This is a genomic window from Streptomyces sp. NPDC102402 (assembly GCF_044765765.1).
Taxonomy (GTDB): domain Bacteria; phylum Actinomycetota; class Actinomycetes; order Streptomycetales; family Streptomycetaceae; genus Streptomyces.
In genome coordinates, this window is record NZ_JBIWKR010000025.1 from 1 (window position 1) to 41,509 (window position 41,509).

General features: G+C 70.6%; 34 protein-coding genes and 1 tRNA gene. 20 read left to right on the forward strand and 15 right to left on the reverse strand.

Annotated features, from left to right (window positions below; genetic code table 11):
• Positions 1-204 precede the first annotated feature (204 nt).
• A complete protein-coding gene (locus ACIRJR_RS35535; RefSeq protein ID WP_403788633.1) occupies positions 205-555 on the reverse strand; it encodes a hypothetical protein in 351 nt (116 codons plus the stop codon).
• Between the two features lie 371 nt (positions 556-926).
• On the opposite strand from ACIRJR_RS35535, the gene ACIRJR_RS35540 reads away from it, so the two are divergent.
• A tRNA-Thr gene (locus ACIRJR_RS35540) sits at positions 927-1,002 on the forward strand.
• Positions 1,003-1,087: 85 nt separating this feature from the next.
• Here the strand turns inward: ACIRJR_RS35540 and ACIRJR_RS35545 are convergent.
• Complete coding sequence (locus tag ACIRJR_RS35545; protein ID WP_403788635.1) at positions 1,088-1,732, reverse strand: dihydrofolate reductase family protein; 645 nt, start codon at positions 1,730-1,732, stop codon at positions 1,088-1,090.
• A gap of 166 nt (positions 1,733-1,898) precedes the next feature.
• Here ACIRJR_RS35545 and ACIRJR_RS35550 point away from each other — a divergent pair, with 166 nt between their 5' ends.
• Complete coding sequence (locus ACIRJR_RS35550) at positions 1,899-2,057, forward strand: hypothetical protein (protein WP_403788637.1); 159 nt, start codon at positions 1,899-1,901, stop codon at positions 2,055-2,057.
• Positions 2,058-2,198: 141 nt separating this feature from the next.
• Here the strand turns inward: ACIRJR_RS35550 and ACIRJR_RS35555 are convergent, their stop codons facing one another.
• The 3 genes from ACIRJR_RS35555 to ACIRJR_RS35565 form a co-directional block, all read right to left on the reverse strand.
• Entirely contained in the window at positions 2,199-2,738 is a 540-nt protein-coding gene (locus ACIRJR_RS35555) for a hypothetical protein (protein ID WP_403788639.1), read from the reverse strand.
• Positions 2,739-2,850: 112 nt separating this feature from the next.
• The gene (locus tag ACIRJR_RS35560; protein WP_403788641.1) at positions 2,851-4,029 is read right to left on the reverse strand and encodes an alpha/beta fold hydrolase; all 1,179 of its coding nucleotides are present in this window, start codon (positions 4,027-4,029) and stop codon (positions 2,851-2,853) included.
• 97 nt (positions 4,030-4,126) lie between these two features.
• The gene (locus tag ACIRJR_RS35565) at positions 4,127-6,754 is read right to left on the reverse strand and encodes a SpoIIE family protein phosphatase (RefSeq protein WP_403788643.1); all 2,628 of its coding nucleotides are present in this window, start codon (positions 6,752-6,754) and stop codon (positions 4,127-4,129) included.
• 400 nt (positions 6,755-7,154) lie between these two features.
• On the opposite strand from ACIRJR_RS35565, the gene ACIRJR_RS35570 reads away from it, so the two are divergent.
• The 11 genes from ACIRJR_RS35570 to ACIRJR_RS35620 all read left to right on the forward strand — a co-directional run bounded on the left by ACIRJR_RS35570 (position 7,155) and on the right by ACIRJR_RS35620 (position 22,423).
• On the forward strand, positions 7,155-12,590 hold the full coding sequence (locus ACIRJR_RS35570) for a HAMP domain-containing protein (protein WP_403788645.1): 5,436 nt from the start codon (positions 7,155-7,157) through the stop codon (positions 12,588-12,590).
• Between the two features lie 244 nt (positions 12,591-12,834).
• Positions 12,835-13,515, forward strand: coding sequence for a two-component system response regulator (locus ACIRJR_RS35575; protein ID WP_403788647.1), 681 nt, complete (start codon positions 12,835-12,837; stop codon positions 13,513-13,515).
• A 111-nt stretch (positions 13,516-13,626) separates the two neighbouring features.
• Positions 13,627-16,398, forward strand: coding sequence for a DNA translocase FtsK (locus ACIRJR_RS35580; protein WP_403788649.1), 2,772 nt, complete (start codon positions 13,627-13,629; stop codon positions 16,396-16,398).
• 213 nt (positions 16,399-16,611) lie between these two features.
• Positions 16,612-17,412 (forward strand): helix-turn-helix domain-containing protein, encoded by an 801-nt coding sequence (locus tag ACIRJR_RS35585; protein ID WP_403788651.1) that lies wholly within the window; start codon positions 16,612-16,614, stop codon positions 17,410-17,412.
• A 170-nt stretch (positions 17,413-17,582) separates the two neighbouring features.
• Entirely contained in the window at positions 17,583-19,061 is a 1,479-nt protein-coding gene (gene rimO / locus ACIRJR_RS35590) for a 30S ribosomal protein S12 methylthiotransferase RimO (protein WP_403788653.1), read from the forward strand.
• The gene (gene pgsA, locus ACIRJR_RS35595; RefSeq protein WP_403788655.1) at positions 19,058-19,903 is read left to right on the forward strand and encodes a CDP-diacylglycerol--glycerol-3-phosphate 3-phosphatidyltransferase; all 846 of its coding nucleotides are present in this window, start codon (positions 19,058-19,060) and stop codon (positions 19,901-19,903) included. Before rimO ends, pgsA begins: the two co-directional genes overlap by 4 nt.
• A complete protein-coding gene (locus ACIRJR_RS35600; protein WP_403788657.1) occupies positions 19,903-20,412 on the forward strand; it encodes a CinA family protein in 510 nt (169 codons plus the stop codon). Before pgsA ends, ACIRJR_RS35600 begins: the two co-directional genes overlap by 1 nt.
• Before the next feature lie 109 nt (positions 20,413-20,521).
• On the forward strand, positions 20,522-20,905 hold the full coding sequence (locus tag ACIRJR_RS35605; RefSeq protein WP_014153702.1) for a helix-turn-helix domain-containing protein: 384 nt from the start codon (positions 20,522-20,524) through the stop codon (positions 20,903-20,905).
• Between the two features lie 221 nt (positions 20,906-21,126).
• Complete coding sequence (locus tag ACIRJR_RS35610) at positions 21,127-21,597, forward strand: Dps family protein (RefSeq protein ID WP_403788659.1); 471 nt, start codon at positions 21,127-21,129, stop codon at positions 21,595-21,597.
• An 81-nt stretch (positions 21,598-21,678) separates the two neighbouring features.
• Positions 21,679-21,855: a CsbD family protein gene (locus ACIRJR_RS35615; RefSeq protein ID WP_403788693.1), complete on the forward strand. Its 177-nt coding sequence runs from the start codon at positions 21,679-21,681 to the stop codon at positions 21,853-21,855.
• Positions 21,856-22,204: 349 nt separating this feature from the next.
• Positions 22,205-22,423, forward strand: a complete 219-nt coding sequence (locus tag ACIRJR_RS35620; RefSeq protein WP_403788661.1) for a hypothetical protein — start codon at positions 22,205-22,207, stop codon at positions 22,421-22,423.
• Here ACIRJR_RS35620 and ACIRJR_RS35625 read toward each other — a convergent pair.
• The gene (locus tag ACIRJR_RS35625; protein WP_403788663.1) at positions 22,420-23,256 is read right to left on the reverse strand and encodes an Fpg/Nei family DNA glycosylase; all 837 of its coding nucleotides are present in this window, start codon (positions 23,254-23,256) and stop codon (positions 22,420-22,422) included. The two genes, ACIRJR_RS35620 and ACIRJR_RS35625, sit on opposite strands and share 4 nt — an antisense overlap.
• A gap of 126 nt (positions 23,257-23,382) precedes the next feature.
• Positions 23,383-28,098, reverse strand: a complete 4,716-nt coding sequence (locus ACIRJR_RS35630; RefSeq protein ID WP_403788665.1) for a DEAD/DEAH box helicase — start codon at positions 28,096-28,098, stop codon at positions 23,383-23,385.
• Positions 28,099-28,199: 101 nt separating this feature from the next.
• On the opposite strand from ACIRJR_RS35630, the gene ACIRJR_RS35635 reads away from it, so the two are divergent.
• From ACIRJR_RS35635 to ACIRJR_RS35645, 3 genes are read left to right on the forward strand one after another with little or no spacing between them, the layout of a single operon-like run.
• The gene (locus tag ACIRJR_RS35635) at positions 28,200-29,063 is read left to right on the forward strand and encodes an AraC family ligand binding domain-containing protein (protein WP_403788667.1); all 864 of its coding nucleotides are present in this window, start codon (positions 28,200-28,202) and stop codon (positions 29,061-29,063) included.
• 10 nt (positions 29,064-29,073) lie between these two features.
• Positions 29,074-29,853 carry an AzlC family ABC transporter permease gene (locus ACIRJR_RS35640; RefSeq protein WP_403788669.1) on the forward strand — a complete coding sequence of 260 codons (780 nt, stop codon included), beginning with the start codon at positions 29,074-29,076 and terminating at the stop codon, positions 29,851-29,853.
• On the forward strand, positions 29,850-30,155 hold the full coding sequence (locus tag ACIRJR_RS35645; RefSeq protein WP_403788671.1) for an AzlD domain-containing protein: 306 nt from the start codon (positions 29,850-29,852) through the stop codon (positions 30,153-30,155). Before ACIRJR_RS35640 ends, ACIRJR_RS35645 begins: the two co-directional genes overlap by 4 nt.
• Positions 30,156-30,165: 10 nt before the next feature.
• Here ACIRJR_RS35645 and ACIRJR_RS35650 read toward each other — a convergent pair whose 3' ends face one another.
• Positions 30,166-31,089 carry a hypothetical protein gene (locus tag ACIRJR_RS35650; RefSeq protein WP_403788673.1) on the reverse strand — a complete coding sequence of 308 codons (924 nt, stop codon included), beginning with the start codon at positions 31,087-31,089 and terminating at the stop codon, positions 30,166-30,168.
• Between the two features lie 80 nt (positions 31,090-31,169).
• Here ACIRJR_RS35650 and ACIRJR_RS35655 point away from each other — a divergent pair, with 80 nt between their 5' ends.
• Positions 31,170-31,364 (forward strand): DUF3046 domain-containing protein, encoded by a 195-nt coding sequence (locus tag ACIRJR_RS35655; protein WP_403788675.1) that lies wholly within the window; start codon positions 31,170-31,172, stop codon positions 31,362-31,364.
• Between the two features lie 199 nt (positions 31,365-31,563).
• Entirely contained in the window at positions 31,564-32,685 is a 1,122-nt protein-coding gene (locus ACIRJR_RS35660) for an AI-2E family transporter (RefSeq protein ID WP_403788695.1), read from the forward strand.
• Positions 32,686-32,721: 36 nt separating this feature from the next.
• On the opposite strand, the gene ACIRJR_RS35665 is transcribed toward ACIRJR_RS35660, so the two are convergent.
• Both ACIRJR_RS35665 and ACIRJR_RS35670 read right to left on the reverse strand, forming a co-directional pair.
• Positions 32,722-33,657, reverse strand: coding sequence for a sigma-70 family RNA polymerase sigma factor (locus tag ACIRJR_RS35665; RefSeq protein WP_403788677.1), 936 nt, complete (start codon positions 33,655-33,657; stop codon positions 32,722-32,724).
• A 10-nt stretch (positions 33,658-33,667) separates the two neighbouring features.
• A complete protein-coding gene (locus ACIRJR_RS35670; protein WP_403788679.1) occupies positions 33,668-34,858 on the reverse strand; it encodes an NAD(P)/FAD-dependent oxidoreductase in 1,191 nt (396 codons plus the stop codon).
• 363 nt (positions 34,859-35,221) lie between these two features.
• On the opposite strand from ACIRJR_RS35670, the gene recA reads away from it, so the two are divergent.
• Both recA and recX read left to right on the forward strand, forming a co-directional pair.
• Complete coding sequence (gene recA, locus ACIRJR_RS35675; protein ID WP_403788681.1) at positions 35,222-36,352, forward strand: recombinase RecA; 1,131 nt, start codon at positions 35,222-35,224, stop codon at positions 36,350-36,352.
• 3 nt (positions 36,353-36,355) lie between these two features.
• Positions 36,356-37,051 carry a recombination regulator RecX gene (recX, locus tag ACIRJR_RS35680; RefSeq protein WP_403788683.1) on the forward strand — a complete coding sequence of 232 codons (696 nt, stop codon included), beginning with the start codon at positions 36,356-36,358 and terminating at the stop codon, positions 37,049-37,051.
• A gap of 427 nt (positions 37,052-37,478) precedes the next feature.
• Here the strand turns inward: recX and ACIRJR_RS35685 are convergent, their stop codons facing one another.
• The 5 genes from ACIRJR_RS35685 to ACIRJR_RS35705 all read right to left on the reverse strand — a co-directional run bounded on the left by ACIRJR_RS35685 (position 37,479) and on the right by ACIRJR_RS35705 (position 41,249).
• Positions 37,479-38,129, reverse strand: a complete 651-nt coding sequence (locus ACIRJR_RS35685; protein WP_403788685.1) for a hypothetical protein — start codon at positions 38,127-38,129, stop codon at positions 37,479-37,481.
• A gap of 154 nt (positions 38,130-38,283) precedes the next feature.
• Complete coding sequence (locus ACIRJR_RS35690; protein WP_403788687.1) at positions 38,284-38,715, reverse strand: rhodanese-like domain-containing protein; 432 nt, start codon at positions 38,713-38,715, stop codon at positions 38,284-38,286.
• Entirely contained in the window at positions 38,712-39,239 is a 528-nt protein-coding gene (locus tag ACIRJR_RS35695) for a cysteine dioxygenase (RefSeq protein ID WP_403788689.1), read from the reverse strand. The genes ACIRJR_RS35690 and ACIRJR_RS35695 overlap by 4 nt, the downstream gene beginning before the upstream one ends.
• A 256-nt stretch (positions 39,240-39,495) precedes the next feature.
• Positions 39,496-39,582, reverse strand: coding sequence for a putative leader peptide (locus ACIRJR_RS35700; protein WP_311605579.1), 87 nt, complete (start codon positions 39,580-39,582; stop codon positions 39,496-39,498).
• Between the two features lie 32 nt (positions 39,583-39,614).
• Positions 39,615-41,249, reverse strand: coding sequence for an FAD-dependent monooxygenase (locus ACIRJR_RS35705; RefSeq protein WP_403788691.1), 1,635 nt, complete (start codon positions 41,247-41,249; stop codon positions 39,615-39,617).
• Positions 41,250-41,509: the final 260 nt, after the last annotated feature.

Sequence of the window (41,509 nt, forward strand, 5' to 3'; positions counted from 1 at the left end):
AGGGGGGACCCTGTGGGAGAGTAGGACGCCGCCGAACAATTATTCCGGGAAAGCCCCGTGCCCTTGTGGCACGGGGCTTTTCTGCGTTCCAGGCCCGGTCAAGTGGCAGGCGGTACCGGGAGGAGCAGCCAGAACGGGCGCGGAGCCCGCCGGCACATGTCGAAAGCCTGTCCCGTAAGTCGCGAGCGGGCTGCGGCCCGGTCGTCAGCCGAAGATGATCACAACGTCTTTGTCCAAACAGAACTTCATGACGGTGACCAGCTGGCGGGTGTCATCGATGCGCCGTTCGAGAGCGGGGTCGCCGGCATCGCGTTGCCGCTCATCGAGGATTGCCTCCAGCCGGGGCAGCATGGCCGCGCATTGAGCGGGCGTGAGGTCGGCACCACCGTCATCTGGGTGGTCGAGCAGTGGCGCCAGCGCCGTGGAGACGTCGCTCCATGGGCGGTGTCCGTCGAAGCCGTGCATCTCGGAGAGGGTGAACCCCTCGGCCTCGGCCAGCCACTCCCTGAACATGTTGAAGCCGGTGCAGGACCAGGAGATGTCCGGGCTGGTCACATCGTCGTCCCCGGGGAAGAGTACGAGCCCCACTTCTGACCTCCCTGTCTGTCAGATGCTCAGGATCGTTCGTGAGGGAGCGTGTCGGCAACTGAGATGTTCTACCGCACGGTCGGTGTGGTCACGGTGTCGGAGCCGTCATGGATGGCCCCATGCCGTGCTCGACATCGCAAGGGTGCAGAGCCTCGTCCTCGCCGGATGGACCACTCCGGCGTAGAGCAACCCACCGTGCCCGAGACCACTCAGAGGCCACCTTCGGGACAGCCTTGAGGTGAGGCGCGGGACGATGGAAGCGTCGTAGTGTCGAACTGGTGGTTCTTAGCACCCCAGAGTTCGAGGTATGCTTTACCTCGTTGCCGCAGGGCAGCAAGGCCCCAATAGCTCAGTCGGTAGAGCGTCTCCATGGTAAGGAGAAGGTCTGCGGTTCGATTCCGCATTGGGGCTCCAACAGAGAAAGGGCCCCCGCCGACGGCGGGGGCCCTTTCTCTGTACGTGGAGTCGGCGAGGGCCTGCAGGCTGATGAGTCCTCGGGTCACCTTCTCCAGAACAGGTGGTGCGCCACGCCGCTCGGGCTGGGCACGATCTCCAGGTGGAACCGGTCGAGCAGTTCGTCGGGTGATTCCCAGAGCCGCAGGCCGGACCCGAGCTTCACCGGTGAGACCACGACATGCAGGGTGTCCACGAGGTCGGCGTCGAGGAACTGCCGGATGGTGGTGACGCCGCCGCCGAGTCTGACGTCCTTGCCCTCCGCAGCGTCTTTCGCCCGCTCGAGGACGGTGGCCGGATCGCCGTCGACGAAGTGGAACGTGGTGTCGGAGAGCGTGAACGAAGGACGCTCATGGTGGGTCATGACGAACACCGGAGTGCGGAACGGGGGCTCATCGCCCCACCAGCCGTGCCAATCGTTGTTCTGCCAGGGCCCGCGCTGAGGCCCGAATTTGTTGCGGCCCATGATCTCGGCGCCGATATTGCGTGCGTAGTCCCGCGTGAAGTAGTCGTCCAGACCCCGGCTCCCCCCGGACTCGGTGCGCATGGGCCAGCTCGCCGTGGCGCCGGCCCATGCGAACAGCCTCTCGGGATCGACGTGGCCGAACGGCCTCTCGAAGCTCTGGTCCTCGCCGGCACCGATGCCGTCGCTCGAGACGTTCAGATTCTGGACTCTCAGTAGCTGCGTCATGTGTTCCTCCTGCGTGGTCGACAACACTGGTACGACTCTCCGGGCCGGACGGGCTCATCGGCCTGTCCGACCCACCGCGCATCGTGTCGCGCGACGGCGTGAGCCAGGTGCTGCGCGATGGGTGTCCACGCTGGGCGGGCGAGGGTTGCCGGTCGACTGCAAGCGTATGTTCGTGCGGGACTCCGGCCGGGAGCTGGATGCCCGAGACCTCCCACCGGGTCGGGCGGCGTTCCTCGGTGCGTTCGACGACGGCGCCCACACGTACTGGCTGCTGATCGACAGCGGTGAGGTCTGGATGGTCCGCGGCTACGAGCCCCATCGTTGACGGTTGGCTCGCCGGTCCCTGGGCTCAGGGACCGTGTGCTGGGTGCCGACGCCGTGGGTGACTGCGGTTTCGGCGAGAGCAATGAACGTCGTGAGTGGTGCGAGTTGTGGTCACGGCCCGACAGCCGGAGGGGACAACGTCTCAGGCGCCGGCTTCATGGCTGGTGGCAGGCATGAACGCCTCCGCGTCGTCCGTCGTGGTGCCGTCCGGCCTCCGTCCGAAGGCGGCCGCGAGAACCGCGGGCAGGTCGGCTTCGGGGACCTGGGCGCGTACCTGGTGCAGAACGGCGTGAAACTCGTCGTCGCTGATGACGCCCAGGTACTCCTGACGCAGCCCGTGGACGACCTCGACGAGTTCCGGTCGCAGTCGCATCCAGGCGCGGGACGTACGGATCTCCCCCTCGACCTGGTCCATGAACCAACGGATCACCGAATACGGGATGTCCAGGTGCTCTCCGGGGTGGTCGAAGCACACGGCCGGTTCCCGCGCCGGATCCTCATCGGGGACGATCGCCATCACCAGGGTTCGTCGAGTGGCAACGAGGTCCAGCTCCAGACACCAGGAGCTGTCGGGCACGGAGTACAGCGTGGTGATCGCGTAGTCACCGCTGGGAGAGTGGACGGCCATGGCGGCATGCTGCCATGGCAGGAGCGAGCTGTCCTCCCTGAATCCGACCGTCACGGCCCGCACCCTGGGCGCACGACGTGAAGAGTGCCGCCCGTCGCTCGACGACCGGTCAGAAGGCCGCGAACCGTCCGCGACCTCGCTGATCGAACCACCGCGGGACGTGTGGTCAGGGGCCGAGCAGCGGCATGAGAGCGCGTGCGAACTCTGCCGGGGCCGTGCTTGCGCCCACGTGGTTGCCGGGCATCTCGACCAAGGGCCGGTGCAGCAGAGCGGCCAGGGCGTCGGCCGCCCGACGTGCCATCTGGTGATGGCTCAGCGAGCCGGCGCACACGGTCAGCCGGGCTCGACGCAGGGTCTGGACGTCGGGCTCGTAGAAGACGCTCGGGCCGGCCATCCGGCCGAGAAAGTAGCGGTTCTTGTCGAGCTCTTCGGCAGGTAGCTCCGGCAACGCGAAATGCGTGGGAGGCGCCTGCTCCGGATCTGTGTGGTGGGCGGCGCCGCTCAGGTCGAAGAACTCCTGCACGGCTTGCTGAGGGTCAGTTGTCGCGACAGCGAACGCCGACGCAGCGCGATCGGCGAGGGCTGCGTCGTCCAGGAGAGTGATCAGAGGCGGCTCGTGCAGTACGGCCGATCCGACGAGGTCGGGATACCGCGTGGCCAGTTGGAGCAGGGTCACGGCCCCGCCGCTCGTGCCGACGAAGATGGCCGGCGCGCCGGTGAACGTGTCGACCAGTGCGGCAAGGTCTTCAGCGAGGACCTCAGGCGTGGGCTCAGCCATTCCGCGTGTCATGCGACTGGCCCCGATGCCGCGAGGATCATGGGTGACGACGGTGAACTGCCCCGCCAGCTCGTCCGCGAGAGCTGCGAACCCAACTCGCCCTGCCGGCGCGCCGACGAGGAAGAGCAGTGGTCCCTTCCCCCGGACGCTGTAGGCGATCGTCGTGTCGGGTCGCTCAAGAACGTCCGGCGCGTCGGATACGTGACCGGTGTAGTCCGCGATCTTGCGGGTGATCACATCGAGGGCACGGTCCAGCGCCTCACGGCGTTGCTCCACGCGACGGCGATGCGCAGCGAGCAGCTCCAGCCGCAGCCGCGACGGGTCGGTGGCTTCGGTGTCGGCGCCGGTGAACTGCGCGATGTCGGCCAGGGGCATTCCTGTCTCGCGCAGGTGAACCAGCATGCGGATCAAGTCGACATCGGCAGCGACGTACTGACGACGCCCGGCAGTGTCACGCCGGGGGGCAGGCAAGATCCCCTGTCGCTCGAAGTACCGCAGGGTGTCGGGTTCAAGACCGGTACGCGCGGCGGCCTCTCCGATGCCGAACTGCTCTTCTCGCTCGCTCATGCTGCAAGCCTCGGACCTTGACCCCGGTTCAGGTCAAGCGAGGATCTCCGGACTGCGGCCTGAGTGCGGGCTCGGTCAATGTCTCCGGTCAGTACGCCTAGAGGCTCTGCGGCTCCGGGACGCGCATGGCCAGGATGGCCATGTCGTCGGAGGCTGGCTCCGCCGCGAAGCGCTCCACGGCCCGCAGGATGCGGCCCGCCACCGCGCCGGCGGTGAGTCCCGTGCACATGGCGAGGACGTCGGCCAGGCCGTCGTCACCCAGCATGCGGGCCCCCTCGCGGCGTTCGGTGACTCCGTCGGTCACGCAGAGGAGCACGTCGCCGGGCTCCAGTGTGACCTCCTGCTCGTACAGCTCGAGGTCCTCGATGACGCCCAGCAGCGGCTGCGGTTCGGCCGCCGCCTCCACCGAGCCGTCCTGGCGCAGACGGAGCGGGAGGGGATGCCCGGCGCAGACCACCTTCAGGAGGGCACTGCCGTCCTCCTGAGGCCACAACTCCCCGTAGAGCAGGGTGAGGAAGCGGCTGCGGGCGCCCTCGTCCAGGATCGCCGCGTTGAGCCGCTCCAGCACCGCCGGGCCGGCGAATCCCTCGCGGGCCAGCAGGCGCAGGGCGTGCCGGGCGAGGCCGGTGACGGCTGCCGCCTCGGGGCCTGTACCGCAGACATCGCCGATGGCGAAGCCGTAGGCACCGTCACGGATGGGGAACACGTCGTAGAAGTCGCCGCCGACCTCGTTGCCCTCGCCCGCCGCACGGTAGATGACCTCGATCTCGACGTTGGGCACGTCGGGCAGGCCGGGCGGAAGCAGGCTGCGCTGGAGGGACTGGCTGATGGCCATGCGCTCCGAGTACAGCCGGGCGTTGTCGAGGGCGAGGGCGGCCCGTCGGGACAGGTCCTCGGCCAGCTCCAGGATCTCCTGGCGGAAGTGCTCGTCGGAGGGCTTCCCGAGCGTGAGCATGCCGATCACGCGGTTCCTCGCCACCAACGGGAGGACGACGGTCTCGCCGCCCACGGCGACCGCCGTGGCCAGGGTGGTACGCGCGGCCGCCCCCATGCTCAGGGGCGCGTCCCTGCCCAGGGTCCGCTTCGACGTACGCAGGGCTGCCTCGTGACCGGCCTCCGTGGGAGCCGGCCAGAGGCGGGCGCCGGGGGCCGGGACGGGGTCGGGAGGGGCGATGGAGGAGAGCAGGGCCTTCAGGCCGTCGATGCGCTCCTCGTCCTCGTGGAGGACGTAGGAGAGATACGGCTCCGAGGACTGGTCCGCGATGGTGTAGACGGCGCACCAGGTGGCCAGGGTGGGCACGGTCATCTGTGCCATCAGCGCCAGCGTCTGGTCCCTGTCCAGTGTGCCGGCCAGCAGGTCGGACGCTTCGACCAGGAACGACAACGACCCGCGGCGCAGACGCTCCAGCTCGCCCAGCCTGGCCGACTCGACGGCCAGCGCGATGCGGTCCGCGGCGAACTGCAGGCGCAGCGCCTCCTCGTTGGAGTACCGCCCCGCCGCTTCGGCCGCGACCCCGAGCGAACCGGTGAGACGGCCCTCGACCTTGAGGGGGACCGTCACGACAGAGCGCATCCCGGTGTCACTGAGCAGCGGCACGGCGCCCGGTACGACGGTGAGATCCTCGTGGACGGCGGGCATACGGGCGGAGCCGTAACGACCCGTGCCGGCCTCGACGGGCACCCGGGCGAAGCGCTGGCGGGCCGACGGCAGGCCGGTCGTGGCCCGGACCTCCAGTTCGGTCTCGTCGTCGGTGGCCAGGAGCAGGAAGGCGGCGTCGGCGTCCAGCATGTCGCGGGCCCGTTCCACCGTGCGCTGCAGCAGCCCGTCGAGGTCGTCGGGCGCGGGGGAGCCGATGAAGATCTCGAACGGGTCCGTACTGCGGTTCTCGGCCGAGGTGTCGGTGACGGGGGCGCGTACCGGGGTCTGCAGCACCGCGCGCTCGTAGTCGCGTACGAGGAGACAGACGGTGGAGGGCTCCCCCTCGGCGTCGCGGACTCTGAGGTGCGAGGCGTACACGGGGATGATCCGGCCGTCGGCGCCGCGGATGCCGTAGCTGCCCTCCCACCGGGAGAGCCGCAGTGCGTCGGCGATGCCGGTGTTGGTGCCCGGAGTGTGGGGCCAGGCCACGAAGTCGGTCAGCTGCTTGCCGTCGACCTGCTCCGCGGCGTGGCCGAAGAGGTAAGCGGCGTCGTCGTTCCACGAGGCGATGGAGCCGGATCCGTCGGTCTGGACTACGGCCACCCGCACGCGCTGCTCCGCGACCGGCAGAAGGGCGGTGGGCAGCACCGGGCTCGCCGAGCGGATGCCCACAGGGCGTTCGGGAAGGTCGAGCTGGAACCAGACGTGCTTGTGCGTCGGGGTGTACTCGACTCCCCAGCGGGAGGCGAGAGCCGCGCAGAGCAGCAGCCCCCGGCCGCCCTCCCGGTCCGGGCTGCCGAAGTCGAGGCCGGAGCTCTGGAGCGGGATCTCCCGCTCCGGGTAGTGGTCGGCGACCTCGACGCGTACGCCGTCCTCGGTGCGCAGACAGAGGACGTCGGCGGCCGTGCCCGCGTGCACGACGGCATTGGTCACGAGTTCACTGGTAAGGACGACGGCGTCGTCAACGACGTCGGTGTAACCCCACCCCTGAAGGGTGTCGCGGACGAATGCGCGGGCGGTCGCGACCGAGCGTCCGACCGGATCGAAGGTGGCAGCCGCGCGCGCGGTGATCACAGCACTCCCCATTGGTGTCTCGTCGCTTCCCCGAGTCCTGTGCCCGTATTTCGCCGCTTCGATTCGCCTGCCAGGCTAGACGTTCGCCAGGCGTCCCGGGTACACGAGGGCGGACTTGGGTACGCAGAACCCCGGCGGCTGTGCGTCGGGCGCACAACTATGGGGCCCCTCGTGAGGGAAATGGGACGACCATGAGACTTTCCTCGTCCTCACGTTCCGGCCTGGTACGTTTCAACGATTTGACGACCGCATGGTTACCCGTTGACGGTGTGCTGTGGCGGTGAGCCAAAGTGGAAACGGGCAAGCTTCCGACAACGGCCCGAGCGATACGGTCAACCCCTGCGGGAGGGACACGGTGGAGTCTGGCGTGGCGGCGCGGGGTTCAGGAACGCGCACAAAAGGCGGGCAGTCCGTGAAAAAGCAGCGCAATGGCACCGTCGACGTGGACGCGGCAGCTCTGAACAGACTGCTCGCGGCCCTGGTGGCGATGCGTGACGGCAACTTCCGCAGGCGGCTCACCGTCTCCGGCGACGGCGTTCTCACGGAGATCGCCGCGGTCTTCAACGAGGTGGCCGACCGCAATCTGCATCTGACGGGCGAGCTCGCCCGCGTGCGGCGTGTGGTCGGGCGCGAGGGGAAGCTCACGGAGCGCCTGGAGACCGGCGCCTGTGAGGGCTCCTGGGCGGCCGCGATCGATGCCTCCAACGAGCTCGTCGACGACCTGGCCCGGCCCGTGTCCGAAGTCGGCCGGGTACTCTCCGCGGTCGCCGACGGTGATCTCGAGCAGCGGATGGAACTGCGCACGCACGCGGCGGACGAGACCGTGCGCCCGCTGCGCGGCGAGTTCCTGAAAGTCGCCCGTACGGTCAACAACCTCGTCGACCAGCTGTCCGCTTTCACCGAGCAGGTGACGCGCGTCGCGGTCGAGGTGGGTACCGAGGGCAAACTGGGCGGCCAGGCCCAGGTGCGTGGAATGTCCGGGTCCTGGAAGGACCTCACGGACTCCGTGAACACCATGGCCTACCGGCTGACCGCCCAGGTGCGTGACATCGCACTGGTGACGACGGCGGTGGCCAAGGGGGACCTGTCACGGAAGGTCACCGTCCATGTGGCCGGTGAGATGCTCCAGCTGAAGAACACCGTCAACACGATGGTGGACCAGCTGTCGTCGTTCTCCTCCGAGGTGACGCGGGTCGCCCGCGAGGTGGGCACCGAGGGCGAACTGGGCGGGCAGGCGACGGTCCCGGGGGTGGCGGGGGTCTGGAAGGACCTCACCGACTCCGTCAACACGATGGCCGGGAACCTCACCTCCCAGGTACGGGGCATCGCCGAGGTGACGACGGCCGTCGCCAACGGTGACCTGTCGCAGAAGGTCACGGTGAGCGCCCGCGGCGAGGTCGCGCAGCTCGCCGAGACGATCAACCAGATGACCGAGACGCTGCGTACCTTCGCCGACGAGGTGACGCGTGTGGCGAGCGAGGTCGGCGGCGAGGGTCTGCTCGGTGGCCAGGCCCAGGTGCCCGGCGCGGCGGGGACCTGGAAGGACCTCACCGATTCGGTGAACACGGTCTTCCGGAACCTGACGACGCAGGTGCGCGACATCGCTCAGGTGACCACCGCGGTGGCCAGCGGTGACATGACGCAGAAGGTCACCGTCGACGTGGCCGGCGAGATGCTGGAGCTGAAGAACACCGTCAACACGATGGTGGACCAGCTCCAGGCCTTCGGTTCGGAGGTCACCCGCGTCGCGCGTGAGGTCGGTGTGGAGGGCCGTCTCGGCGGTCAGGCCGAGGTGCCGGGAGCGGCGGGGACCTGGAAGGACCTCACCGACTCGGTGAACACCGCGTTCCGTAACCTGACCGGACAGGTGCGTGACATCGCCCAGGTGACGACGGCCGTCGCCAACGGTGATCTGTCGCAGAAGGTCACCGTCGACGTGGCCGGCGAGATGCTGGAGCTGAAGAACACCGTCAACACGATGGTGGCCCAGCTGTCCAACTTCGCCGACCAGGTGACGCGAATGGCCCGCGACGTGGGCACGGAGGGCCGCCTGGGCGGTCAGGCGCGCGTCGACGGTGTCTCCGGTACGTGGAAGGAACTCACCGACTCCGTCAACTTCATGGCGGGGAACCTGACCTCGCAGGTGCGTCAGATCGCCCAGGTGACCACCGCGGTGGCGCGGGGTGACCTGTCGCAGAAGATCGACGTGGACGCCCGGGGCGAGATCCTGGAGCTGAAGAACACCATCAACACGATGGTCGACCAGCTCTCCGCCTTCGCCGACCAGGTGACGCGCGTGGCCCGTGAGGTGGGCACCGACGGCCGTCTCGGCGGCCAGGCCCAGGTGCCCGGTGTGGCCGGCGTGTGGCGTGACCTGACGGACTCGGTGAACGGCATGGCCGGGAACCTGACCGCCCAGGTCCGCAACATCGCGCAGGTGGCCACCGCGGTGGCGCGGGGTGACCTGTCGCAGAAGATCGACGTGGACGCCCGGGGCGAGATCCTGGAGTTGAAGAACACCCTCAACACCATGGTCGACCAGCTCTCGAACTTCGCGGAGCAGGTGACGCGGGTCGCCCGTGAGGTGGGCACGGAGGGCATTCTCGGCGGGCAGGCGGAGGTGCAGGGCGTCTCCGGTACGTGGAAGGACCTCACCCAGTCCGTCAACGGCATGGCGAACAACCTGACCCTCCAGGTGCGCAACATCGCCGAGGTCACCACCGCCGTCGCGAAGGGTGACCTCTCCAAGAAGATCACCGTCGACGCCAAGGGCGAGATCCTCGAACTGGTGACGACGGTCAACACGATGGTCGACCAGCTGATGAACTTCGGCGACGAGGTGACCCGGGTGGCCCGTGAGGTGGGCACCGAGGGCATCCTCGGCGGCCAGGCCCGGGTGCGCGGTGCCACGGGCATCTGGAAGGACCTCAGCGAGAACGTCAACCTGATGGCCAACAACCTGACCAGTCAGGTGCGCAACATCTCCCGGGTCTCCTCGGCGGTCGCCAACGGCGACCTGACGAAGAAGGTCACCGTCGAGGCGCGCGGCGAGGTCGCCGAACTCGCCGACACCGTCAACACGATGGTGACGACCCTGTCCTCGTTCGCCGACGAGGTGACGCGGGTCGCCCGTGAGGTGGGTACGGAGGGCGAACTGGGCGGCCAGGCGCGAGTCCCCGGGGTCTCCGGTACGTGGAAGGACCTGACCGAGTCGGTGAACTCGATGGCCTCCAACCTGACCGGCCAGGTGCGCCAGATCGCCACGGTCACGACGGCCATCGCCAAGGGTGATCTCACCAAGAAGATCGACATCGATGCACGCGGTGAGATCCTGGAGCTGAAGAACACCATCAACACGATGGTCGACCAGCTCTCGTCGTTCGCCGAGCAGGTGACCCGGGTGGCCCGCGAGGTGGGTACCGAGGGGCAGCTGGGCGGCCAGGCACGCGTCCGGGACGTCGACGGTACGTGGCGCGACCTCACGGAGTCCGTGAACGAGATGGCGGGGAACCTGACCCGTCAGGTGCGCGCCATCGCGGCCGTCGCCACCGCGGTGACCCGCGGCGATCTCAACCTCAAGATCGATGTCGACGCCGCCGGCGAGATCCAGGTGCTGCAGGACAACATCAACACGATGATCGCCAACCTGCGCGACACGACGCTGGCCAACAAGGAGCAGGACTGGCTCAAGGGCAACCTCGCCCGGATCTCCGGTCTCATGCAGGGCCGCCGTGACCTGGACGACGTCGCCTCGCTGATCATGAGCGAGCTGACGCCGGTCGTGTCCGCCCAGCACGGTGCGTTCTTCCTGGCCATGAGTACCGGTGACGGTGGAGAGGTGGGATCCGACAGCACGGGTGAGAGCTCGTACGAGCTGCGCATGCGCGGCAGCTACGGCTACTCGGCGGGCTCCATGCCGACCTCGTTCCGGCCCGGGGAGACGCTCATCGGAACGGCGGCGGAGGAGAAGCGGACGATCCAGGTGGACAACGTCCCGCCGGGATATCTGAAGATCTCCTCCGGCCTCGGCGAGGCGCCGCCCGCGCACGTGATCGTGCTGCCGGTGCTGTTCGAGGGCCAGGTGCTCGGTGTCATCGAACTGGCGTCGTTCCAGCCGTTCACCCACATCCAGCGGGACTTCCTGAACCAGCTCGCCGAGATGATCGCGACGAGCGTCAACACCATCAGCGTCAACACGAAGACGGAGAAGCTCCTCGAGCAGTCCCAGGAGCTCACCGAGCAGCTGCGCGACCGTTCGCAGGAGCTCGAGAACCGGCAGAAGGCGCTGCAGGCCTCCAACGCCGAGCTGGAGGAGAAGGCCGAACTGCTGGCCCAGCAGAACCGCGACATCGAGGTGAAGAACACCGAGATCGAGGAGGCGCGGCAGGTCCTGGAGGAGCGGGCCGAGCAGCTCGCCGTCTCGATGCGCTACAAATCCGAGTTCCTGGCCAACATGTCGCACGAGCTGCGCACACCGCTCAACTCGCTGCTGATCCTGGCCAAGCTGCTCGCCGACAACGCCGAGGGCAATCTCTCTCCGAAGCAGGTGGAGTTCGCCGAGACGATCCACGGAGCGGGGTCCGACCTGCTTCAGCTGATCAACGACATCCTCGACCTGTCCAAGGTCGAGGCGGGCAAGATGGACGTCAGCCCGACCCGGATCGCGCTGGTGCAGCTGGTCGACTACGTGGAAGCGACGTTCCGGCCGCTCACCGCCGAGAAGGGGCTCGACTTCTCCGTACGGGTCTCCCCCGAGCTGCCCGCCACGTTGCACACGGACGAGCAGCGGCTGCTGCAGGTTCTGCGCAACCTTCTGTCCAACGCGGTGAAGTTCACCGACGGCGGCGCCGTGGAGCTGGTGATCCGGCCGGCCGGTGCCGATGTGCCGAACTCGATCCGGGAGCATCTGCTGGAGGCCGGTTCGCTGCGAGACGCCGACGGTGACCTGATCGCCTTCTCGGTCACCGACACGGGGATCGGGATCGCGTCCAGCAAGATGCTGGTGATCTTCGAGGCGTTCAAGCAGGCGGACGGCACGACCAGCCGCAAGTACGGAGGGACGGGCCTCGGGCTCTCCATCAGCCGGGAGATCGCCCGTCTGCTGGGCGGCGAGATCCACGCGGCGAGCGAGCCGGGACGTGGCTCGACCTTCACGCTGTACCTGCCCCTGCACCCGAGCGAACTGCCGCCGCAGGGCTATCCGCAGATGGGGCCGGGCCCCATCGAGATCCACGGCGGCTCCGGCGAGGGGACCCCGCGCCTGGAGGTGTCACAGGGCAGCGGCGCCGAGCAGCCACTGGGTGATCCCGCCAACTCCGCAGGGGTGTTCAGGCGCCGCCGCAAGGCTCTCGGGGGAGCGGCACAGCGCCCCGCCCTGGCGAACGGCAGCTCCGGTGAGGAGACGGGCGCGGCGCCGGAGGAATGGGTGAAGAGCGCGCAGGAGGAACCGGAAACCCGCAGGACCTTCCGGTTCCACGGAGAGAAGGTGCTGATCGTCGACGACGACATCCGCAACGTCTTCGCCCTCACCAGCGTCCTCGAACAGCACGGGCTGTCGGTGCTGTACGCGGAGAACGGGCGCGAGGGCATCGAAGTCCTGGAGCAGCACGACGATGTGACGATCGTATTGATGGACATCATGATGCCCGAGATGGATGGCTATGCGACGACGACGGCGATCCGTCGAATGCCGCAGTTCGCCGGCCTGCCGATCGTCGCGCTGACCGCGAAGGCGATGAAGGGCGACCGGGAGAAGGCGATCGACTGCGGCGCCTCCGACTACGTGACCAAGCCGGTCGACTCCGATCACCTGCTCTCCGTGATGGAGCAGTGGATGCGCGGAGAGTGACCGTGCGCGGAACGGCCTGCCGGAATCCGTCGACCGACTGTGCCCGCGAGGGTGTGAGTCGGCGGATTCCGGGGAACCTTCTGGTCTTCGACCGCGTTTTCGCTATGTGCACAGTGACATCGCGGTGACAGGGTGTGGTGATGGGCGGGGTGCGGCTACCATGACCGGCACAAGGACGGACGGCGTAAGGGAGTCGTCCCCTGGGGCGGCACCCGGTGCGATGCCGGGGCGAGGAGGGCGGGCCATGGTGCAGAAGGCCAAGATCCTCCTGGTCGATGACCGGCCGGAGAATCTGCTGGCGCTGGAGGCCATCCTCTCTGCGCTCGATCAGACACTGGTACGGGCATCGTCAGGGGAGGAAGCGCTCAAGGCGCTGCTCACGGACGATTTCGCGGTCATTCTGCTGGACGTGCAGATGCCCGGGATGGATGGATTCGAGACGGCCGCGCACATCAAGCGGCGGGAGCGGACCAGGGACATCCCGATCATCTTCCTGACCGCGATCAACCACGGCCCGCATCACACCTTCCGGGGTTACGCGGCGGGAGCGGTGGACTACATCTCGAAGCCCTTCGACCCCTGGGTGCTGCGCGCCAAGGTCTCGGTCTTCGTCGAGCTCTACATGAAGAACTGCCAGCTGCGCGAGCAGGCGGCGCTGTTGCGGCTCCAGCTCGAAGGCGGCGCCCAGCCGGGCGCCGACGAGAAGGAGCCGGCCGGTCTGCTCGCCGAGCTCTCGGCGAGACTCGCCGCGGTGGAGGAGCAGGCCGAGGCCCTCTCCAAGCAGCTGGACGACGAATCGGCGGACGCGGGCGCCGTGGCCACCGCCGCCCACCTCGAGCGCAAGCTCACCGGTCTGCGCCGTGCGCTCGACGCTCTGGAACCCGGCGCGGGCGGTTCCGCGGCCGCCCTGCCCTCGCAGAGCTGACCTGCGGCAGGTTGAGGGGTCGTCAGTTCTGCGTGCGTGCAAGGACGACACGGACGGGTGAAGCCGTAGGCACACGTGTCCACCGGCGTCGGCACCGGTAACCTCAGTCACATGGCCTCAGGTACGTCCGGCAAGGGTTCCCTGGGCACGGCGGGCACCGCGAAGCGCTCCGGCCGTCCCCAGGGACCGGCGAAGAAAGCAGCGCCCGCCAAGAAGGCGGCGGCGAAGAAGACGGTGCCTGCCAGGAAGGCACCCGCCAGGAAAGCGGCGGCGAGGAAACCCGCGCCCAAGCCCGCGCCGTCTCCCACGGGGGGCGTGTACCGGTTCGTCCGGGCGCTGTGGCTGGGTACCGCGCACGGCGTCGGGGCGGTGTTCCGCTCCATAGGGCGCGGAGCCAAGGGACTCGACCCGGCGCACCGCAAGGACGGACTCGCCCTGCTGCTCCTCGGCCTCGCGCTGGTCGTGGCGGCGGGCACCTGGTCCCATCTGCGGGGACCCGTCGGCGATCTCGTCGAGATGCTCGTGACGGGGGCCTTCGGCCGGCTCGACCTCCTGGTGCCGATACTGCTGGGCGCCGTCGCCGTACGGCTGATCCTCTATCCGGAGAAGCCCGAGGCCAACGGCCGAATCGTCATCGGACTCTCCGCCCTCGTCATCGGCGTGCTCGGCCAGGTCCACATCGCCTGCGGATCACCGGGCCGCGACGACGGTACCGCCGCCATGCAGGACGCCGGCGGGCTGATCGGCTGGGCCGCCTCCCAGCCCCTCGTCTTCACGATGGGCGAGGTCCTCGCCGTGCCGCTGCTTCTGCTGCTCACGGTCTTCGGACTCCTGGTCGTCACCGCCACCCCGGTCAACGCCATCCCCCGGCGGCTGCGGCAGCTCGGCGTCAGGCTCGGCATCGTCGACCCGGTGCACGTACAGGGCGAGGAGGACGGCGGCGACGACGAACGGTACGACGAGCAGTGGCGTGACGCGCTGCCCGAGCGCACCCGGCGGTCCTCGGCACGCCGCCCCGAAGCGGACGGCGTCTACGACCCGGACCAGGCCGAGGACGAGGCGCTGACCAAGCGGCGCCGGACACGCAGGCCGTCCGCCCAGCCCGCCATGAACCGCACCATGGACGCGGTGGACGTGGCGGCCGCCGCTGCCGCAGCGCTCGACGGGGCGGTGCTCAACGGCATGCCCCCCTCTCCGGTCGTCGCCGATCTGACCCAGGGGGTCTCCGCCGACCGGGAACGGACCGGGACCCCGGTCCCCGGTGCCAGGTCGGCCGAGAAGGCTCCGCCCGGCGGCGGGGGCGCCGAGAAGGGCACCTCCTCCGGAGGCGTCCCCGATCTGACGAAGCCCGCCCCCGAGCGGCCGCTGCCGCTGCCCGCCCGGGCCGAACAGCTCCAGCTCTCCGGCGACATCACCTACTCGCTGCCCTCCCTCGACCTGCTGGAGCGCGGTGGCCCGGGCAAGACGCGCAGCGCCGCCAACGACGCGGTCGTCGCGTCACTGACCAACGTCTTCACGGAGTTCAAGGTCGACGCCGCTGTCACCGGCTTCACCCGCGGCCCGACGGTCACCCGCTACGAGGTCGAACTCGGCCCGGCCGTCAAGGTCGAGCGGATCACCGCCCTCACCAAGAACATCGCCTATGCCGTCGCCAGCCCGGACGTCCGGATCATCTCCCCGATCCCCGGCAAGTCAGCCGTCGGTATCGAGATCCCCAACTCCGACCGGGAGATGGTCAATCTCGGGGACGTCCTGCGCCTCGCGGACGCGGCGGAGGACGACCACCCCATGCTGGTCGCGCTCGGCAAGAACGTCGAGGGCGGCTACGAGATGGCAAACCTGGCGAACATGCCGCACGTCCTGGTCGCCGGTGCGACCGGTTCCGGCAAGTCCTCGTGCATCAACTGCCTGATCACCTCGGTCATGGTGCGGGCGACCCCCGAGGACGTACGGATGGTGCTCGTCGACCCGAAGCGTGTCGAGCTCACGGCCTACGAGGGCATTCCGCACCTCATCACGCCCATCATCACCAACCCGAAGAAGGCCGCCGAGGCGCTCCAGTGGGTCGTCCGGGAGATGGACCTGCGTTACGACGACCTCGCGGCCTACGGCTTCCGCCACATCGACGACTTCAACCACGCGGTGCGCACGGGCAAGGCGAAGGCGCCCGAGGGGAGTGAGCGGGAGCTCTCGCCCTATCCGTACCTGCTGGTCATCGTCGACGAGCTGGCGGACCTCATGATGGTGGCCCCGCGCGACGTCGAGGACTCCATCGTCCGCATCACCCAGCTGGCGCGCGCCGCAGGCATCCACCTGGTGCTCGCCACCCAGCGGCCCTCGGTCGACGTCGTGACCGGTCTGATCAAGGCGAACGTGCCCTCCCGGCTCGCCTTCGCCACCTCGTCACTCGCCGACAGCCGGGTCATCCTCGACCAGCCGGGCGCCGAAAAGCTCATCGGGAAGGGTGACGGTCTGTTCCTGCCCATGGGGGCGAACAAGCCGACCCGTATGCAGGGGGCCTTCGTCACCGAGGCCGAGGTCGCGGCGGTCGTCCAGCACTGCAAGGATCAGATGGCGCCGGTCTTCCGCGAGGACGTGGTGGTCGGCACGAAGCAGAAGAAGGAGATCGACGAGGACATCGGCGACGACCTCGATCTGCTCTGCCAGGCCGCCGAACTGGTCGTGTCCACCCAGTTCGGCTCGACATCGATGCTCCAGCGCAAGCTGCGGGTCGGCTTCGCGAAGGCCGGTCGGCTGATGGACCTCATGGAGTCGCGCAACATCGTGGGTCCCAGCGAGGGTTCCAAGGCGCGTGATGTCATGGTGAAACCGGACGAACTCGACGGTGTGTTGGCCGTCATTCGCGGGGAAACCGCTTCGTAAGAGTTTTGCGGGCAACCGTTTCGCCCGGCCGTACGTCAAGTTGAAAGGAGGAGCAGCGGGATGATCCGTCGCGCTCTCCGCCCTCCGTCCTGCCCGAGGGGCTGCCCGGCGATCCCGATGGCGTACAAAGCCGTCGCTCCCGGTTGCCCCACCCTTTCGTACCACCCCTAGACTGAACATCCAGCAGGTGGCTCACGCTCGAAAGGCGCCCCCGTGTCCATCGGCAACTCCCCCGAAGACGACCGGCCTTCGATCGGTCGCGCGCTTCAGCAGGCTCGTATCGCCGCAGGTCTGACGGTCGAGGAAGTCAGCAGCTCCACCCGGGTGCGCATCCCCATCGTGCACGCGATCGAGGAGGACGACTTCTCCCGTTGCGGCGGTGACGTGTACGCACGCGGTCACATCCGTATGCTCGCCCACGCCGTCCGGCTCGACCCCGATCCGCTGATCGCGGAGTTCGACGCCGAGCACGGCGGCCGGCCGGCGCCCACCCCCGCGGCCCCGCTGTTCGAGGCGGAGCGGATCCGCTCCGAACCCCGTCGGCCCAACTGGACCGCTGCCATGGTCGCCGCCATCGTCGCCGTCATCGGCTTCGTCGGCTTCACGCTCTTCAGCGGCGACGACGAGGGATCGGGCTCGGCACAGGTCGCCGAAGGCTCGACCCCCGACAAGACCACGCCCAAGCCCACCCCGACCAAGCCCGCGGACCCCAAGCCCGCTCCCTCCGAGAGTGCCATCGCCGCTGCCCCCCGGGACAAGGTGACGGTCAAGCTCAGCGCCACCGAGGGCAGGAGCTGGATCTCCGCCAAGGACCACAACGGGCGGCTGCTCTTCGACGGGCTGCTGGAAAAGGGTGACTCCAAGACCTTCCAGGACAAGGAGCGGGTCGACCTCGTTCTCGGCGACGCCGGAGCGATCGATCTCTTCGTGAACGGCAAGAAGGTCGACGACCAGTTCGAGTCGGGTCAGGTCGAACGGCTCTCGTACACCAAGGGTGATCCCGAGGTCGGCTGACCTCTCCACCCACGCTCCTCCTCGCGGTGAGTGACCGGGCAGTCCTGCCCGGGCACTCACCGTTCTCGTTCGCCGTGCTTCACCCCCGCTTCACCGGCCGTTCGGTCACTCTCTGTAGCGGTGAACCCTGCACGGTAGGACGAGTGCCGGGACAAAGTAGTCTTGAGCCCATGCCCGAACGCCGTACCGTCGCCCTTGTCACTCTTGGCTGCGCCCGTAACGAGGTGGACTCGGAGGAGCTCGCAGGCCGCTTGGCAGCGGACGGCTGGGAGCTCGTCGAGAACGCCACGGACGCGGATGTCGCCGTCGTCAACACCTGTGGATTCGTCGAAGCCGCCAAGAAGGACTCCGTCGACGCCCTGCTCGAAGCGAACGATCTGAAGGACCACGGCAGAACCCAGGCCGTGGTGGCCGTCGGCTGCATGGCCGAGCGCTACGGCAAGGACCTCGCCGAGGCACTGCCGGAAGCGGACGGGGTCCTCGGATTCGACGACTACGCCGACATCTCCGACCGCCTGCAGACCATCCTCAACGGTGGCATCCACGCCTCCCACACCCCGCGCGACCGGCGCAAGCTGCTGCCGATCAGCCCGGCGGAGCGGCAGGACGCCGCCGTCGCGCTGCCCGGGCACGCCCAGGAGATCGCGCCGGCCCCCGCCGATCTGCCGGAGGGTGTCGCACCCGTCTCGGGGCCGCGGGCACCGCTGCGGCGCCGGCTGGGCACCAGCCCGGTCGCCTCCGTGAAGCTCGCCTCGGGCTGCGACCGGCGCTGCTCGTTCTGCGCCATCCCGTCCTTCCGCGGCTCGTTCATCTCGCGGCGCCCGTCCGACGTCCTCCAGGAGACCCGCTGGCTCGCCGAGCAGGGGGTCAAGGAGGTCATGCTCGTCTCCGAGAACAACACCTCGTACGGCAAGGACCTCGGCGACATCAGGCTCCTGGAGACCCTGCTGCCCGAGCTCGCCGACGTCGAGGGGATCGAGCGGATCCGCGTCAGCTACCTGCAGCCCGCCGAGATGCGGCCGGGACTGATCGACGTGCTCACCTCGACGCCCAAGGTCGCCCCGTACTTCGACCTCTCCTTCCAGCACTCCGCCCCCGGGGTGCTGCGCGCGATGCGGCGGTTCGGTGACACGGACCGTTTCCTCGAACTGCTGGAGACCATCCGGGGCAAGGCTCCGCGGGCCGGTGCGCGGTCGAACTTCATCGTGGGCTTCCCCGGGGAGACCGAGGCCGACCTCGCCGAGCTGGAACGCTTCCTCACCGGCGCGCGCCTCGACGCCATCGGGGTCTTCGGATACTCCGACGAGGAGGGGACCGAGGCCGTCGGCTACGAGAACAAGCTGGACGCCGACGTCATCGCGGAGCGCCTCGCGCACATCTCGCAGCTCGCCGAGGAGCTGACCTCGCAGCGGGCCGAGGAGCGGGTCGGCGAGACCCTCCAGGTCCTCGTCGAGTCCGTGGACTCCGACGAGGACGGGCCCGTGGCGGTGGGCCGCGCCGCCCACCAGGCACCGGAAACGGACGGCCAGGTCGTCTTCACCACACGCGAAGGGCTCGTGCCGGGCCTTATGGTCGAAGCGAAGGCAGTGGGCACCGAGGGAGTGGACCTCGTGGCCGAACACCACGAGCTTGCGGAGGCAGCCAGATGACGGGAGCCCCGGCATCCGCGGCAGGCGGCTCCGGCGCGACGCCGGCACCCCGCGGCGGCAAGCTGGGCGCGGCGGCAGTCAACCAGGCCGGCCTCTGGAACATCGCGAACATCCTCACGATGGTGCGGCTGCTGCTGGTCCCGGGCTTCGTCATGCTGCTCCTGCACGACGGCGGCTACGACCCGGTCTGGCGGTCGTTCGCCTGGGCGGCCTTCGCCGTCGCGATGATCACCGATGTCTTCGACGGCCACCTGGCACGCACGTACAACCTGGTCACCGACTTCGGGAAGATCGCCGACCCGATCGCGGACAAGGCGATCATGGGTGCGGCGCTGATCTGCCTTTCCTGGCTCGGGGACCTGCCGTGGTGGATCACCGGTGTGATCCTCTTCCGGGAGCTCGGCATCACGCTGATGCGCTTCTGGGTCATCCGGCACTCGGTGATCCCGGCCAGCCGCGGCGGGAAGGTGAAGACCCTGGCACAGGGCATCGCCGTCGGCATGTACGTCCTGGCGCTGACAGGGCCCCTGGCGACTCTGCGCTTCTGGGTGATGATGGCCGCGGTCGTGCTGACGGTCGTCACCGGGCTCGACTACGTGCGCCAGGCCCTCGTGCTGCGCGGTCACGGCCTCGCGGCCGAACGGGCCGCCGCCCGGGAAGCGCTCGTGGCGGCGGCGGAGGCCGAGGCGCCCCTCGGCGGCGAACCGGCCGTGGGCGGCGGATGCGTAGCCGATGACGTCGTCGGGGCGGAGGCCGTCGCGGAGCCGATGGTGGAACCTCTGGGGGAACCGGTAGGGGAGCGCGTGGCGGGCGGTCGTGGGACCGCGGAGGCCGAGCGGTGATGTCCGGGGCCGCCCTGGTGCTCCGGCGGCTTCAGGAGCGCGGTGAGACGCTCGCCGTCGCCGAGTCCCTCACCGGGGGCCTCGTGGCCGCCGAGCTCACCTCCGTCCCCGGTGCCTCCCGGAGCTTCCGCGGGTCCGTCACCGCGTATGCGACGCCTCTCAAGCGGGACGTGCTGGGCGTCGACGGGGCGCTCCTCGCCGAGCGCGGAGCGGTGGATCCGTCGGTCGCGCAGGCGATGGCCACCGGTGTGCGCCGGGTCCTGGGTGCCGATTGGGGTGTCTCGACCACCGGTGTCGCCGGCCCCGAGCCCCAGGACGGCAAGCCCGTGGGAACGGTCTTCATAGCCGTTTCCGGGCCGGGTGGCGTGCGGAATGTCGCCGAGCTGAGGTTGAACGGCGGGCGGGCGGACATTCGTAAGGAGAGTGTACGGAGCCTGCTCGAGCTTCTCTCCGGCGAACTCGGCGAAGACGCGAGGGCACAGGATACGGAACAGAACGGGGGGAATTGATGTTTGCAGCCCTGAGTGAACACGACATCGCTCCCCGCACGGCCGCAGCGCGAGGCGGTACGGTGGGGCGTGAAGGATGCGGCTACGCGGTCCGAGGAGGGAGCCACCGATGATTCTGCTCCGTCGCCTGCTTGGTGACGTGCTGCGTCGGCAGCGCCAGCGCCAAGGCCGTACTCTGCGCGAAGTCTCCTCGTCCGCCCGAGTCTCGCTCGGCTATCTCTCCGAGGTGGAGCGGGGGCAGAAGGAGGCATCCTCCGAACTGCTCTCCGCCATTTGCGACGCGTTGGACGTACGGATGTCCGAGCTCATGCGTGAAGTGAGCGATGAACTGTCCCTGGCTGAGCTGGCCGAGTCGGCAGCGGCCAGTGATGCGGTGCCTGTGCCGGTGCGCCCGATGCTCAATTCCGTCTCCGTCGCGTCGGTCGCCGGCGTGCCGACAGGACGGGTGACCATCAAGGCGCCCGCGGAAGCGGTGGATGTCGTCGCCGCCTGACCGCACGGTTCGCGGTGTACGAAGCCCCGGCCGGCCCCTCAAGGGGTCGGCCGGGGCTTTCGCGTAGGGGTGTGTGCGGGGCGCTTTGCCGGGCAGGCGCGAGGTGAGGCCGGATGGGCACTCCTTCAGGGAGACCATCCGAGTGACCGTTTTATGTCATTTGTGCCATCGTGGACGGGTGGTAGGCCGAACAGCGAGCAGCTATCCGATAGGAGAATTGCATGTCTGTCGTGAAGAGCGCGTTGACCGAGGGTGACCGGAAGGTCGTGGGAGACGCACTGCAGGGTGCCCTGGTCGATCTGATCGACCTCTCCCTTGCGGCCAAGCAGGTCCACTGGAATGTCGTCGGTCCCCGCTTCCGGTCGATCCATCTGCAGCTCGACGAGGTCGTGGACACCGCGCGGCAGCACTCGGACACCGTCGCCGAAAGGGCTTCCGCGGTGGGAGTCAACCCCGACGGACGGTCCCGGACCCTGGCGAAGACCACGGCCATCGATTCCGTGCCTGACGGCTGGATCAAGGACGTGGACGCGGTACGGGCGCTGGTGGAGGCACTTCTCGTGGTCATCGAGCGCATGCGGGAGCGGATCGACGCGACCGCTGAACCGGACCCCGTCAGCCAGGACATCCTGATCACACTGACGGCGGACCTCGAGAAGCACGCGTGGATGTTCCAGGCCGAAAGCGCCTGACCTGCGGTGACAGAGGGCCAGGGTGCCCCGTGACGGCGCCCGGCAGCGAGTGAGGAGTTCGAAGTGAGTGACGACAAGGCGATGGACAAGATCAAGGGCAAGGCCAAGGAAGCGACGGGCAAGCTCACCGGTGACCGCCGCAAGGAGGCCGAGGGCAAGGCGGACCAGGCCAAGGCCAAGACCGAGGGCGCACTGGGAGGGGCCGGCGAGCGCGCCAAGGGCGTGAAGGACTCCCTGAAGAACGACGACGATCGCTAGGCCCCGGCCCCTCCGGCCTTCCCGTCCTGGCCGGGCTTCAGAAGCTCGGGCCGACACGATCCGGCCGGTCACGGGGCAGGCAGGGTGTCCGCTCCGCATGCGTGTGCCTCCACCGACGTATCGGTGGAGGCACACGCATGCGGAGCGGACAGCGTCCCGCAGGACGCGGGATGCACACCGCGACGCCCCGGGGGAAACTGCGGGGGAGGGCAGGGGCTCGCCTCTCCCGACTGGGAGTCCAGGAGAGCGCGCGCTGTCGTTCCGTCCGTGCCGCGCACGCCGGTAGTGCACCGGTGCGCCCTCCCGTCAGGATCTCGTGCCGTACTAGCGTCGGCCGGAGGAGGCAGCCATGGTGCGGCGATGGGTGCCGGCGCTCGTCCTCGGTGGCGTGTGGTGGTGGGCGGTGCTCCGGCTGCTCCTGAAGCCGGAGCACGCCGGAGTCGTCGAGGGCGCGGTGGCGGCAGGGGGATGGGGTCTGAGCCTGCTGCCGGTCCATGTGGCGGCTGCGGTGCGGCCGGACCAGGTTGCTGAGGATCCCGAGACGGAGCGGACGGACATATCCACCTAGCCCTGCCGGCCGGTCGGTTCCATCGGTTCGGCCGCGGTGGGCCCGGACTGGCAGTGGGGGCACCAGTAGGCCGGGCGATCGTCACGGTCCGCCACACGGATGGGCGTACGACAGCGCAGGCAGGGGCGGCCCGCCCGTCCGTAGACGAAGAGGCGTTCCCGCGTGCGGCCGCGGAGGGCCGGTGTCGCTCCGGTGGTGGTCCGCATCGGACGGTCGCGATTGGCCTCGAGGAGTTGTCTGGCCGTACTGACCAGGCGGGTGGCGAGGGGCAGGGACAGTTCGCCCACCGGGAGCCAGGGGGTCGCACGGGCCATGAAGCAGAGCTCACACATGTAGACATTGCCGATTCCGGCCAGATTCCGCTGGTCAAGGAGCGCGTCCCCGACACGGCGGCCGGGGTCGGAGAGCAGATTGCGCAGGGCGGCGTCCGGATCCCAGTCGGGCCCCAGCAGGTCGGGACCGAGATGGCCGACGACCTGGTCCTCGTCGACGGTGCGGAGCAGTTCGAGGACGGGCAGCCGGTAGCCGACTGCTGTGTGCTCCGCTGTCGCGAGCACGGCGCGGATCTGGTGGGAGGGGCCGCCCCTCCAGCGCTCGCCGGGTCCGAACACGCGCCATGCGCCGTCCATGCGCAGATGGCTGTGAAGGGTGAGGCCGCCCTCGATGCGGGTGAGCAGGTGCTTGCCGCGCGCGGTGACGCCCAGGACCGTCCGACCGGTCAGGTCCGACGTGGCGAACCGCGGGACCCTCAGATCGAAGACCGTCAGTACCTGGCCGGCCAGTGCCACGTCGAGACGCCGGGCTGTCTGCAGGACGGTGTCGCCTTCGGGCATGCCTCCATGATGCGCGGACAGCGCCGCGTGGTCCCTGCCCCGCGCCGTGAGCGGTACCTCGGACACGCGACAGGTGACCTCGCGGCGGATGAGCCGGGCACGCGACGGCTGAATCCCGGCGAGCACTCAGGCGCGCAGCCGCAGACCCCGTGGCGTGGCGAGGAAACCGGCGGCCTCCAGGGTCCGGCCCAGCGGGGATGTCAGGGAGGAGGCGCCGTTGGTGCGCTCCACCGTGACCGTGCCGAGCGTCCCCGCGCGCGCGGCTGACGCCAGCGCCTCGGCGGCGGCGCGGAGGGCCGGGTCGGCGGGATCGGTGGGCCACGCGAGCAGGGACTTTCCGCCGCGCTCCATGTAGAGCGTCAGCTCGCCGTCCACGAGGACCACCAGCGAGCCGGCCTTGCGCCCCGGTTTGTGCCCCGCGCCGTCCGGCGACTCGGGCCAGGGCAGCGCGGCGCCGTACGCGTTGGCGGGATCGGCCGCCGCGAGGACGAGCGCGCGGGGAACCGATCCGGGGTCGGCGCGGTCACGCGCGGTGGAGGCGGCCCTGAGCCGGTCCACGGCGCCGTCCATCGCGAACTGGGCCGCCCCGAGCCCCTCGACGACATAACCGCGCCGGGCCTGGCCACTGTCCTCGAACGCGGCGAGGATCCGGTAGACCGCGGAGAACCCGCCCTCGACGCCCTCGGCCTGCACCGCGCCGCGGGTCACCACTCCGTGGCGGTCGAGGAGCGTCCGGGCCAGGGCATGCGCGCGATGGGTCGGCTCGGGCTCCGCGGCGGGCAGCAGCGACCACCGTCCCGAGACGGTCGGCGGACCGGTCCGGGAGGCGGGGCGTGCCGCCGCCGTCAGTGACCCGTAACGGCCGCGCGGCACACTCCGCTTCGCGCGGTGTGCGGTGGAGCCCGCCGTGCGCCCCGAACCCAGGAGCGAACGCAGCGGTGCCAGCGTGTCGTTGGTGAGACGGCCGGACCAGACCAGGTCCCAGAGCGCGTCGGCCAGCTGGGGATCGGTGCAGTCCGGGTGCGTGGTGGCGCGGACCTGGTCGGCGATCTGACGGAAGAAGAGGCCGTACCCGGCGGAGAGGACGGTGAGCACCGACTCGTGCAACGCGGTCTGCTCCAGCGGATGGGGTGGAGGCAGGAGCATGGGCGCGCTGTCGGCCAGGTAGAGGGAGAGCCAGCCGTCCTTCCCCGGGAGGGCGCCCGCCCCGGCCCAGACGACTTCGCCGGTGGTGGTGAGCTCGTCGAGCATGGCGGGGGCGTATCCCATGACGCGGCTCGGAAGGATCAGCTTCTCCAGCGCGGACGCCGGGACCGGTGCGCCCTGCAACTGCTCGATGGCGCGGGCCAGTCCGTCGATGCCCCGCAGGCTGTTGTCCCCGAGGTGCTGCCACTGAGGGAGGAAACCTGCCAGAGCGGCGGGCGGAACCGGCTCCAGCTCCTGGCGGAGCGCGGCCAGCGAACGGCGGCGCAGCCTGCGCAGGACCGTGGCATCGCACCACTCCTGCCCGATGCCCGCCGGGTGGAATTCTCCCTGTACGACTCGGCCCGAGGCGGCGAGCCGCTGCAGCGCTCCGTCCGTGACCGCGGTGCCCAGGCCGAGACGGCTCGCCGCCCGGGTGCTGGTGAACGGGCCGTGCGTGCGGGCGTACCGGGCGAGGAGATCACCGAGGGGGTCCTTGACCGGCTCGGTGAACGCTTCGGGAACTCCTACCGGAAGCGCGGTGCCGAGGGCGTCGCGCAGTCGGCCCGCGTCCTCCACGGCTGCCCAGTGACCGGCACCGCCGATCCGGACCCGGATGGCGCGCCGGGACGTCTCCAGCTCCGGGGCCCAGCCGGGTTCCGCCCCGCGCTCGGCCAGTTCGGCGTCGGTGAGGGGGCCGAGGACGCGCAGCAGATCGGCGACCCCCTCGACGTCCTTGATCTTCCTGTCGTCGGTCAGCCACTGGAGCTCCCGCTCCAGCTCCCCGAGGACATCCGCGTCGAGCAGCTCGCGCAGCTCCGCCTGGCCGAGCAGCTCCGCCAGGAGGTGGGAGTCGAGCGAGAGCGCGGCCGCTCGCCGCTCGGCGAGCGGCGAGTCGCCCTCGTACAGGAACTGCGCGACGTATCCGAAGAGGAGCGAGCGGGCGAAAGGCGACGGCTCGGGGGTGGTCACCTCGACCAGACGGATACGGCGCGCCTCCAGATCGCCCATCAGCTCGGTGAGACCCGGGACGTCGAAGACGTCCTGAAGGCACTCGCGGACCGCTTCGAGGACGATCGGGAACGAGCCGAACTCGGAGGCCACCTGGAGCAGCTGCGACGCACGCTGGCGCTGCTGCCACAGAGGGGTGCGCTTTCCCGGACTGCGCCGGGGCAACAACAGGGCGCGTGCGGCGCATTCACGGAACCGGGAGGCGAACAGGGCCGATCCGCCGACCTGCTCGGTGACGACCTGGCCGATCTCGCCCTTGTCGAACACCACGTCGGTCGCCCCGACCGGCGGCTGATCACTGCCGAACCCGGCGCCGGGGAAGCCCGGTCCGGGATCGCCGCGCCCGGGACCGGCGTCCCCACCGGCTCCCGCATCCGCCTGAGCCGGATCGAAGTCCAGGAGGTCGAGGCCCATCAGATCGGCGTCGGGCAGCCTCAGCACGATGCCGTCGTCCGCGTGCATGACCTGTGCGTCCATGCCGTACCGCTCGCCGAGCCGGGCGGAGAGGGCGAGTGCCCAGGGGGCGTGCACCTGGGCGCCGAACGGCGAGTGCACGACGACCCGCCAGTCACCGAGCTCGTCCCGGAACCTCTCGACGAGGACCGTCCGGTCGTCCGGGACGTGGCCGCAGGCACGGCGCTGCTCGTCGAGGTACGACAGGATGTTGTCCGCCGCCCACGCGTCGAGGCCGGCGGCGAGCAGCCGCAGCCGGGCGTCCTCGTCGGACAGGGCGCCGATCTCCCGGAGGAACGCGCCCAGCGCACGGCCCAGCTCCAGCGGGCGGCCCAGCTGGTCGCCCTTCCAGAACGGCAGCCGCCCCGGGACCCCGGGGGCCGGCGAGACCAGGACCCGGTCCCTGGTGATGTCCTCGATCCGCCACGACGTGGTGCCCAGGGTGAAGACGTCGCCCACCCGGGACTCGTAGACCATCTCCTCGTCCAGCTCGCCGACGCGTCCGCCGCCCTTCTTCGGGTCCGCGCCGGCCAGGAAGACGCCGAAGAGCCCGCGGTCGGGGATGGTGCCGCCCGAGGTGACGGCGAGCCGCTGGGCACCGGGGCGGCCCGTGACCGCGCCGGTGACGCGGTCCCACACCACACGGGGGCGCAGTTCCGCGAAGGCGTCGGACGGATAGCGTCCGGCGAGCATGTCGAGCACGGCGGTGAACGCGGATTCGGGCAGCGAGGCGAAAGGCGCGGCGCGCCGGGCGAGGGCGAGAAGATCGTCCGCCTGCCAGGTGTCGAGCGCGACCGTGGCGACGATCTGCTGGGCGAGGACGTCCAGGGGGTTGGACGGGATCCGCAGTGCCTCGATGGCACCTTCGCGCATCCGCTCGGTCACCACGGCCGCCTGCACCAGGTCGCCGCGGTACTTGGGGAAGACCACGCCGGTGGACACGGCACCGACCTGGTGCCCGGCGCGGCCCACCCGCTGCAGCCCCGACGCCACGGACGGCGGCGACTCGACCTGGACCACCAGGTCGACCGCCCCCATGTCGATGCCCAGCTCCAGGCTGGAGGTGGCGACGACAGCGGGCAGCCGGCCCGCCTTGAGGTCCTCCTCGACCTGGGAGCGCTGTTCCTTGGACACCGAGCCGTGATGCGCACGCGCGAGAACGGGAGGCGCTCCCCTCGCGGCTCCCGACTGGGCCATGACCTCGGCGGGGGAGTGTGCCTCGGGCAGCGGCCGGCCGGCCTCACCCCCCTCCTGCGACGCGGCGCCGGCCGCCCGCTCGTAGGCGATCTCGTTCAGCCGGTTGCACAGACGCTCGGCGAGCCGACGGGAGTTGGCGAAGACGATCGTGGAGCGGTGTGACTGGACGAGGTCGGCGATCCGCTCCTCGACGTGCGGCCAGATCGACGGCTTCTCGGCCTGGCCGCCCTCGTCACCCGTGGCGGGGGAACCACCCAGCTCGCCGAGATCCTCCACCGGAACGACGACGGAGAGGTCGAACTCCTTGGCGGACGGTGGCTGGACGATCCGCACCTTCCGCTGGGGCGACAGGAACCGCGCGACCTCGTCGACCGGGCGGACCGTCGCCGACAGCCCGATACGGCGCGCCGGCCGCGGCAGCAGCTCGTCCAGGCGCTCCAGGGACAGGGCGAGATGGGCGCCGCGTTTGGTGCCCGCGACGGCGTGCACCTCGTCCACGATCACCGTCTCGATACCCGCCAGCGCGTCCCGGGCCGAGGAGGTGAGCATCAGGAACAGCGATTCGGGGGTGGTGATCAGGATGTCCGGGGGCTTCGTCGCCATCGAGCGGCGCTCGGCCGGAGGAGTGTCGCCGGAGCGGATCCCGACCCGCACCTCCGGCTCGGGGAGCCCCAGGCGCACCGATTCCTGGCGGATCCCGGTCAGCGGCGAACGCAGGTTCCGCTCGACGTCGACCGCGAGCGCCTTCATCGGCGACACGTACAGCACACGGCAGCGCTTCTTCGCCTCGGCCGGCGGCGGGACGGCCGCCAGCCGGTCCAGGGAGGCGAGGAACGCGGCGAGCGTCTTGCCCGATCCGGTCGGTGCGACGACCAGCACGTCCGAACCCTCGCCGATGGCACGCCAGGCACCCTCCTGCGCCGCGGTGGGCGCGTCGAAGGCAGCCGCGAACCAGCTGCGGGTCGCGGGCGAGAACGAATCGAGTGCGGAACCGGCCATGCCCCCCATCGTGCACCCCACCACCGACAACGGCCGGTGGACGTGCCCGGGGCCCACGTCCACGGACCGCGCCCACAGCCCGGACCTGCGAGAATGCGAACATGGCGGAGTCAGCGGCGGCACAGGAGTGGGCGAGGCACTGGCAGCACGCCGAACTGCCCGACCTCGATCTGCTGCGTGCCCGGTACGTCCGCCACACCTTTCCGCGCCACAGCCACGAGGGCTACGTCTTCGCCACGGTCACCAGTGGTGTCGAGGAGGTCGGTCTCCCCGAGGGCACCGTGCACGCCGGGCCGGGAACCGTGATCATGATCAACCCGGAGGTGCCCCACACCGCCCGCGCCGGAGTGCCCGAAGGGTGGGCGTACGCCACGCTCTACCCGTCCGCCCAGGTGGTCAACGACATCGCCGCGGATCTCACGGGCACCCGGGGCACGGTCGGCTTCGCCGGGCCCGGAGTGACGGACCCGCGTGCCGCCCGGCTGATATCCGAGGTCCACCGGGCCGCGGAGGAGGGCAACGCCCTGGCAGCCGACAGCGTCCTGCGTGTGCTGGTCGCCCAGCTGCTCGACCGCCACGGCAGCGTGCCGCCGACCAGGACGCCGCACTCCGCCGGTGCCCGCGACGCCGCCCGCGCCCGCGCCGTGCTGGAGGAGCGGATGGAGCGCCCGCCCACCCTCGAAGGGCTCGCCGCGGAGCTCGGCACCAGCCCGTTCGCACTGTTGCGGGCCTTCAAGAAGCAGTACGGAATGCCTCCGCACACCTGGCTCACCGACGCCCGCGTACGCCGTGCGCGCCGCCTGCTCGACGCGGGGACGGCTCCCGCCGAGGCCGCCGCCGCCGTGGGCTTCACCGACCAGCCCCATCTCAACCGCCACTTCACCCGGATCGTAGGGGTGCCTCCGGGCGCCTACCAGCGTGAACGCGCAAGAACGTACAAGACCGACCGGGCCCTCGCCCCGTAGCGTTCCGGACGTGGCAGAACAGACAGCACTCCCTCAGGGCCCGGCGGCCCCCGACCTTCAGGGGCCGGCCGAGGAGAAGCAGGACGCGGCAGTCGTCCGGGACGCACTCGGCGTGGGCATAGCCGTGGGTCTCTCCGGCTTCGCCTTCGGCGTGACCTCGGCAGGCTCCGGACTGACCCTCCTCCAGACATGTGCCTTGAGCCTCCTCGTCTTCACCGGCGCCTCCCAGTTCGCCCTCGTGGGCGCCCTCGCCGCAGGCGGCAACCCGTACACCGCCGCGGCCGGAGCGTTCTTCCTGGGCATCCGCAACGCCTTCTACGGACTGCGGCTGTCGCAGCTCCTCGCCCTCCCGCGCGCGCTGCGCCCCCTCGCCGCGCAATGGGTCATCGACGAGACGACCGCCGTCACGCTGCCCCAGCCCACCCGGAGAGCGGCACGGATCGGGTTCACCGTGACGGGGCTCACCCTGTACGCCCTGTGGAACCTGACCACGCTGATCGGCGCGCTCGGCGCCGAGGCGCTCGGCGACACCGACGCCTGGGGGCTGGACGCGGCGAGCCCCGCCGTGTTCCTCGCCCTGCTCGCTCCGATGCTGAAGAGCACCACGGAGCGCGTCACGGCCGGGCTCGCCGTCCTGCTGGTGCTCGGTCTCCTGCCGGTGCTGCCGGCGGGCGTGCCCGTACTCGTGTCCGCGCTGGCGGCACCCGTCGTCCTCTTCCTGAACGGCCGTGGCAGGAGCGCCACGAACGAGGAAGTCACCGGGGACTCCACGCCCGGGGAGGGCCGATGAACATCTGGATCGCCATCGGGCTCACGGCCGTCGGCTGCTACCTCGCGAAGCTCCTGGGGCTGCTGGTCCCCGCCGGAGTCCTGGAACGCCCCCTCGTGCAACGGATGGCGGCGCTCCTGCCGGTGGCGCTGCTCGCGGCCCTCACCGCCCAGCAGACCTTCGGCGACGCGCAGGATCTGGTGCTGGACGCCAGAGCGGCGGGACTCGCCGCGGCGGCACTCGCCCTCGTCCTGCGAGCCCCCTTCCTGGTCGTCGTGGGCTCTGCCGTCCTGGTCACCGCCGTGGCGCGCGCCGTGTTCTGAGCGGGCCGGATCAGCGCGGACCACGGCCGTACGCCTGGAGGGTCCGCAGGGCCCTGAGCGTCACGATCGGACGGCCCTCCAAGGCGGTTCCGGGCGCCCACCGGCGCCAGTTGACCGGCCACCCGCCGTCCTCCTGCTGCTCGGCCGCCAGATGGTCCAGGGAGCTTTCCAGCTCACCGTCGCTGAACCACCGGCGGGCGAGCGACCCGGGCGTACGGGCGTAGTCGTAGGGGAAGTGGTGCTCCCCCGGGGCGTAACCGGGGGCCACCGGGTACTCGTCGCGGCGCCGCGCGTCGAGCACCACCAGCCTCTGCGCACGGACCAGTCGCCCCAGCCGGTCGGCGGCTGACTCGGCGCGCCCCCGGTCCGGTACGCCGTCGAGGAAGGCGACGGCGGCCTCGACCTCGTACGGATGGGACCGCTGGGACCGCTCCAGCGCGTCGACCGCGGCCCAGCAGAAGTCGGTGGCCCGGAACAACCAGGCGTGCCATACCTGATTGCGGTGCAGGAGCCCGACCACCGGGCCCGTCGACAACAGCTCGGCGGGCGGGTCGTCGACGACGGGGATGAACGGAGCGGAGGGGTAGCCCCGCTGCGAGGGACGGAGCGCGGGCAGAGCGCCCTCCTTGGTCGACACGTCCGTCAGGTAGCGGCAGATCCGCTCCACGCGCAGACCACCGCAGCGGCCGATCGAGTCGAGAACGCTCAGCGCGTGTGCGGTGTGCAGCGGTTGACTCACCGGTCCGCGGAGATCGGGTTCGAGCGCGTGAGCATAGCCACCGTCCTCGTTCCGATAGGCGGCGAGCGCGGTCTCGACGCTGTCCGCGCTCCCTTCCAGGAAGAGATGGGCGAACCGCCGCTGTTCCAGGACGCGTGCGGTGAGCCAGATGAACTGCTCGGCGCGGGCGAGAGAGTGTGCTCCGGTTCCAGCCATGGACCGACCGTAGAGGGGAGAACGCGCTCGGCAGGGTCCTCCCGGCCAGGCTGCACTCTCAGGGGCGGGATACTGGAGGCATGCGGTTGACGATTTTCTGGGAACGGATGGCGGACTACTTCGGCGCGACGTACGCCGATTCCTTCGCGCGCGATCACGTGATGGCGGAGCTCGGTGGCCGCACGGTGCACGAGGCCCTGGCCGCGGGCTGGGAGGCCAAGGACGTCTGGCGCGGGGTCTGCTCGGCGGTCGGTGTGCCCGCGGACCAGCGTTGAGCGGCGCGGTCCCGACCACCGGAACGACTTCGCCTTTTCGCACTGCCGCTACCGGGCCGGGCAACCGGCTGTCACCGCGGTGAGCGAGACTTGTCCCGTGGCACCGACAGACGAGACCGCCCAGACCGAGCCGCCCGCCTCACCGCCCGTCCCGCCGGCCGCACCACCTAATCCGCCGCCCGGTACCGGCCCCGCCCGCATGCCCGGATGGCTGCCGCGTGCCGTGGTGATGGCGCTGGCGCTCTACGGGTGCTTCCAACTCGGCAGCTGGGCCTTCTACCAGCTCATCGGGCTGCTGACCAACGTCCTCATCGCCTTCTTCCTGGCGCTGGCCATCGAGCCGGCCGTCAGCCGCATGGCGGGACGCGGGATGCGCCGGGGGCTCGCCACCTTCCTGGTCTTCCTCGCCGTGCTGATCGTCGGAGTGGGCTTCGTCGTTCTGCTCGGGTCGATGCTCGCCGGACAGATCGTCGACATGGTCGAGGAGTTCCCCAAGTACCTCGACTCAGTGATCAACTGGGTCAACCAGACCTTCCACACAGAGCTCTCCCGTGTCGAGGTGCAGGACAGCCTGCTGCACTCGGACTGGCTCCAGAGATACGTCCAGAACAGCGCGACCGGTGTGCTCGATGTCTCCACGACCGTGCTCGGCGGGCTGTTCCGGCTGCTCACGATCTTCCTGTTCTCCTTCTACTTCGCCGCTGACGGCCCCCGTCTGCGGCGCGCGCTGTGCTCCGTGCTGCCGCCCTCGCGGCAGACCGAGGTGCTGCGTGCCTGGGAGATCGCGGTCGACAAGACCGGCGGCTACATCTACTCGCGCGGGCTGATGGCGCTCATCTCGGGCGCGGCGCACTACATCCTGTTCGAGGTCCTCGGAGTGCCCTACGCGCCTGCGCTCGCGGTCTGGGTCGGCCTCGTCTCGCAGTTCATCCCCACGATCGGCACCTATCTGGCCGGGGCACTGCCGATGTTGATCGCCTTCACCGTCAACCCCTGGTACGCGTTGTGGGTCCTGGGATTCGTCGTGGTCTACCAGCAGTTCGAGAACTACGTGCTGCAGCCGAAGCTCACCTCCAAGACGGTCGACATCCACCCCGCGGTCGCCTTCGGGTCGGTGGTGGCGGGCACCGCGCTGATGGGCGCCGTCGGGGCACTGATCGCCATTCCGGCGGTCGCGACGCTCCAGGCGTTCCTGGGCGCCTACGTGAAGCGCTACGACGTGATGGACGACCCGCGGGTGCAGGGCGGGCACCGCTGGCGGCGTGGAGAGCCGGCGCTGACGAGGATCCGGCGCGCGGTGCGGCGCCCGGGCAGGGGATGACACGGGCAGGAGGAGCGCCGCCCCCTCAGGCCACCGTCACCAGGTGAGGACCGGCGCGTCGGGTTCGTGCCGCCGCCAGGCCTCGTCGAGTCGCTTGAGCCGGTCGGCGGCGGCGATACCGCGCAGGGACGCGACCTTGCCGTCGCCGATCTCGAACGCCACGGTGCCGATCACGCGGCCGTCGACCACGGCGAGGACGGCCGGCGATCCGTTGACGCGCGCGATGTGGATCGCGGGCGAGCCACCGGCCAGCCGCCGCTTCGCCGGCGTGGGCTTGAAACCCGCCCGCACGAAGGAGGCGACCCGCTCGCGCGTGTCGAACCGCAGCAGCCTCCTGCTCAGCCCGGCGCCGTCGGACACCGCCGTCACGTCGTCGGTGAGCAGCGCAACCAGCCGTTCGGTGCGCCCCGACGCGGCGGCGGCGAGGAACTCCTCGACGACCCGGCGCGCGGCCCCGGGGTCGGCCTCACGGCCCCGGCGGCGTTCGGCGACGACCCGGGTCCGGGCCCGGTGGGCATGCTGCTGGCTCGCGGACTCGGTGATGTCGAGGATCCCGGCGATCTCGGCATGGCTGTACGAGAAGGCCTCACGCAGGACGTAGACGGCCCGCTCGACCGGCGAGAGGCGCTCCAGGAGGGTCAGCACGGCCAGGGACACCGATTCGCGCTGCTCGAAGGTGTCGGCAGGGCCGAGCATCGGGTCGCCGTCCAGCAGCGGCTCGGGCAGCCAGGCACCGGCCGTTCGCTCGTGGCGTGCCTGAGCAGAGCGGAGCCGGTCGAGGCAGAGGTTGGTGATGACCTTGGTCAGCCACGCCTCCGGCACCTCGACGCGTTCACGGTCCGCGGCCTGCCAGCGCAGGAACGTGTCCTGCACGGCGTCCTCGGCGTCGGCGGCCGAGCCGAGCAGACGGTACGCGAGCGAGGCCAGAAGGCCCCGGCCCGCCTCGAACCGGTCAATGGCTGCGCTGTCCACGCGGAGCAGCCTAGGAGACGGTCTCAGCGGCGGTCCCGTCCGGCACGGTGGCCAGACGGCGCCTGCGCGTCGGCATGCCGAAGGTCGGGTGGGCGATGCCCGCCCCGGCCCCCTTGAGCACGCCCGACTTGAGTCGCGCCGCGCTCCGGCCGCCGAGGTACCAGGACTTCGGCCGGACGTCGCCGTCCACCATCTGGAAGATCGCGTCCCGTCGTCCGAGACTGAGGTGATTGCCGTAGTGCCTCAGCCCGACACTGGGGACCTTGCCGCCCGTGAGACGCGCGACGATCGCCGCTGTCGCCTGCATGTTGGTGATGCCGGCCGACGCGCAGGACATCGGCAGCGGCCGGCCGTTCTCGCCGATCGCGTAGGCGCAGTCACCGGCGGCGTAGACGTCCGGGTGCGAGACCGAGCGCATGGTGCGGTCGACCACGATCTGGCCGGTCCCGGCGACCTCCAGGCCGCTGGCGGCGGCGATGGGGTCCACGGTGAACCCCGCCGCCCACACGGTCACGTCGGCAGGGAGGGGCGTGCCGTGCGAGACGATCGCCCGTGCCGGTTCGACGGCTTCGACGGCCGTGTGCTCGTGGACGGTGACGCCGAGCCGGTCGAAGGCCCGGCGCAGATGGAGGCGGGCCTTCGGGGAGAGCCAGGCCCCCGGTTCGCCGCGTGCGGCGAGCGCGACCGACAGGTCGGGGCGGGACTCGGCGAGCTCGGTGGCGGTCTCGATGCCGGTCAGCCCCTCACCGACGACCAGCACGGTGCTGCCCGCGCCCAGGCCGGCCAGGCGCTCGCGCAGCCGCAGCGCCGAGGACCGGCCGGTCACGTCGAAGGCGTACTCGGCGACGCCCGGGACGCCGTGGTGGGCGACGGAGCTGCCGAGCGTGTAGAGAAGCGTGTCGTACGGGAGGTCCCCGTCACCGGCCTCGCCGGCCAGGGCGACGGTTCCGCGCTCGGGGTCGACGCCGGTGACGCGCGCCAGGCGCAGGCGCACTCCGGTGTCCGCGAACACGTCGGCGAGCTTGCGGCACGAGAGGTCCTGCCCGGCCGCGAGCTGGTGGAGCCGCATCCGCTCGACGAAGTCGGGCACGGCGTTGACGACAGTGATCTCGGTGTCGGCGGGTGAGAGCCGGCGAGCAAGGCTGCCGGCGGCGAATGCCCCGGCGTATCCGGCGCCGAGGACGACGATGCGGTGCTTCATGGCGTTGCTCCTGTCTCGTTCGCGTGCCCCTTGAACGGGGCGGCGGCCTGATTACTGACAGGAGATGGGTGTGACGTGGGTCACATGATGTGGTTCCGTGGGTGTGAGCCTCGTGGCGGCCGGTCCCCGATCGTGATGATCGAGGTCCTGCGGCGCGGGGCGGCCGTTCCCGGCCGTGTCGGCCCGGCGCGGTGCGCTTGACACCGAAATCGAACATCCATTCTTATGGAATTCCGGCCGGGTTTTGCCGGGCCCGACCGTGGAGTTGTCCACAGGGCGGGAGGACGTCGAGGCCCATTGTCAGTGGCAGGGGTTAGCGTCTGTGACGTGAAGCGATCGACTCAAGCAAATCGGGTGGAACCCATGGCAGGAACCGACCGCGAGAAGGCGCTGGACGCCGCACTCGCACAGATTGAACGGCAATTCGGCAAGGGCGCGGTGATGCGCCTCGGTGAGCGGCCGAACGAGCCGATCGAGGTGATCCCGACCGGGTCGACCGCGCTCGACGTCGCGCTCGGCGTCGGCGGCCTGCCCCGCGGCCGAGTGGTGGAGGTGTACGGGCCGGAGTCCTCCGGCAAGACGACGCTGACGCTGCACGCGGTGGCGAACGCGCAGCGGCTCGGTGGCTCGGTGGCCTTCATCGACGCGGAGCACGCTCTCGACCCGGAGTACGCGAAGAAGCTCGGCGTCGACATCGACAGCCTCATCCTCTCGCAGCCGGACAACGGCGAGCAGGCGCTGGAGATCGTGGACATGCTCGTCCGCTCCGGCGCGCTCGACCTGATCGTGATCGACTCCGTGGCGGCCCTGGTGCCCCGTGCGGAGATCGAGGGCGAGATGGGCGACTCGCACGTGGGTCTGCAGGCCCGCCTGATGAGCCAGGCGCTCCGTAAGATCACCAGCGCGCTCAACCAGTCCAAGACCACCGCGATCTTCATCAACCAGCTCCGCGAGAAGATCGGCGTGATGTTCGGTTCCCCGGAGACCACGACCGGTGGCCGGGCGCTGAAGTTCTACGCCTCGGTGCGTCTGGACATCCGCCGGATCGAGACGCTCAAGGACGGCACCGACGCCGTGGGTAACCGCACCCGCGTCAAGGTCGTCAAGAACAAGGTCGCGCCGCCGTTCAAGCAGGCCGAATTCGACATCCTCTACGGCCAGGGCATCAGCCGTGAGGGCGGTCTGATCGACATGGGCGTGGAGCACGGCTTCGTCCGCAAGGCCGGCGCCTGGTACACGTACGAGGGGGACCAGCTCGGCCAGGGCAAGGAGAACTCCCGCAACTTCCTCAAGGACAACCCCGACCTGGCCAACGAGATCGAGAAGAAGATTCTCGACAAGCTCGGCGTCGGTGGCCGTTCGGAGGATGCCGCGGCGGAGCCCACGGCCGACGCCGCAGCCACCGCCGGCGCTCCGGCGGAGGGAGCGGTCAAGTCGGTACCGGCTCCGGCGACCAAGGCCAAGCCCGCCAAGGCCGCGACGGCCAAGAGCTAGGCCGTGACGCGTCGCACGGAGTGGCCGGGCGCCGACACGACCGGTGCGGATCCCGGCCCCGAGTACGCCGCAGAGCCGTCCGGAGGCCTTCCGGAGCCCGGCCGGGGGGCCGGGTTCGGCGAGGGGGCGGGCCGTCGATCCCGCTCCCGTTCCAGAAGCAGCGGTTCCCCTTCCTCGTCGAGGGCCGAGAAGGGGGAACCGCGAGACCAGGTCGAGCAGGCTCGCAACATCTGCCTGAGGCTGCTGACCGGAACCCCGCGTACCCGGCGGCAGCTGGCCGACGCGCTGCGCAAGCGGGAGATCACCGACGAGGCGGCGGAGGAAGTGCTGTCGCGTTTCGAGGACGTGGGGCTGATCGACGACGCGGCGTTCGCGGATGCCTGGGTCGAGTCCAGGCACCACGGCAGAGGGCTGGCCCGGCGTGCCCTCGTGAGGGAGCTGCGCACCAAGGGGGTGGACCCGGCGGTGATCGACGAGGCGGTCGGACAGCTCGACCCCGAGCAGGAGGAGGAGACCGCCAGGGAGCTTGTCGCGCGGAAGCTCCGCTCCACCCGGGGGCTGGACCGCGACAAGCGTCTGCGCAGGCTCGCGGGCATGCTCGCGCGTAAGGGGTACGGGGAGGGAATGGCCCTGCGCGTGGTGCGCCAGGCGATCGAGGCCGAGGGGGAGGACACGGAAGGGCTGGACGAGCTCTTCTGACGTGGGGGAGCTCCTCCGACCAGGGGCGGAGGAGCTGGAGGAGAGGGACGGGGGCGGGGGGCGAGACAGAGGGCACAGCGGCCGCCGGGGAACAGGCCGGCTGACGTGCCGTGGTCCAGCGCCAGGAGTGCACGGGGGTGCGGCGCCTGCGCGGCGCCTGCGAACGGGCGCCTGCGCGGCGCATGTGGACGGGGGCCTGGGCGGCGCATGTGGACGGGGGCCTGGGCGGCGCATGCGAACGGGGGCCTGAGCGATGCAGCCGAACGGGGGCCTGCGGCGGTGGCGGAGGGGGCCACCGCCGCAGAGCCCCGGCCGGCGGAGGCTGCGCAGGCACCTTGGACCGGGGGCTGCGTCCGCCCCGTCGGGTGTCGCGGGCTGTCGTGCGGATGTCCGGGCGCGGACCTGCGTCGGGCACGCGTCGGCCGGCTCAGTGCCCTGCCAGGGAGGCCCGGCGGATCGTGGCGTCGAGCAAGGCCAGTGCATCAGCGGCGGTGCGCCCGGGCTGACGGTTCCAGGGGCCGATCAGATCGGTCCAGCCCTGCGAGCGCAGCTCTGTGATGATCCAGGCGCCGGCACGGTCCAGGGTGCCGAGCGAACCGTATCCGAGCCGGTGGGCGGTCAGCATGGCCCCGCACAGGCAGCGCGCGCCGCGGGCGTTGCGCAGACGGTAGGGAGTGTTCTGCCACCCCCAGTCGGTCAGGACCTGCCGCGCGTAGCCGAGATGGACGGACGGGCGCACGTCGGGCTGTCCGATCCGGCGCCATGCGTGCAGGCGCTCGGGCAGTACGGCTCCGAAGCGCCCGGGGAGCGGGCGCTCGCGGGGAAGCGACGTGGGCAGGGTCCGCAGTGAGTCCTCGACGAGCCGGTCGACGGGCACCGACAACAGATCCCGCCAACCGGAGGTGGGAGCAGGGGGCGCCTCACTCTCCGGAACATGTGCCGGGGGTGCGGTTGCCGGCGGTGCGGGCTCCTCGGCGGTGCGCTCCCAGCCCGTGACGATGTGCTGCCACGTGTCCGTGTCATGGAGCCGGGAGGCCTCCGCGTCGATCTGGTCCGGGGTGAGCTGAACGGTTTCCATCAGCGCGACATCTCCGTACATTCCGGTCCTCAGTGATGAGGTGAATGTCCGTCGTGCGCGGTGATTGCTCCACCGGAGAGCGGCGTTCGGGTGGGGCGAGGAGCCGTTCGGCTCCCGTGGACGCCAGCGGGGGCCCGCTGGCCGAGGCTGCGGGTCAGTGGGTGCCGGGCTCCGCCGGCCGGGGAGTCACGGGAAGCCCTGCCGCGCGCCATGCCTGGAAGCCGCCGGTCAGATCCGTGGCCCGGTGCAGTCCCAGCTGACGCAGGGAGGCGACCGCGAGGCTCGACGCGTAGCCCTCGTTGCAGATCACCACGACCCGCAGATCGTGGCTCACCGCCTGCGTGGCACGGTGGCTGCCCTGCGGATCGAGTCGCCACTCCAGCTCGTTCCGCTCGACCACCAGCGCCCCGGGGATCAGCCCGTCCCTCTCGCGCAGCGCCGCGTAGCGGATGTCGACCAGCAGCGCGCCCTCGGCTGCCGCGGCTGCGGCCTCCGCGGGGCCGATACGTTCATAACCGGCCCGCACCCGGTCGAGCAGCCCGTCGATGCCCACCGGGGCCCGGCGGCTCTCGTCCGCGCCGCTCACTGCCAGTCCTCAGGGCGTTCCGTCTGCTCCAGACGCAGCACCGGGCCCGTACGGCTGTAGCGACGGATCTGCGGCAGCGGGGGGTAGTACGCGTGCACCGACACGGCGTGTTCGCGCCCGGACTCGTTGAGGACCTCGTGGACGTGGTGCCGGCCGAAGGCCCTGCCCTGGCCCGTCGCCAGGAGCCGTGTCCGGTCGACGCCCTCGCTCAGTTCGAGCGTCTTCCAGCCGTCGGTGGGCAGCCGTGCGGCCAGCGAGTGCTCGCGCAGGGCGCCTGCCGCCACGGTGAACGCGCCCGTCGACTCGGCGTGGTCGTGCCATCCGGTGCCGGAACCGGGCGGCCAGCTGATCAGCCAGGCCTCACTGCCGCCAGGGCCTTCGAGCCTGAGCCAGGTGCGGCCCTCGGGATCGAGGGGCAGCGAGGCGACGAGAGCACTGTCCTCGGCGGTCCGGCGGACGAAGTCGAGCAACTCCGCGGCGGTCGGGGCCGGAGCGTCCTGGCCTGGGGCGGCCGGGGCTCCCACGGCGACGGTCGAAGTGCCCGCGGCGACGGTCGAAGTGTTTGCGGCGACGGTCGAAGTGTTTGCGCCGACGGTCGAAGTGCCCGCGCCGGGAGCATCCGGGGCGGGAGCGTCCGCGCCGATAACGGACGCGGGAGTGGCCGGGGAAGGCGTGGGTGTGGGCAGTGAAGGGGAGGATGCAGACACAACGGCCGTCCTGAGAAGTTCGCGTGGAAGCACAGCGGTGCGGAGAACAGCACGGCGTGCGGGGGAAGGCGATTCAGCAGGACGGGCGACACACGCAGCCCGCATAGCGGACGAGGTCCATATGGACCCTCCGCCACAGGCGCACATCGGTGTCAGTCATGATCTGGAGTACACCATGTGCGCCTGCGACGGTCAATTGACGTCCGCGGTCCGGTCGGAGCTCGCGGTGGTGGGCGCGTCGTCCCCGTGCGCCGTACCCGCGCCACCGCCGCGCGCCGTGTCCGCCGCCGCGAAGAGCTCCGCCGGCCGCACACCGCCGAAGGCCGCCACGAGATGTCCGTCCGGCCTGACCAGCAGCACCGTATGGGCCGTCGCCCCCGGATAGCTCTCGGTGACCAGCAGTTCGGCCTTCACCGGGAGGGCGTCCACCGCATCGACGAGCCGGGGCATGACCCCCGCGGTCAGCCAGTGCCGCCGGTCCCAGACCCCGGTGCCCGGTGCGACCAGGATCACCAGCAGATGCCCCTGGCCCAGCCTGTCGCGCAGCCGCACCGTCTTCCCGTCGGGCGCGGTCACTTGCACATCGGCTACCGGCGCACCTGGAGCCGTCCCCACCGTCGCGTGCGCCTCGGCGCGTTGAGGCGAAAGGGGGGAGTGGTTGTACGAAGGGGGCGCGCCCAGCGGCCCGCACCCCAGATGGCCGTCGGCCAGCAGGGTGTCGTGCCCCCGTGCGCCACCGGGTACGAGCGTGCGGAGGCCGGCGCTGCCCCGCAGTATCGGCAGCGACTGGTCGGCGGCACGCAGTCTGGAGGCGACGGCGGCCCTTCGCTCGGCCTGGTAGCTGTCGAGCAGGAGTTCCGAGGCGCTCTGGTGCCAGGCCTGGGCCAGCTTCCAGGCCAGGTTCTCCGCGTCGCGGAGCCCCTCGTCCAGTCCCTGGGTGCCGAGCGCTCCCAGCAGGTGCGCGGCGTCGCCCGCGAGGAAGGCGCGCTCGGAGCGCCATCGCCTGGCCAGCCGGTGGTGCAGCGTGTACACGCCCGTGTCCAGCAGCTCGTAGGCCGGTGTCTCACCGCACCAGCCCGCGAGGGTGTCGCGGATCCGGGTGATGAGGGCGTCGGGAGTGACCAGTTCACCGCGCGGCGGGAGGAGCCAGTCCAGACGCCAGACATCTCTCGGGAGCGGTCGCGCGGTGACCTCCGCACCGCCGGTGCGCCAGGGGGGAGAACGGTGCAGCACGGCCTCCCCCGGCCAGGGGAGATCGGCCCGCAGCGCGGCGACGGCGTGCCGTTCCACCGCCGTACGGCCGGGGAACCTGATGTCCAGGAGCTTGCGCACGGTGGACCGTGCGCCGTCGCAGCCCACCAGGTAACTCCCGCGCCACCAGGTCGATCCGGGCTCCCGGGTGTGCACCGTGACCCCGTGCGGGTCCTGCTCCAGGGTGTCGATCCTGCCGCAGGGCACCATGGTGACGAGGTCCTGCGCGGCGACCGCGGCCCGTAGCCCTCCGGTGAGCGCGTGCTGGGGCAGATGGACGGGCGAGGCCAGTGGGACGGTGCCGTCCTCGTCGCCCAGCGGCACGGCCCGCACCAACTGCTTGCGCCGTACCGACCGCCAGCCGGCCCACCGCAGCCCCTCGGTGTGCAGCGTCGCGCAGCCGAGCCTTTCCACGAGGTCCGCGGTGTCCTCCCGCAGCACGACGGTGCGCGCCGGGCGGGGTTCGTCCTTGCCCGGGCCCTCGTCGAGGAGGACCACGGGAACGCTCTGAGCGGCGAGAGCGAGCGACAGCGCCAGCCCGACCGGGCCGGCGCCGACGACGATCACCGGGTCCACGGGGTGATCCCTCCGGCGCCGGTCGTCGAGGCCCAGGGAAGGGAGAAGTGAGCGGCGGCGGTCGTTCGGGGCGGGATCACAGAACGTATGCAACCTACTGGCGGTGCGTGCGTCAAGTGACCAGGGAACGTGGCGGGGGGGGGGGGGGGGCCCCCCCCCCCCCCCCCCGGGGGGGGGCCCCCCCCCCCCCCCCCCCCCCCGGCCCCCCCCGGGGGGGGGGGGGGGGGGGCCCCCGGGGGGGGGGGGGCCCGCCGGGGGCC

What these genes read in the sequence shown, in the direction of transcription:
- ACIRJR_RS35545 (WP_403788635.1), bottom strand. Translation starts at nt 1,732, where the DNA reads ATGACGCAGCTACTGAGAGTCCAGAATCTGAACGTCTCGAGCGACGGC.
- ACIRJR_RS35550 (WP_403788637.1), top strand. Translation starts at nt 1,899, where the DNA reads ATGTTCGTGCGGGACTCCGGCCGGGAGCTGGATGCCCGAGACCTCCCA.
- ACIRJR_RS35560 (WP_403788641.1), bottom strand. Translation starts at nt 4,029, where the DNA reads ATGAGCGAGCGAGAAGAGCAGTTCGGCATCGGAGAGGCCGCCGCGCGT.
- ACIRJR_RS35565 (WP_403788643.1), bottom strand. Translation starts at nt 6,754, where the DNA reads ATGGGGAGTGCTGTGATCACCGCGCGCGCGGCTGCCACCTTCGATCCG.
- ACIRJR_RS35575 (WP_403788647.1), top strand. Translation starts at nt 12,835, where the DNA reads ATGGTGCAGAAGGCCAAGATCCTCCTGGTCGATGACCGGCCGGAGAAT.
- ACIRJR_RS35580 (WP_403788649.1), top strand. Translation starts at nt 13,627, where the DNA reads ATGGCCTCAGGTACGTCCGGCAAGGGTTCCCTGGGCACGGCGGGCACC.
- rimO (WP_403788653.1), top strand. Translation starts at nt 17,583, where the DNA reads ATGCCCGAACGCCGTACCGTCGCCCTTGTCACTCTTGGCTGCGCCCGT.
- pgsA (WP_403788655.1), top strand. Translation starts at nt 19,058, where the DNA reads ATGACGGGAGCCCCGGCATCCGCGGCAGGCGGCTCCGGCGCGACGCCG.
- ACIRJR_RS35600 (WP_403788657.1), top strand. Translation starts at nt 19,903, where the DNA reads ATGTCCGGGGCCGCCCTGGTGCTCCGGCGGCTTCAGGAGCGCGGTGAG.
- ACIRJR_RS35605 (WP_014153702.1), top strand. Translation starts at nt 20,522, where the DNA reads ATGATTCTGCTCCGTCGCCTGCTTGGTGACGTGCTGCGTCGGCAGCGC.
- ACIRJR_RS35610 (WP_403788659.1), top strand. Translation starts at nt 21,127, where the DNA reads ATGTCTGTCGTGAAGAGCGCGTTGACCGAGGGTGACCGGAAGGTCGTG.
- ACIRJR_RS35615 (WP_403788693.1), top strand. Translation starts at nt 21,679, where the DNA reads ATGGACAAGATCAAGGGCAAGGCCAAGGAAGCGACGGGCAAGCTCACC.
- ACIRJR_RS35620 (WP_403788661.1), top strand. Translation starts at nt 22,205, where the DNA reads ATGGTGCGGCGATGGGTGCCGGCGCTCGTCCTCGGTGGCGTGTGGTGG.
- ACIRJR_RS35625 (WP_403788663.1), bottom strand. Translation starts at nt 23,256, where the DNA reads ATGCCCGAAGGCGACACCGTCCTGCAGACAGCCCGGCGTCTCGACGTG.
- ACIRJR_RS35630 (WP_403788665.1), bottom strand. Translation starts at nt 28,098, where the DNA reads ATGGCCGGTTCCGCACTCGATTCGTTCTCGCCCGCGACCCGCAGCTGG.
- ACIRJR_RS35635 (WP_403788667.1), top strand. Translation starts at nt 28,200, where the DNA reads ATGGCGGAGTCAGCGGCGGCACAGGAGTGGGCGAGGCACTGGCAGCAC.
- ACIRJR_RS35645 (WP_403788671.1), top strand. Translation starts at nt 29,850, where the DNA reads ATGAACATCTGGATCGCCATCGGGCTCACGGCCGTCGGCTGCTACCTC.
- ACIRJR_RS35650 (WP_403788673.1), bottom strand. Translation starts at nt 31,089, where the DNA reads ATGGCTGGAACCGGAGCACACTCTCTCGCCCGCGCCGAGCAGTTCATC.
- ACIRJR_RS35655 (WP_403788675.1), top strand. Translation starts at nt 31,170, where the DNA reads ATGCGGTTGACGATTTTCTGGGAACGGATGGCGGACTACTTCGGCGCG.
- ACIRJR_RS35660 (WP_403788695.1), top strand. Translation starts at nt 31,564, where the DNA reads ATGCCCGGATGGCTGCCGCGTGCCGTGGTGATGGCGCTGGCGCTCTAC.
- ACIRJR_RS35670 (WP_403788679.1), bottom strand. Translation starts at nt 34,858, where the DNA reads ATGAAGCACCGCATCGTCGTCCTCGGCGCCGGATACGCCGGGGCATTC.
- recA (WP_403788681.1), top strand. Translation starts at nt 35,222, where the DNA reads ATGGCAGGAACCGACCGCGAGAAGGCGCTGGACGCCGCACTCGCACAG.
- ACIRJR_RS35685 (WP_403788685.1), bottom strand. Translation starts at nt 38,129, where the DNA reads ATGGAAACCGTTCAGCTCACCCCGGACCAGATCGACGCGGAGGCCTCC.
- ACIRJR_RS35700 (WP_311605579.1), bottom strand. Translation starts at nt 39,582, where the DNA reads ATGACTGACACCGATGTGCGCCTGTGGCGGAGGGTCCATATGGACCTC.